This is a genomic window from Halomonas daqiaonensis (genome assembly GCF_900109725.1).
Taxonomy (GTDB): Bacteria; Pseudomonadota; Gammaproteobacteria; order Pseudomonadales; family Halomonadaceae; genus Halomonas; species Halomonas daqiaonensis.
In genome coordinates, this window is sequence record NZ_FOBC01000017.1 from 1 (window position 1) to 55,650 (window position 55,650).

Annotated in this window: 52 protein-coding genes and 2 pseudogenes (1 of these 54 only partly in view); 33 read left to right on the forward strand and 21 right to left on the reverse strand. The window is 65.2% G+C overall.

Annotated elements, in window-relative coordinates:
- Window positions 1-227: transposase family protein (locus tag BMY30_RS13175; RefSeq protein ID WP_139195524.1), on the reverse strand; the 227-nt coding region annotated here is incomplete at its 3' end.
- A gap of 192 nt (window positions 228-419) precedes the next feature.
- Here BMY30_RS13175 and BMY30_RS13180 point away from each other — a divergent pair.
- Entirely contained in the window at window positions 420-923 is a 504-nt protein-coding gene (locus tag BMY30_RS13180) for a porin family protein (protein WP_089714457.1), read from the forward strand.
- Between the two features lie 90 nt (window positions 924-1,013).
- Here BMY30_RS13180 and tenA read toward each other — a convergent pair whose 3' ends face one another.
- The 3 genes from tenA to BMY30_RS13195 are packed head-to-tail and all read right to left on the reverse strand — an operon-like array spanning window position 1,014 to window position 3,098.
- On the reverse strand, window positions 1,014-1,682 hold the full coding sequence (gene tenA / locus BMY30_RS13185) for a thiaminase II (protein WP_089714458.1): 669 nt from the start codon (window positions 1,680-1,682) through the stop codon (window positions 1,014-1,016).
- A 37-nt stretch (window positions 1,683-1,719) separates the two neighbouring features.
- Entirely contained in the window at window positions 1,720-2,340 is a 621-nt protein-coding gene (locus BMY30_RS13190; protein WP_089714460.1) for a YceI family protein, read from the reverse strand.
- Window positions 2,341-2,357: 17 nt separating this feature from the next.
- Entirely contained in the window at window positions 2,358-3,098 is a 741-nt protein-coding gene (locus BMY30_RS13195; RefSeq protein ID WP_089714608.1) for a CDP-alcohol phosphatidyltransferase family protein, read from the reverse strand.
- A 179-nt stretch (window positions 3,099-3,277) separates the two neighbouring features.
- Between BMY30_RS13195 and BMY30_RS13200 the strand changes: the two genes are divergently transcribed.
- The 5 genes and pseudogenes from BMY30_RS13200 to BMY30_RS18195 form a co-directional block, all read left to right on the forward strand.
- Complete coding sequence (locus BMY30_RS13200; protein ID WP_170840142.1) at window positions 3,278-4,264, forward strand: zinc-dependent alcohol dehydrogenase; 987 nt, start codon at window positions 3,278-3,280, stop codon at window positions 4,262-4,264.
- 17 nt (window positions 4,265-4,281) lie between these two features.
- Window positions 4,282-4,680: a 6-pyruvoyl trahydropterin synthase family protein gene (locus BMY30_RS13205; protein ID WP_089714462.1), complete on the forward strand. Its 399-nt coding sequence runs from the start codon at window positions 4,282-4,284 to the stop codon at window positions 4,678-4,680.
- A complete protein-coding gene (locus BMY30_RS13210; RefSeq protein ID WP_244516209.1) occupies window positions 4,680-5,804 on the forward strand; it encodes a glycosyltransferase family 4 protein in 1,125 nt (374 codons plus the stop codon). The genes BMY30_RS13205 and BMY30_RS13210 overlap by 1 nt, the downstream gene beginning before the upstream one ends.
- Complete coding sequence (locus tag BMY30_RS13215) at window positions 5,801-6,682, forward strand: class I SAM-dependent methyltransferase (RefSeq protein WP_089714465.1); 882 nt, start codon at window positions 5,801-5,803, stop codon at window positions 6,680-6,682. The genes BMY30_RS13210 and BMY30_RS13215 overlap by 4 nt, the downstream gene beginning before the upstream one ends.
- 2 nt (window positions 6,683-6,684) lie before the next feature.
- A pseudogene (locus tag BMY30_RS18195) lies at window positions 6,685-7,551 on the forward strand (lysylphosphatidylglycerol synthase transmembrane domain-containing protein); the annotation flags it as partial.
- A 93-nt stretch (window positions 7,552-7,644) separates the two neighbouring features.
- On the opposite strand, the gene BMY30_RS13225 reads toward BMY30_RS18195, so the two are convergent.
- The gene (locus tag BMY30_RS13225) at window positions 7,645-8,568 is read right to left on the reverse strand and encodes a RibD family protein (protein ID WP_342027790.1); all 924 of its coding nucleotides are present in this window, start codon (window positions 8,566-8,568) and stop codon (window positions 7,645-7,647) included.
- On the opposite strand from BMY30_RS13225, the gene BMY30_RS13230 reads away from it, so the two are divergent.
- Window positions 8,567-9,709 (forward strand): GTP cyclohydrolase II, encoded by a 1,143-nt coding sequence (locus BMY30_RS13230; protein WP_089714467.1) that lies wholly within the window; start codon window positions 8,567-8,569, stop codon window positions 9,707-9,709. The genes BMY30_RS13225 and BMY30_RS13230 overlap by 2 nt on opposite strands.
- A gap of 10 nt (window positions 9,710-9,719) precedes the next feature.
- Here the strand turns inward: BMY30_RS13230 and BMY30_RS13235 are convergent, their stop codons facing one another.
- From BMY30_RS13235 to BMY30_RS13250, 4 genes are read right to left on the reverse strand one after another with little or no spacing between them, the layout of a single operon-like run.
- Window positions 9,720-10,526: a creatininase family protein gene (locus tag BMY30_RS13235; protein ID WP_089714469.1), complete on the reverse strand. Its 807-nt coding sequence runs from the start codon at window positions 10,524-10,526 to the stop codon at window positions 9,720-9,722.
- The gene (locus BMY30_RS13240; protein WP_089714471.1) at window positions 10,523-11,323 is read right to left on the reverse strand and encodes an FkbM family methyltransferase; all 801 of its coding nucleotides are present in this window, start codon (window positions 11,321-11,323) and stop codon (window positions 10,523-10,525) included. The genes BMY30_RS13235 and BMY30_RS13240 overlap by 4 nt, the downstream gene beginning before the upstream one ends.
- A 20-nt stretch (window positions 11,324-11,343) precedes the next feature.
- A complete protein-coding gene (gene mdoH / locus BMY30_RS13245; RefSeq protein WP_089714473.1) occupies window positions 11,344-13,311 on the reverse strand; it encodes a glucans biosynthesis glucosyltransferase MdoH in 1,968 nt (655 codons plus the stop codon).
- On the reverse strand, window positions 13,298-14,872 hold the full coding sequence (locus tag BMY30_RS13250; protein ID WP_244516210.1) for an OpgD/OpgG family glucan biosynthesis protein: 1,575 nt from the start codon (window positions 14,870-14,872) through the stop codon (window positions 13,298-13,300). The genes mdoH and BMY30_RS13250 overlap by 14 nt, the downstream gene beginning before the upstream one ends.
- 128 nt (window positions 14,873-15,000) lie before the next feature.
- Here BMY30_RS13250 and BMY30_RS13255 point away from each other — a divergent pair, with 128 nt between their 5' ends.
- From BMY30_RS13255 to BMY30_RS13265, 3 genes are read left to right on the forward strand one after another with little or no spacing between them, the layout of a single operon-like run.
- Window positions 15,001-16,656, forward strand: coding sequence for an alkaline phosphatase family protein (locus BMY30_RS13255; RefSeq protein WP_139195525.1), 1,656 nt, complete (start codon window positions 15,001-15,003; stop codon window positions 16,654-16,656).
- 29 nt (window positions 16,657-16,685) lie between these two features.
- Entirely contained in the window at window positions 16,686-17,285 is a 600-nt protein-coding gene (locus tag BMY30_RS13260; protein ID WP_089714479.1) for a YceI family protein, read from the forward strand.
- 20 nt (window positions 17,286-17,305) lie between these two features.
- The gene (locus BMY30_RS13265; RefSeq protein WP_211607328.1) at window positions 17,306-18,712 is read left to right on the forward strand and encodes a mannose-1-phosphate guanylyltransferase/mannose-6-phosphate isomerase; all 1,407 of its coding nucleotides are present in this window, start codon (window positions 17,306-17,308) and stop codon (window positions 18,710-18,712) included.
- A 24-nt stretch (window positions 18,713-18,736) separates the two neighbouring features.
- Here BMY30_RS13265 and BMY30_RS13270 read toward each other — a convergent pair whose 3' ends face one another.
- From BMY30_RS13270 to BMY30_RS13280, 3 genes are all read right to left on the reverse strand, one after another.
- On the reverse strand, window positions 18,737-19,666 hold the full coding sequence (locus BMY30_RS13270; RefSeq protein WP_089714481.1) for a lysophospholipid acyltransferase family protein: 930 nt from the start codon (window positions 19,664-19,666) through the stop codon (window positions 18,737-18,739).
- A gap of 3 nt (window positions 19,667-19,669) precedes the next feature.
- Window positions 19,670-20,056 carry a DUF4870 family protein gene (locus tag BMY30_RS13275; protein WP_089714483.1) on the reverse strand — a complete coding sequence of 129 codons (387 nt, stop codon included), beginning with the start codon at window positions 20,054-20,056 and terminating at the stop codon, window positions 19,670-19,672.
- Between the two features lie 68 nt (window positions 20,057-20,124).
- A complete protein-coding gene (locus BMY30_RS13280) occupies window positions 20,125-20,517 on the reverse strand; it encodes a VOC family protein (RefSeq protein ID WP_089714485.1) in 393 nt (130 codons plus the stop codon).
- Between the two features lie 74 nt (window positions 20,518-20,591).
- Here BMY30_RS13280 and BMY30_RS13285 point away from each other — a divergent pair, with 74 nt between their 5' ends.
- The 6 genes from BMY30_RS13285 to BMY30_RS13310 all read left to right on the forward strand — a co-directional run bounded on the left by BMY30_RS13285 (window position 20,592) and on the right by BMY30_RS13310 (window position 28,508).
- Window positions 20,592-21,230: a class I SAM-dependent methyltransferase gene (locus BMY30_RS13285; RefSeq protein ID WP_089714487.1), complete on the forward strand. Its 639-nt coding sequence runs from the start codon at window positions 20,592-20,594 to the stop codon at window positions 21,228-21,230.
- Window positions 21,231-21,366: 136 nt separating this feature from the next.
- Window positions 21,367-22,773, forward strand: a complete 1,407-nt coding sequence (locus BMY30_RS13290; RefSeq protein ID WP_089714619.1) for an MFS transporter — start codon at window positions 21,367-21,369, stop codon at window positions 22,771-22,773.
- Window positions 22,774-22,905: 132 nt separating this feature from the next.
- Window positions 22,906-24,717, forward strand: a complete 1,812-nt coding sequence (locus BMY30_RS13295; protein WP_089714489.1) for an acyl-CoA dehydrogenase — start codon at window positions 22,906-22,908, stop codon at window positions 24,715-24,717.
- Between the two features lie 78 nt (window positions 24,718-24,795).
- A complete protein-coding gene (locus BMY30_RS13300) occupies window positions 24,796-26,427 on the forward strand; it encodes an acyl-CoA synthetase (RefSeq protein WP_089714491.1) in 1,632 nt (543 codons plus the stop codon).
- 179 nt (window positions 26,428-26,606) lie between these two features.
- Window positions 26,607-27,455, forward strand: coding sequence for a 3-hydroxybutyryl-CoA dehydrogenase (locus BMY30_RS13305; RefSeq protein ID WP_089714494.1), 849 nt, complete (start codon window positions 26,607-26,609; stop codon window positions 27,453-27,455).
- 279 nt (window positions 27,456-27,734) lie between these two features.
- Entirely contained in the window at window positions 27,735-28,508 is a 774-nt protein-coding gene (locus BMY30_RS13310; RefSeq protein ID WP_089714495.1) for an enoyl-CoA hydratase-related protein, read from the forward strand.
- An 88-nt stretch (window positions 28,509-28,596) separates the two neighbouring features.
- Here BMY30_RS13310 and BMY30_RS13315 read toward each other — a convergent pair whose 3' ends face one another.
- Window positions 28,597-29,343 (reverse strand): Mut7-C RNAse domain-containing protein, encoded by a 747-nt coding sequence (locus tag BMY30_RS13315; RefSeq protein WP_089714497.1) that lies wholly within the window; start codon window positions 29,341-29,343, stop codon window positions 28,597-28,599.
- A gap of 409 nt (window positions 29,344-29,752) precedes the next feature.
- Between BMY30_RS13315 and BMY30_RS13320 the strand changes: the two genes are divergently transcribed.
- The 4 genes from BMY30_RS13320 (at window position 29,753) to BMY30_RS13335 (ending at window position 35,825) form a co-directional block, all read left to right on the forward strand.
- Window positions 29,753-31,210, forward strand: a complete 1,458-nt coding sequence (locus tag BMY30_RS13320; protein WP_089714499.1) for an ATPase domain-containing protein — start codon at window positions 29,753-29,755, stop codon at window positions 31,208-31,210.
- Window positions 31,207-33,513, forward strand: a complete 2,307-nt coding sequence (locus BMY30_RS13325) for a putative bifunctional diguanylate cyclase/phosphodiesterase (RefSeq protein WP_089714501.1) — start codon at window positions 31,207-31,209, stop codon at window positions 33,511-33,513. Before BMY30_RS13320 ends, BMY30_RS13325 begins: the two co-directional genes overlap by 4 nt.
- A 122-nt stretch (window positions 33,514-33,635) precedes the next feature.
- The gene (locus BMY30_RS13330; RefSeq protein WP_089714503.1) at window positions 33,636-34,250 is read left to right on the forward strand and encodes an undecaprenyl diphosphate synthase family protein; all 615 of its coding nucleotides are present in this window, start codon (window positions 33,636-33,638) and stop codon (window positions 34,248-34,250) included.
- Window positions 34,251-34,394: 144 nt separating this feature from the next.
- Window positions 34,395-35,825 carry an esterase/lipase family protein gene (locus BMY30_RS13335; protein ID WP_089714506.1) on the forward strand — a complete coding sequence of 477 codons (1,431 nt, stop codon included), beginning with the start codon at window positions 34,395-34,397 and terminating at the stop codon, window positions 35,823-35,825.
- On the opposite strand, the gene BMY30_RS13340 is transcribed toward BMY30_RS13335, so the two are convergent.
- The 3 genes from BMY30_RS13340 to BMY30_RS17980 all read right to left on the reverse strand — a co-directional run bounded on the left by BMY30_RS13340 (window position 35,822) and on the right by BMY30_RS17980 (window position 37,466).
- Window positions 35,822-36,727, reverse strand: a complete 906-nt coding sequence (locus BMY30_RS13340; protein ID WP_089714508.1) for a DMT family transporter — start codon at window positions 36,725-36,727, stop codon at window positions 35,822-35,824. The genes BMY30_RS13335 and BMY30_RS13340 overlap by 4 nt on opposite strands.
- A 200-nt stretch (window positions 36,728-36,927) precedes the next feature.
- Window positions 36,928-37,089, reverse strand: a complete 162-nt coding sequence (locus BMY30_RS13345; protein WP_170840143.1) for a GGDEF domain-containing protein — start codon at window positions 37,087-37,089, stop codon at window positions 36,928-36,930.
- Window positions 37,086-37,466 carry a hypothetical protein gene (locus BMY30_RS17980; protein WP_211607330.1) on the reverse strand — a complete coding sequence of 127 codons (381 nt, stop codon included), beginning with the start codon at window positions 37,464-37,466 and terminating at the stop codon, window positions 37,086-37,088. Before BMY30_RS17980 ends, BMY30_RS13345 begins: the two co-directional genes overlap by 4 nt.
- Window positions 37,467-37,973: 507 nt before the next feature.
- Between BMY30_RS17980 and BMY30_RS18200 the strand changes: the two are divergent.
- The 4 genes and pseudogenes from BMY30_RS18200 to BMY30_RS13370 form a co-directional block, all read left to right on the forward strand.
- A pseudogene (locus tag BMY30_RS18200) lies at window positions 37,974-38,612 on the forward strand (ATPase domain-containing protein); the annotation flags it as partial.
- The gene (locus BMY30_RS13360; RefSeq protein WP_280140901.1) at window positions 38,613-39,359 is read left to right on the forward strand and encodes an ATPase domain-containing protein; all 747 of its coding nucleotides are present in this window, start codon (window positions 38,613-38,615) and stop codon (window positions 39,357-39,359) included.
- 23 nt (window positions 39,360-39,382) lie between these two features.
- Window positions 39,383-41,191: a putative bifunctional diguanylate cyclase/phosphodiesterase gene (locus tag BMY30_RS13365; RefSeq protein ID WP_089714517.1), complete on the forward strand. Its 1,809-nt coding sequence runs from the start codon at window positions 39,383-39,385 to the stop codon at window positions 41,189-41,191.
- Between the two features lie 176 nt (window positions 41,192-41,367).
- Window positions 41,368-43,107 carry a sensor domain-containing diguanylate cyclase gene (locus tag BMY30_RS13370; protein WP_089714519.1) on the forward strand — a complete coding sequence of 580 codons (1,740 nt, stop codon included), beginning with the start codon at window positions 41,368-41,370 and terminating at the stop codon, window positions 43,105-43,107.
- Window positions 43,108-43,255: 148 nt separating this feature from the next.
- Here the strand turns inward: BMY30_RS13370 and BMY30_RS13375 are convergent, their stop codons facing one another.
- Entirely contained in the window at window positions 43,256-43,975 is a 720-nt protein-coding gene (locus tag BMY30_RS13375) for a Crp/Fnr family transcriptional regulator (protein ID WP_089714521.1), read from the reverse strand.
- A 434-nt stretch (window positions 43,976-44,409) separates the two neighbouring features.
- On the opposite strand from BMY30_RS13375, the gene BMY30_RS13380 reads away from it, so the two are divergent.
- The 3 genes from BMY30_RS13380 to BMY30_RS13390 all read left to right on the forward strand — a co-directional run bounded on the left by BMY30_RS13380 (window position 44,410) and on the right by BMY30_RS13390 (window position 46,093).
- Complete coding sequence (locus BMY30_RS13380; RefSeq protein WP_089714523.1) at window positions 44,410-44,760, forward strand: hypothetical protein; 351 nt, start codon at window positions 44,410-44,412, stop codon at window positions 44,758-44,760.
- Window positions 44,761-44,847: 87 nt separating this feature from the next.
- Window positions 44,848-45,693, forward strand: coding sequence for an MOSC domain-containing protein (locus tag BMY30_RS13385; protein WP_089714525.1), 846 nt, complete (start codon window positions 44,848-44,850; stop codon window positions 45,691-45,693).
- A gap of 46 nt (window positions 45,694-45,739) precedes the next feature.
- On the forward strand, window positions 45,740-46,093 hold the full coding sequence (locus tag BMY30_RS13390) for a DUF488 domain-containing protein (RefSeq protein ID WP_089714527.1): 354 nt from the start codon (window positions 45,740-45,742) through the stop codon (window positions 46,091-46,093).
- 46 nt (window positions 46,094-46,139) lie between these two features.
- Here BMY30_RS13390 and BMY30_RS13395 read toward each other — a convergent pair whose 3' ends face one another.
- A complete protein-coding gene (locus BMY30_RS13395; RefSeq protein WP_089714529.1) occupies window positions 46,140-46,955 on the reverse strand; it encodes a M15 family metallopeptidase in 816 nt (271 codons plus the stop codon).
- A 194-nt stretch (window positions 46,956-47,149) separates the two neighbouring features.
- Here BMY30_RS13395 and BMY30_RS13400 point away from each other — a divergent pair, with 194 nt between their 5' ends.
- Complete coding sequence (locus tag BMY30_RS13400) at window positions 47,150-47,494, forward strand: antitoxin Xre-like helix-turn-helix domain-containing protein (RefSeq protein WP_089714531.1); 345 nt, start codon at window positions 47,150-47,152, stop codon at window positions 47,492-47,494.
- A gap of 38 nt (window positions 47,495-47,532) precedes the next feature.
- Complete coding sequence (locus tag BMY30_RS18505) at window positions 47,533-47,649, forward strand: RES domain-containing protein (RefSeq protein ID WP_425283457.1); 117 nt, start codon at window positions 47,533-47,535, stop codon at window positions 47,647-47,649.
- Window positions 47,650-47,815: 166 nt separating this feature from the next.
- On the opposite strand, the gene BMY30_RS13410 is transcribed toward BMY30_RS18505, so the two are convergent.
- The 3 genes from BMY30_RS13410 to BMY30_RS13420 are packed head-to-tail and all read right to left on the reverse strand — an operon-like array spanning window position 47,816 to window position 50,360.
- Entirely contained in the window at window positions 47,816-48,457 is a 642-nt protein-coding gene (locus BMY30_RS13410; RefSeq protein WP_089714533.1) for a response regulator transcription factor, read from the reverse strand.
- Between the two features lie 33 nt (window positions 48,458-48,490).
- Window positions 48,491-49,954, reverse strand: a complete 1,464-nt coding sequence (locus BMY30_RS13415; RefSeq protein WP_089714535.1) for a c-type cytochrome — start codon at window positions 49,952-49,954, stop codon at window positions 48,491-48,493.
- 34 nt (window positions 49,955-49,988) lie between these two features.
- Window positions 49,989-50,360, reverse strand: a complete 372-nt coding sequence (locus BMY30_RS13420; protein ID WP_089714537.1) for a hypothetical protein — start codon at window positions 50,358-50,360, stop codon at window positions 49,989-49,991.
- Between the two features lie 253 nt (window positions 50,361-50,613).
- Here BMY30_RS13420 and BMY30_RS13425 point away from each other — a divergent pair, with 253 nt between their 5' ends.
- The 4 genes in view from BMY30_RS13425 to BMY30_RS17875 are tightly spaced (at most 9 nt apart) and all read left to right on the forward strand, a layout consistent with a single transcriptional unit that may run on beyond the window.
- A complete protein-coding gene (locus BMY30_RS13425; RefSeq protein ID WP_089714539.1) occupies window positions 50,614-52,437 on the forward strand; it encodes a peroxidase family protein in 1,824 nt (607 codons plus the stop codon).
- A 9-nt stretch (window positions 52,438-52,446) separates the two neighbouring features.
- Entirely contained in the window at window positions 52,447-53,355 is a 909-nt protein-coding gene (locus BMY30_RS13430) for a hypothetical protein (protein WP_089714541.1), read from the forward strand.
- On the forward strand, window positions 53,352-54,722 hold the full coding sequence (locus BMY30_RS13435; RefSeq protein ID WP_089714543.1) for an NADH:flavin oxidoreductase: 1,371 nt from the start codon (window positions 53,352-53,354) through the stop codon (window positions 54,720-54,722). The genes BMY30_RS13430 and BMY30_RS13435 overlap by 4 nt, the downstream gene beginning before the upstream one ends.
- Before the next feature lie 7 nt (window positions 54,723-54,729).
- Window positions 54,730-55,650: the 5' portion of a c-type cytochrome gene (locus tag BMY30_RS17875; RefSeq protein WP_170840145.1), read on the forward strand. 633 nt of this gene lie beyond the right edge of the window; only the first 921 of its 1,554 coding nucleotides appear in the window; its start codon is at window positions 54,730-54,732; the stop codon falls past the right edge of the window.

A 55,650-nucleotide genomic window follows, 5' to 3' on the forward strand; every position in this document is an offset into this window, starting at 1 on the left:
CGGAAGACCCGGCTGAAGGTGTCGTGGCTGGGAATGCCATGGGGCAGCGTCAGGAAGCGGCGTAGGAAAGGTTCTTTCGACTGTCCGAAAAGCGCCATATCTGAACAGTCCTCAGCCCCACAGAGCACAGCGCAGAGGGCAATAAACAGGATCTCATCCAACTCGTGACGGGCGTTGGGCCCCCTGGGGTCAGGCAGATCGGAAAAGCAGCTGGTGACAGATGCCATATCACTCCTTGATACCGGCACATAGCGGATACCGGCAAGAGTGCCTACGATGCGGGCAGCGTGTCTATGGACGACTACTTATCTAACTGCGATAGCCCTGGGGGTTGGCGGGAACGTCTTGCACCTTGGTCTAGGTTGTACCAGAATGATTTTTGCAAAAGGAAACACTGTTTCCTAAAAAGGAGGAACGCCATGAAGACCCTCACGATTTCCACCGTATCCGCTGCGCTGCTGTTGGCTGGGGCCACCGCTCATGCTCAGGGTAGTCCGATGAACTATCAGCCGAGCCCTTACCTGGGCGGCGATGTGCTGTTCTGGGAGCTCGATAGCGACGGTGGCGACGACTTCAACAGCACCGGCCTGCGCCTGCGCGGTGGTGTGGCGTTCAACGACTACTTCGCCCTGGAAGGCCATCTCGGTACTGGTGGATCCGATGGCAGCCTCGATCTGGAGTACCTGACCGGGGCCTATGCAAAGGGCATCGTGCCGATTGCCCCGGAATTCCGCCTCTATGGCCTCGCAGGCTTCAGCGAGGTGGACGTCGATGCGGATAGCGAGAGCGGCTTCTCCTACGGTGCTGGCGCCGAGTTCGACGTGGCGCCCAACCTCGCCGTAGGGGCAGACTACATGCGCTATCTGGATGAATCGAATTATACCTTCGATGCCGCCAGTGTCGGGGTGACGTTTCGCTTCTGATGTTCCTGCAATGACCAGCACCGTGGCACGAAACGCGCCCCGTCGGAAAAACGGCGGGGCGCGCTGCGTTTAGGACGTTCCGGTCGATGTCTAGTCGGTGCGGTCCAGCCCCATCTGCCAGAAATCGATCTCCAGGCGCGTGGCGTCGCGAAACACCGTGCACAGCTCGGCGAAGCGTGCCGGGGTGACGTCGGCCAAGCGGGCGTCGAGCCATTCGAGCTCGGCGCGCATGGCGGCCTGGAAGTCGTCGCTCTCGTACATGGCGATCCAAGCATCATAGGGATTGCCCTCGCCGCGTACGGTTGAGGGCTGAGCATTTAGCCAATCGGCAATCTCGCCATAACCCACCACGCAGGGGGCGAGGGCCACGTGCAGGTCGAGCAGATCGCCGCGGTTGCCGGTATCCAGCACATAGCGTGTGTAGGCAAGGGTGGCGCGGGCTTCGGGTAGGTCGGTGAGTTGCTCCTCGGCGATGCCCCACTCGCGACAGTAGCCCACGTGCAACTCGAGCTCCACGTCGAGGATCGCCTTCAAGCCCTCATGGGCCTGGCGCAGGTCGGCCAGTGTCGGACTCTTGTAAGCGGCCAGGGCATAGGCCCTGGCGAAGTGGATCAGGAAGAGGTAGTCCTGCTTGAGGTAGTGGCGAAAGGCGTCGTCGGCGAGGAGGCCCTGGCCGAGCTGGAGAACAAAGTCATGCTCGATATAGGCACGCCAGTCGTCCTGGCAGGCGGCGGTGAGGTCGTTGAAACGGTAGCCCATCTTGTCTCCGTCAGGGGGTGTCGATTCGGTGGTTCGGCTATTGCCTGATCGCCTCCAGTTCGAAGATCAGTTCCACCTCGTCGCCGACCATACCGTTGTCGACTCCGTAGTTCATCCCCCAGTCGCTGCGGTCGATGGTAGTGCGCGCCGACAGCCCCAGGGTGTGCTGTCCATGACCGAAGGGGTACTCGGCGGCCTTGTTGAGCGTGACCGCCAGGCTCACGAGGCGGGTCTCGCCGAGCAGGGTCAGGTCGCCTTCCAGCGTGCCTTCGCTGTCGCTGTGTGCTTCGAAACCGGTGACCTCGAAGACGATGGTCGAGTAGCGTCCGGCATCGAGGAAGTCATCGCTGCGCAGGTGGTTATCGCGCTCTTCATGGTTGGTGAATACGCTGTCGGCGGCGATCTCGACGTTTCCGGAGTGCAGCTGTCGAGTCTGCTCGTCGTAGACGAATTCGCCCTGGCCTTCCAGAAACATGCCGAGGATGTCGGCGTAACCGACGTGTTTGGTCAAGAAGCCGATGGAGAAGTGCTCGGGATCGATCTCGTAGGTGCGAGGCTCGGCACTGGCCGAAGGCATCGAAAGGGCGCCCAGGGTCAGGGCGAGCCCTGCGGCGATCGGCAAGGAGGGGCGTTGGGTATGATGGAGAGGCGAGGGCATGAGAGTATCCTTTTGATTCATGAGTGGTTGCCGGTTTGATAGTCCTCTGGCCGTCTTGCTGGGGCATGGCGATATAGCCAGCGAATATCGATGATGAAAGACCAGAGCAGACCGATGAGCGCACTGCCTGTCAGCCAGCTCGTGGCTGTGGCGCCGGCGATGGGCAGAAGAGAGATCATCAAGGCGGCGACCTGCCAGACGCAGATTGCCTTGCGACGACGACTCTCCGGCAAGGCGGCGGTCAGCCAAGTCAGCTTGAGTCCGGCCATGATGAAAGCGTAGCGCATGGCACCGATGGCCAACACCCAGGGGCCTGCTTTGCCGAGCAGCAGCAGTGCCAAGCACAGCACTAGAATCAGGAAGGCGTCGAGCTCCATGTCGAAGCGCGCCCCGAAATCGCTCTGTGCGGACGTGCGGCGCGCCACCCAACCATCAATACCATCCAGCAGCAGGGCCAGCAGGGCCAGGGCGGCAAGGGGGGTGGCGTATCGAACCAGCAGGTCGGGCTCGGCCAAGGTGCCCGTCAGCAGTGCAATCAGTATTCCCCGCCCCAGGGTGACGCGGTTGGCCCAGCCGAGACCTCGCCAGTGGCAAGGCACGCTTGCAAGGATGAGCCCGGCCATGCCCAGGTAGGTGATCGCCGCCAGCAGGGGCACCCAAGGGCTCGACTTCCACCACGACCACAGCAGAGCCGCCGAAACCAGCAGACAGAGGGCTCCCACGCCCAGGTCGCGGAAGATCGGAACGGCTCGCCCCATCGTATGGCCGGTGCCTGATTGACAGTGCTGCATTGTGCACCTCAATATTGCTGTATCGATATTGTAGAAGAATGAGCTAACGGCCAACAGTGTTGTCACACCGGTTCGATGGCAACGAGGTTGCTCATTGCCTTATTACGCCTGTCATGACCGCTGATATTCCCGATACGGACACTGCCATGCTGCATGCTACCGCTACCGCCTTCTGGACCTTGGCCCCGGGCCAGGGGGCCCTGCGCCAGGAGCCGGTGCCGACGCCAGGCCCCGGCGAGGTGGCCGTTCGAACCCTGTTCAGCGGCATCAGTCGCGGTACCGAATCGCTGGTCTTCCAGGGCCGTGTGCCGGAAAGCGAGTGGCAACGCATGCGCGCCCCCTTTCAGGAGGGCAATTTCCCCGCGCCGGTCAAGTACGGCTACGTCAGCGTCGGTGTCGTCGAGGCCGGTGAGTCCTCGTTGATCGGACGCGAGGTGTTCTGCCTCTATCCGCACCAGGACCGCTACGTGGTGCCGGTCGACGCCGTGACGCCGCTACCCGAAGGCCTGCCCGCGGCTCGGGCCGTGCTGGCAGCCAACATGGAAACGGCCATCAACGGCGTCTGGGATGCCGCCCCCGGCGTGGGCGACCGGATCACCGTGGTCGGCGCCGGGGTCATCGGAACCCTGGTGGCTTGGCTCTGCGCAGCGATTCCCGGTACCCGAGTCTGCCTGATGGATGTGTCGCCGGGGCGGGCCGAGCTTGCCGACACGCTGGGCATCGATTTCAGCCTGGCCGATCAGGCGCCCACCGAGAATGACCTGGTGATCCACGCCAGCGGCAACCCCGAGGGGCTGCGCCAAAGCCTGACACTGGCCGGCGACGAGGCCCGGGTGGTCGAGATGAGCTGGTACGGCGACCGCGAGGTTAGCCTGCCGCTGGGGGAGGCCTTCCACTCCCGGCGGCTACGCCTGGTCGGCAGCCAGGTGGGCCGCCTGCCCTTCGAGCGCACGCCGCGCTGGGACCATGGCCGCCGCCTGGCGCTGGCGCTGGAGCTGCTGCGTGAGCCCTGCCTAGATGCGCTGATCAGCGGCGAGAGCGATTTCCAGGAACTGCCCGCCCTGATGCCTCGGCTGGCCGCCGCCTCAGGCGACGTGCTCTGCCATCGAATCCGCTATCCGACCCTCTCCTGACGCGAGTTTATTGCCTTATGTATCGTCTGAACGTTCGTGACCATTTCATGATCGCCCACAGCTTCCGCGGCGAGATCTTCGGGCCCGCCCAGCGCATGCACGGCGCTACCTATGTGGTTGACGTGACCTTCCAGCGCCGCGAACTCGATGACGACGGCCTGGTCGTGGATATCGGCCTGGCCGGTGAGGCCCTCAAGAAGGTCCTCGCCGAGTTCAATTTCCAGAATCTCGATGGTGTGGAGGAGTTCCAGGGCCATAACACCACCACCGAGTTCATGGCGCGGGTGGTCTTCGAGCGTCTCGCCACGGCCATTCAGCTCTGTCACCTCGGTGAGGGCGCCATGGGGCTCGATTCCCTTTGCGTGACCCTGCATGAATCGCATGTCGCCTGGGCCAGCTACGAAGGCGAGCTCTGATGCCTCTGACGGCGATGCCCGAGCTGACCCTGATCGTCGCCGGTGATCCCGACCAGTGGACCGGCGGCTATGTGTACGATGCTCGCATGATGGCAGAACTTCGCAGTCAGGGGTGGCGGGTCGACGTGGTAGGACTGGAGGGACGTTTCCCGTTGGCTGACCAGAAGGCCCGCCACAGTCTGTCCCAGGCCCTGGCGACGTTACCCGACAACGCTCGCGTGGTCATCGATGGCCTGGCCATGGGCGGCCTGCCCGATGAAGTCGAGCGACATGCCGCGCGCCTTCAGATCATCGCGCTCGTCCATCATCCTCTGGCCGACGAGACCGGCCTCGACGTCGTCCAGCAGAGAGACTTTCACCACAGCGAGACCCGGGCGCTGGCCTCGGCCCGCCGGGTGGTTGTCACCAGCCACCATACCGCCCGTGCCCTGCAAGAGTACGGCGTCCCCGACGAGCGAATCCGAGTGGCCGAGCCCGGTGTCGACAAGGCTCCCCTGGCGCGCGGCGCTCTGGATCACGAGGAGGTGGGCCGGCCCTGGCGGCTGCTCTGTGTGGCGACCCTGACACCTCGCAAGGGGCTCGGTGTGCTGGTCGAAGCGCTGGCCGGCCTCATCGACCGGCCCTGGGTGTGCGAGGTTGTCGGCAGTCATGACCGCGATGCCGGGCACGCGGCCGCCCTGATGGCCGAGACGCAACGCCTCGGCCTTGCCGAACGGCTGTGTTTCGTGGGCGAGCGAAATGTCGACGACCTGGCTGCGTCTTATCGTGAGGCCGATCTCTTCGTTTTGCCCTCCTTCTACGAGGGCTACGGCATGGTCGTGACCGAGGCGCTGTCCTGGGGGCTGCCGGTGATCACCACCACGGGCGGGGCACTGGCCGACACCCTGCCGCCCGAGGCGGGCATCGCCGTGCCTCCCGGTGATGCCGATGTACTACGCGAGGCGCTGTCGCGCTGGATGGACGATACCGAGGTCAGACGCCGTCTGCGCGGCGGTGCCAGCCGGGCCCGGCGAGGGTTGACCGATTGGCAACAGGCGGGGCAACGCTTCGCGGCCGCCCTGGAGGCCATTCCCGAGGCGACGATAGACGCCGTGGCTCGCCCTGAGCGGAGGCAATTATCATGAGTACTTCCACCGCCCATGCTGTGTTCTCGGCGGAGTGGCTCGAACTGCGCGAAGGGCTGGATACCCGGTCACGCAGCCATCGACTGATCGGGCTGGCCGCCGACTGGCTGAACGCGCGCGCCGCCCCGCATGGCATCGTCGACCTGGGCAGCGGCAGTGGCAGCAACCTTCGCTTCCTGACCTCACGCCTGCCGGGCCCCCAGCGCTGGCGACTGGTCGATCACGATGCCCAGCTGCTGACCCATGCCCGTCGGCGAGGTGCTCTGCTTCGCGATAGTGAAGGAGCCCCGGTCGTCCTGGAGACCCATTGCCGCAGCCTCTCCCCGATCGATCGGGACCTGCTGGCCGATGCCGATATGGTGGTCGCCTCTGCGTTGTTCGACCTGATGCCTCGGTCCTGGGTGGAGTCGCTGGTGGCCGCCTGCGCTGTCCATGGCCAGGCCCTGCTGCTGACCCTCAGCGTGGACGGCGACTGGGCCTTCCTGGACCGCCAGGGCGCACGCGTCGAGGATAGCGAGGATATCGCCGTGCGTACCCTTTTCCAGACCCATCAGTATCGCGACAAGGGCCTGGGGCCCGCGCTGGGCGGCGAGGCACCCGCGGTGTTGACCAGCACCCTGCTGGCCGCCGGCTTCCGGGTGGAGAGCGACGCCACGCCCTGGCACCTGGCGGCCGAAGACACCACCCAGCAATGCCTAGCCGAGGCCTTGGTGACCGGCTGGCACGACGCCGCCGTCGAAGAGGCACCGACACAAGCGGCTCGTCTCGGCGCCTGGCGAGACCGGCGGTTGGCGGCCATCTTCGCCGGCGAGCTGGGCGTGACGGTGGGGCATCGTGATCTCTTCGCCTGGCCGTTGCCGCCAGCGGGTCGGGGATAACCATGGTATTGGCTCGATCCTCCCGCCTGTGGCGGCCGCTGGCCAGCCTGCTGCTGCTGTGCGGGCTCTGGCTTTGGCTCGAGCCGGGGGAGGTGATCGATGCGGTCGGCCCCCTGGCACCGGGCTGGATACTGCTGGCCCTGGCCTTGACGCTGCCGCAGATGCTGCTTTCCGCCTGGCGCTGGCGACTGACGGCGTCTCGTCTCGAGCTGTCGCTGAGCTGGGGGCGTGCGCTGCGGGAATACTACCTGGCCATGTTCCTCAATCAGGTGCTGCCCGGCGGGGTGGCGGGTGATGCCACCCGCGCCTGGCGCCATTCCCGGGCCAGCGGTCGGCGCGGAAGCGCCTGGCGGGCAGTTATCATCGAGCGCGCCTCCGGCCAGCTGGCGATGCTGGTTCTGACGTTGCTGGTCGTGGCCATATCACCGTTGTGGCAGGGGCTGATCGGTGAGGCGCTGGCGAGCCTGTCCTCGCCGGGCTGGCTGATAGGCGCAACGTTGATGTTGGTCATCGGTGTGCCGGTCATGCGCCATCTAGTGCGCCAGCCGCCAGCGGCTTTGGCCGGGCTGGGAGAAGACCTGCGGCGTAGCCTGCTGGCGTCGTCGGTCTGGCCGCGACAGCTCGCCGGGTCCCTGCTGGTGGTCTTGAGCTATGCCTTGGTGTTCGTCTGTGCGGCCCGGGCGATCGGCGTCACGCTCCCCCTAGGCACCTTGATGTCGCTGGTGCCTCCGGTCCTGATCGCGATGTTGATCCCGCTGTCGCTGGCCGGGTGGGGCCTGCGCGAGGGCGCGGCGGCGCTGGTCTGGGGGTTGGTCGGCCTGGCGCCGGCCGAGGGGGTGGCGGTGTCGATGGCCTATGGTCTGCTGGTGCTGCTGGCGAGCCTGCCCGGGGCGATGTTTTTGCCGGGCCTGGTCCGACGCTTCGCTACACCATCGGATGTCGGCGCCTTAGACCCCGACGGATCAGGGCCGGGTGAGGTCCAGATCGAAGAGGGTATCATCGCCGCAGCGGAAGGTCCGCGCGACGGGACGACGCGCCTGGTCCAGGGTGGCGATGGGCGTCATGGCCAGCCCCGGCCGGCCGGAGCCGATCAGCAGTGGTGCCACCAGCAGGTGCAGGCGATCGAGCACGCCGGCCTCCAGGAATCTCGAGACCGTGATGCCGCCACCCTCGATCAGCACGCGCCGCAGGCCCCGGTCGGCAAGCGCCTCGAGCACGTTGGCAGTATCAAAGCCGTCGGTTGCCGTCGGCAATTGCACGCGGGTGACGTGCTCGGCCGACGGCTGGGCGATATCGACCTGCTCGCCGACCAGGTGCAGGCAGGGGGCCTGGGCTTCGCGCAACAGACGGATCGTCGATGGCACCCGGCCCCGAGGGTCGAGGATCACCCGTACCGGTTGCCGCCCGCTGACGTGTCGCACCGTGAGCAGGGGATCGTCCTCGCTGGCGGTGCCGGCGCCGATCACCACGGCATCAACCAGCGCCCTCAGCCGGTGCAGATGTGTCCGGCTCTCGAAGCCGTTGATGTAGTGGGAATGCCCGCTCTCGGTGGCAATGCGTCCATCCAGGCTCTGGCCGAGCTGGGCCAGAGCCAGTCGGCCGGGATGCATCGCCAGCGGGACCAGATTGTCGAGCAGTTCCCGGGCATCATCGTTCGCAGGAATGTCAGACGTCCATCCGCTGGCCGTCAGGCGCAGCGGGCCTTCCCTGTGCACCGACGCCGCGGTACTGGCCACGCTCTCTCTCGCTCGACAGAGGGCCAGCCAGGCCGTCGTTTGGTCCAGGGTGTCGGGCAGGGTCGGGGGCATGAGGGCTCCGGGCCAGGGCAAAGCAAACATCATGCGCAGTCCGCCTCGGCGGAGCAAGGCATGCAAGGAGGGCACCATGCATCAGGTTGAGCGGGCCATCTTCGATCTGCGTCGCGGGCTGCCGGTGGTGATCACCGATGGTGACACGCGCGTTCTGGTCCAGGCCATCGAGGGGGCAGGTGAGGACACGGTCTCGCGCTTGGCCAGCCATGCGGGCAACACGCCCTCGCTGGTCCTGAGCCGCCATCGGCTGGCGGCTCTCGGCGAGCCGGAAGCCGGCCATCTGGCCCGCCTTCCCTTGACGGAGGGCGCCGGTCGCCAGCGGCTGGTCGACCTGGCCTTCGGCTTCACGCCGGAAGTCGCAGTGGGATGCGATGAGTTGGCCGGCTGGCGTCGCTCACTGGAACCAACGCAGGCGGCCGATCGGGCGGCCCTGGCACTGATGCGCCGGGCGCTGCTGATTCCGGCGGCGCTGGTGGTTCGGGTCAGTGAGGCGCAGCGGCCCGCCGTGGAAGCCCGGCTGGAGGACGGCGCCTGGCTCGCGGTCCGGGCCGATCAGGCCGAGCACTGCCTGGAGGGGGGGATCGGTATGCTCAAGCGCGTCAGCGAGGCGCGGATTCCCCTGGCGGATGCTTTCGACTGTCGCTTCATCCTGTTTCGCGAACCCGACGGTTTGCGCGAGCACGTGGCCGTGGTGATCGGCGACCCCGGCAATGGAGACGCAGCGGTGCCGCTACGCCTGCATTCGGCCTGCCTGACCGGCGATCTCTTCGGAAGCCTGCGCTGCGACTGCGGTGAGCAGCTTCGCAATGCCGTGGCCGACATCCAGGCGCTGGGTGGCGGCGTGCTGCTCTACCTGGCCCAGGAGGGTCGAGGCATCGGGCTGGCCAACAAGCTGCGGGCCTATACCCTCCAGGACAGCGGCCTGGACACCCTGGATGCCGACCAGGTCCTGGGATTCGGTGAGGATGAGCGACACTATGGGGTGGCAGTGGACATCCTGGACGCCCTGGGGATTCGCCGCGTGCAGCTGCTGACCAACAATCCGGGCAAGGTCTCGGCGCTGGCCGAGGGGGGTATCGAGGTGGTCGAGCGCCAGGCGCTCTACGGCAGCCTCAATGATCACAACCGCCGCTACCTCAGCGCCAAATCGGAGCGCGCCGGCCACCTGCTCGATGCGGTGTTCAGCGCCGATCAGGACTCGAACGCCGGGCCTTGAGGGGACTGCGCTAACGGCTGAGGGTGGCGTCGATCTCCCTGCGCTGGGTCTCGCGCAGAATGCGAGCGATGCGCTTGCCGTAGTGGGTGACCAGGCGCTCGCCGAGTTCGGCCGTGCCGAGATGGGCATTGCCCACCACCCCCGCAGGATGCAGATCCTCGGCCAGCCAGGCGAAGGCGGCTTCTCCCTCCGGGCTAAGCAGCAGCCCTTCCTCTGCCAGGGTCTCCCCCTGTGAGCGCGGGTGATCCAACTCGCCGAGTCGTACCTTGTGCGGGGCCAGATGGCGCATCATGGCGGTTTCCAGCGCGCCCCCGTGCAGCCCGTGGCGCAGCTCCTCGGTGGGTAGAGCGCCGTCGGGCAAGGGCGGCATTCGAGTGTAGTGGACCTTGACCACCAGCATGCCGTGCCGGCGGCGCAGACGCAGGGCGGCCAGGTCCATCATTGCCTTGTTGCCGCCGTGACTGTTGACCAGTACAAGCCGCTGCAGGCCGGCCCGAGCCACGGCGTCACCATGGGCCTCAAGGGTCGCAATGGCCAGTTCCGGTGACAGGCTCAGGGTCCCGGGAAAGCTCAAATGCTCGTCGCTGGCGCCCACCGCCATGGGCGGCAGGATCACCAGCGGGAAGCGCTCGGGGAGCTTGGTCAGCGCCTCCGCCAGCAGCCCCTCACCGATATCGAGGTCGGTGGAGAGCGGCAGGTGGGCGCCGTGCTGCTCGATGGCGCCGACGACCATCACCGCCACGCTATTGCGCGGCAGGGACGACAGCTGTCGGCTGGTGAGATCCTGCCAGCGGGTACAAGCGGTCGGGTCACTCATTGGCTCGTGCGCTCCATGTCGTGTTCATCATCGTTATGCCGTGCATAGAGGTCGCCCGAGGCCAGGCCGTTGGCACCTGCGGCCAGCCAGTCGCGAATGGCCGACGGTGTGCGCCACGTTGCCCACTCGAACCGCCGACCTTCGCCGGCGATGGCATTGAAGCGATAATCGCCCAGCTCGGCCAACCGCACCACGCAGCGGTCGGCCACGTCCAGGGCGCCGGCAACGAACTCCACCGAGATGCCCGCGATGGGCCGCGTCAGTCCGGCCAGCACCTCGGCCTCGAAACCTTCCACGTCGATCTTGCAGAAGCGCGGCAGCCCGTGCTCGGCGATCAGCGTATCGAGAGTGGTCACGGGGACGCACAGGCGACCTTCCCAGCGCACCTTGCGAAAACCGGGGTTGCGTTCGCCGATACCCCGGCGCCACTCATGGGCCAGGGTAGAAACCGTGGGTGTCGCTTCGCTCACCGCCAGTTCGGCCTCGCCGGGCTCTGCTCCCGCGGCGAAGGGCAGCAGGGTCACACCCTGACGCTTTCCCACCAGGCGCTTCAGCCAGAGAAAGAGGGAAGGCTGGGGCTCCAGGGCGACCACGCGAGCGCCCAGCCCCTGGAAGGCCGCGGTGCGATCGCCCAGGTGGGCACCGATGTCGAACGCCAGCTCGCCGGGCCCGACGAAGTCGGCATAGAGCCGCTGGAGCCCCCGCTGGCGTCCCGGACGCCAGTAGATGACCAGCGAACGCGCCAGCCCCAGGCCGCGTGACACTCGGCGGGTCGTGGCGGCCAGTCGGGTGGACATGGAAGAGGCTCCGGTATGCTTCATTCGGTTTTCGTCTTGAGGTTGGCGCTGGCCCGGGGAGATGGTGACATGGATGCCGTTCGCGGGGCGGGTACCGGGTCACGCTGCGTCGCTGCTCCCTGGGGTGGCCAGACGGTAAACGACTGCACCGGCATGTCGCCGGGTGATTCCAGGGGTGGTGGTGTCAGGCGGGTCGAAGCAGGGCTCGGTGACGCCGTGGCCAGCCGTTGCAGCACCGTGGTGGGCATCACCTCCGCCGGGACCCTCAGCAGGCCGGCGCGGTAGAGCCTGCGCCCATGGGTGAGGCTGCTGGTCATCTTGATCAATGGCGCCGCCAGCAGCAGGCCCAGCCAGACCGGTGATAGCCACCAGAAGAACATCGGGGCGAACAGGTAGGTTGTTCCGGCCCAGGCCGCGCCGATCAGGGTCGCGGGCCAGGCATGGCGCAACGCCTGCCCCCAGGGCACCGATCGCCCTTCGCGGACCTGGGCGTCCCAGCTCACCTGTCGGCCACTAAGCACACTCAGGATGAACCCGCTGTGGAGCAGCATCATGAGGGGGGCGATCAGGATGGCGATGGCGATCTCCAGCAGGGTGCTCGCCAGCAGGGGGGCTCTGCCTCCGAAGGCGGCGGGTCGCTGGATGAACGCCAGCAGGCATCCCAGCACCTTCGGCAGCAGCAGTATCACCGCCGTGCTGATGAGCAGGGGAATGACCAGGTCGGGCGTGGCAACGGGCCAGTCGGGGAAAAGCTGGTAGCCGTCACTGAAGAAGTCGTGGCGACCCTGGGCCCGGCCGATGGCGTCCAGGGTACTGATCACCAGCATCAGCCCCCACAGCAGCGAGGTTAGGTAGGCCAGCGCGCCGAACAGGAAGTGCAGGCGGTTCATGGGGTGCAGGCCGGCGGCACCGAGCAGCCGGATATGCTGCAGGTTGCCCTGGATCCAGCGCCGGTCGCGCTTGGCAAATTCGAGGATGTTGCTGGGCACTTCCTCGTAGCTTTCGCCGAGGCAGGCATCCAGGTGGACCTCCCAGCCGGCCCGACGCATCAGCGCCGCCTCGACGAAGTCGTGGCTGAGTATGTCCCCACCCAGCGGTGGCGTGCCGGGAAGCGCCGGCAAGCCGCAACTGGCCATGAAGGCCCGGGTGCGCAGGATGGCGTTGTGTCCCCAGAAGTTCACGGCATGGCCTTGCCAGAAGCATTGCCCGGTGGCGAGCAGGGGGCTGTGAAGCGCAGCGGCGAACTGCGTGAAGCGCCCGAACACGCTCGCCGAGCGGACTGGAATGGGGACCGTCTGGATCAGGCCGATGCCGGGGTTGGCCTGCATGGCGCTGACCAGTGATATCAGGGTCCTGCCCCCCATGAGGCTGTCTGCATCGAGCACGACCATATAGTCGTAGCGATGGCCCCAGCGGCGACAGAAGTCTGCCAGGTTGCCGGCCTTGCGACCCCGGTTGTTATCGCGGCGACGATAGTGAACTTCGAGCCGAGGCGCCAGCCGCTGTTGCAGGCCGACGATGGCGGCTTCCTCCTGGCGGGCGATCTCGTCGTCCCGGGTATCGCTGAGCACGAACGCCTCGAATCCCCGGGCGTAGGGCTGTTCGAGAAGCGAGCGACAGGTGCTTTCCAGGCCCGCCACGATGCGCTCGGGGTCCTCGTTGTAGATGGGCATCACCAGGGCCGTGCGATGCGCACCCGGATCGGTGGCCGACGGCTGCTGTTCCAGCCGGGCCAGGCTCAGGGGGTCGCGGCGTGTCAACTGCAGCACAAAACCGATGATGGCCGTCCAGAAGGCGACGGTGATCCAGCCGAAAGTGATCACGAACAGGCCCAGCACGATGCCCTGCAGTGCCGTGATGCCGTTGACACGCAGGATCTCGAACATGGCCCAGCTGCCCAGGGCGGTCGTGGCGAGCACCAGCAGGGCGAAACCCACCTGCCGTGCGGCCAGCCATGGCACCCGAGTCGAGCGATCAGCGGAGTTCATCGGGGTTCCAGACATAGTTCCAGGTTTCACTCATCGGGGTGTCACGCAGCGTCAGTCGAAGTCGCATGTCCACGGGATTCGCCCCCTGGGGCTGTACCCTGAAGGAGGCACGCCAGGTCTCGCCGTCGGGAAGGCGTTGCACCTGTAACTGCCGTGTCTCGCCGCTCGAGACCACGAGTTCGGCCTCAACCGGGTGAGTGCCGTCCAGGCTCGAGAGCTCACCCCCTCGGAAGTCGATCACGAACTGGCGACGACTGCGCGGCGGAGGGTCGCTCTGCCCCGGCACGGCTCCCCATCCCTGTCGGGTGCGCACGGTGCTGCCCAGCCTCTGCTCGGGGCGCTGAGCGTCGAAGGTGGAGAGTCGATAGCGATACGTCCGTGACTCGCCGGCCGTGAGCGGTTGCTCGGGGACCCAGTAGACGACGATGTTGTCGTTGGTCTCCGACTCGCTGGGTATCTCGACCAGTTCCACGCTGCCCGGTCCCCAGTCACCCAGCGGCGCGATCCAGTTGCTGGGGCGACGCTCGTAGCGCGACTCCATGTCGAGGTAGCGGTCGAAGTCACGGTCGCGCTGGGCCAGGCCGAAGCCCGTCGGGTTTGTGTCCTGCAGGCGGGTGATGCGCAGCTCACGCGGGTTGTTCAGGGGGCGCCAGATCCACTCCCCGGCATGGGTCTGCATCAGCAGGCCCTGGGAATCATGCACCTGTGGCCGGAAATCGTCGGCAGGGTAGGGGCTGACGTCACCGTGCATGAACATGCTGGTCAGCGGGGCGATGCCCACCTTCGCCACATCGCGGCGGGCGAACAGGCGGGCCTCAACCTCCACGTCGATCTGCTTGCCGGTATGCACCCGAAAATGGTAGGCCCCGGCGAGCGAGGGGCTGTCGAGCAGCGCGACGATGTCGATACGGGTCGCTTCGGGTTCGGGCTGTAACAACCAGAATGCCGTGAACGCCGGGAACTCCTCGCCACTGGAGGAGGCCGTATCGATGGCCAGACCGCGAGCCGAGAGGCCATAACCCTGATCGCGGCCGACCATGCGTAAGTAGCTGGCGCCCTGGAAGACCAGGAACTCGTCGTGGTAGTCCTCGCGGTTGAGGGGAAAATGCAGGCGAAACCCCGCGTAGCCGGCGCCACCCAGGTCCGCTTCCTGAAGTGGCGTTGCTGGGCCATCGTAGCGAAAGAAGGACGACTGGAAGGGCAGGTGCTGCTGTTCGCCGTTCTTGATCAGATGCAGTTGGACCGGTCGCTCGAACAGGAAACCGGTATGGAAGAGCTGCACCGAGAATAGTGTCTCGTCCCGCCACAGGGCCGCTTCCGGGCGAAAGCGGATCGAGCGGTAGGCATCGTAGTCGATATCGCGCAACGCGGGGGGCAGATCGCCGGCCCGCTCCTCGTAGGGGGAAGCCGCGAGTTGGCGAGCGCGTTCGGTGACCTCCTCGAAGATGCCGGGCAGGTTAGGCGCGGGCTCGGCCCAGGTCGCAGGCGTGAATCCCACGATGAGCAGGCTGGTGGCCAGCCAACATAAAGGAGACAAGAGTGGAGACAAGGGTAGGGACACGGGGTGATTCTCCTTGACCAATTTCTCCCGACGGGATGACAACAGGGTCGACTGCCAGTTGTCGGGACGCATCTATACAAACATTATACACTGAGAGCTTCCTGGTCCATTCAACCCGGTGATTGTCCATGTCGTTACCCTCTCCAGTCCGCTGGTGCTTGAGCCTGGTACTGCTCAACGGCATGTTGCTGGCACCCGTATGGCTGTTGTACGGCGATCCTCTACGGCACTGGGTTGCCCTCGAGGCCGTCCTGTTGGCGGGTCTGCTGGCGCTGCTGCCGTTGGCTGGGTGGGTTGCCGGGCTGCGCTGGCTGCTGGTGGCGCTGATCCTGGTGTTTCTGCTGGTCGGCCTGGGCGATGTGGCGACCCATCTGGCGTTCGGACGTTCCTTGAATCTCTATCTCGACCTCCCCCTGCTGCGTTCCGCCTTCCACCTGCTGGAGGGCAATCTGGGATTCACCCTGGCCGTCCTGGTCACCCTGGGGGGCACGGTCCTGCTGGCCTTCGTGGCCTGGCTGCTGGCCAAGGTGATCGCGAGCCTACAGGGCGCGGCGCGCGGTGCCTTGGGAGTCGCAGGTGCCTTGAGCATGCTGGTGGTGAGCGGCGTATTGATCGCGGCTGATAGCCAACAGGTCCGGCCGCTACCGGTGGTGCGCACGCCCTTGCTGGACACCCTGCATTTCCAGGGGCGTCAATGGATCGAGACGCGCCTCGCTCACCGAGACTTTGCCGAGCAAATGGCGGCGGCGCCCGTTCAGGTCACCGCCTTGCCGGGGCTTGCCGGACGCGATGTGTTGCTGGTCTTCGTGGAATCCTACGGCATATCGGCACTGTTCGATGACCGCTACGCCGAGGTCCTGGGTCCGCGGCTGGTTGACATGGCCGAGCGGTTCGACGCCGCCGGTCTGTCGGTGGTCTCGGGTCTTCTTGACTCGCCGATCCGCGGTGGCCAGTCCTGGCTTGCCCATGCCACGGTGCTGAGCGGCCTGCGGATCGACAATTCGCTCTGGTATCGATTGCTGCTGGACAGCGAGCGCACCACGCTGGTGGACGATTTCCGCGCCACCGGCCATCGCACCCTCACCGTGATGCCGGCCATTACCATGGCCTGGCCGGAGGGCCGCGCCTACGGGTTCGACGAGATCCACGCCGCCGCGGACCTGGATTACGCCGGCCCACCCCTGAACTGGGTCACCATGCCGGACCAATACACCCTGCACCATTTCGAGACGCGGATTCGCAATGGTGGGGTATCTCGCCAGGCCGCCGAGGCACCCCCGCTCTTCGCCCAGATCGCGCTGATCAGCAGCCACGCTCCCTGGACCCCGATCCTGCCTGTGCTCGACGACTGGAGCGCGGTAGGTGATGGCAGTGTCTTTTCGCGCTGGGAGGACGCCGGCGAGACACCCGAGCAACTCTGGCAGGACCTGGAACGCGTGCGCGATCACTACGCCAGATCACTGGACTATGCTCTGGGGGCCAGTATCCGCTGGGCCGAGGACTTCGTCGACGATCAGACCCTGATGATACTGCTGGGCGATCACCAGCCGGCGCCGCTGATCACCGGTGACAACGCCAGCGGCGCTGTCCCGGTCCATGTGATCAGCGGCGACGTCAGCCTGCTCGACCCCTTCCTGGCGCGGGGGTTCGTGTCCGGCCCCGTTCCGCCACGGCCCGATGGCTACCCTGGTGGAGATGTTGCCGGTCAGGAAGCGCTGCGCGGCTGGCTTCATGAGGCGTTCGGTGCCGACGATGCGTCGGGCGCCTCTGTCTCGAACCCCTGAACGTCGGGCCGGATGGCCCGGGAGGCAAGATGTCACGATTTACCCCGAGGATAGCGAGCCTTGTGTCGATAGCCCCGGCAATCCTGTTGTCCGGCCTGCTCGTCCTGATGAGTGTTTCGCCCGCCGCGGCCTGGGAACTGGATCAGGATGCGAGTCGTATCGAACTGATCGGCACCGCCGACGGCCGTGAGGCGGTGACCCGTGTCGAGGACTTCGAGCTCGAGCTCGAGGGTGACCTGGACCAGCCGGCCGACGGGCACTTGGTACTGACGCTTCAGTCAGCCAGCATCACCGGCGGTAACGACATCGTCGATGGCATGCTGCATGGTCATAACTGGTTCGATGTCGAGAATTACCCCGAGATCGTCTTTCGCAGTACCGATATCCAGGCGCCGGCCGAAGGCGAGCTGCGAATCGAGGGCGAGCTAGAGCTGCGGGGCGACACCTATCCGCTGACGGTGCCGGCGAGCTGGACGCAGCAGGGCGAGCGGGTCAGCGTCAGCGGCCGGCTGACCCTGGATCGTACCGATTTCGACATGGGACGTGGTGCCTGGCGCACCGAGGGCACGGTGCTGCATGAGGTCCATGTCGATTTCGCCCTGGAACTGCTGGCGACCTCGCGTTCCTGAGTCCTGAAGGAGATTTGCCCGTGTTCACGCCCGTGATCCTGGCCGGTGGAAACGGTGTCCGGCTCTGGCCGCTGTCCCGCCGGCAGCGACCCAAGCAGTTCCTGTCGCTGGAGGGCGAGGGCAGCCTGCTGACCAACACCCTGGCGCGGCTCGAGGGGCTCGGCATGGCGGCTCCCATCGTCATCTGCCAGGAGGATCATCGTTTCCTCGCCGCTGAGCAGCTGCGCCAGGCGGGCGTCGAGGACGCGAGACTGCTGCTCGAGCCGGAGGGTCGCGGCACGGCCCCGGCCATCGCCTTGGCTGCCCTGCTGGCGCGCAGAGAGGGTCGCGGTGAGCCGCTGCTGGTGCTGCCGTCGGACCATCACCTGGCAGATGAAGACGCCTTCCGCACGGCCCTTGGTCAGGCGGCGTGTCTGGCTGAGGCGGGGCACCTGGTGACCTTCGGTGTGGTGCCGACCCGCGCCGAAACCGGCTACGGGTATCTCCAGGCCGGCAAGGCACTGGGTGATGATGGCTTTGCCGTGGCGTGTTTCGTGGAGAAGCCGGATCTCGCCTCCGCCGAGCGCTTCCTGGCGGCCGGTGAGCATTTCTGGAACAGCGGTATCTTCGTGCTGCGACCGGATGACTACCTCGAGGCCCTGGCGGCCTTCGCGCCCGCCATGCTGGCGGCCTGTCGGGCCGCCATGGACGGGGCCGTGGTCGACCTCGATTTCCTGCGTCCGGATGCGCGAGCCTTCCTGGAAAGTCCCGCCAACTCCATCGATGTAGCGGTGATGGAGCGTACCGACAAGGCAGCCATGGTGCCGCTTTCAGCCGGCTGGAGCGATATCGGCTCCTGGCAGGCCCTGTGGGAAGCCTTGCCCCACGATGCCGACGACAACACCCTGCGCGGCGATGTGATCTGTGAAGAGAGTCGTGGGCTCTTGGTGCATGCCGGTTCGCGGCTGGTGGCCACCCTGGGGGTCCAGGATCTGGTGATCGTCGAGACCGATGATGCCGTGCTGGTGGCAGACCGCGCCCAGAGCCAGCGGCTGCGCGGCCTGGTCGAAAGGCTGGAGGCCCAGGGGCGACCGGAAACCCGTTTCACGGCCAGCGTGCATCGCCCCTGGGGCCACTACCTGAGTGTCGACGCCGGTCCGCGTCATCAGGTCAAGCGCATCACCGTGCGCCCCGGGGCAAGGCTCTCCCTGCAGCTCCATCACCACCGGGCTGAGCACTGGGTGGTGGTTAGCGGCACGGCCCGGGTCACCCTGGACGATGAGGTCTTTCTGGTGGGCGAAAACGCCTCGACCTTCATCCCGGTGGGGCGCGTTCACTGCCTGGAGAATCCCGGCCTGATTCCGCTGGAACTCATCGAGGTGCAGTCCGGCACCTACCTGGGTGAAGACGACATCGTGCGCCTGGACGATCGCTATGGGCGACGGTGATCGGGGCGTTAGTCGTCGGCTCGGTCAGTAAATCCGGAAACGCTTGAAGTCGGGACGACCTTCGGCTTCCTCCGGGGTCTTGCGGTAACGCTTGTACTCCCACTGGTACTGGGCCGGGTCCAGGGCAATGGCGGCCTCCACGCAGGCATTGACGCCGCTGGCCGAGGTGACCTCGTCGGCGACATAGACACGCGTGTCGGCGGCCAGGAAATGAATGGCGAAGCCCCTGCCCGGCAGGCGCAGTGCCACCCCGGTGACGACCCTTGCCTCGGTGCGGGCCACAAGCTTGGGCAGCAGGGTGGCGGTGTAGGCGAGCCGGCCGTAGAAGGGGGCGAAGACGCCGCTTCCCCAACTGGGGACCTGGTCGGGCAGGATGCCCACGGCCTCAGTGCGCTTGAGTGCCTTGAGCAGGGCGGCCACGCCGCGTGGGTTGGTGGGCACCAGGGACGCACCCCGGCGCTCGCGTCCTTTTCGGATTATCGGGTCGAGCTGGGCGAGCTTGGGAGGCTCATACATGGCGGTGAAGGGGAAGTGACCGGAGAGCCAGAAGTTGAGCACCTCCCAATTGCCGAAGTGGGGGGCCAGCACGATGACACCGCGCCCCTCGGCCCGGGCTTCGTCGAGCAGCTCGCGTCCATGGACCTCGAGGATAGAGGTCTCGACTCGCCCGGGTTCACCCATCCAGGCGAAGCCCAGCTCGAGCATGGTGGCGGTGGAGTGGGTCAGGCTCTGCCGAGAGAGCTGGCTGCGCTCAGCCGGGCTGCGGGATGGGTAGACCTCGGCCAGGTTGGCCCGAGTGACCTGGCGCTCCCGGCGGCTCAGCCGCTCAACCAACGGGCCGATCAGGCGGGCCAGCCGCCACAGGGTGGAGAGGCGGCGGCCGGCGAGGCTGCGCCACATGAGAGCGATGGCGCGGGCCTGAAAGGCCCTCGAGCGTGGCTCACCTCCGGCCATGGATCAGACCCACCAGGTGTCCACGTTCTCCGGTGCGCGGTGCTCGTTCAGTGCCTTGAGGCCCTTCACGCAGCGGATCACCAGCCAGACCACCGCGGCCAGCCAGGTCAGAAAGCCGATGAGTACCAGGGTCAGCAGCCCGGAAATACCGAAGTAGAGCAGGGCGATCCAGAAGGTGCGGATCTGGTAGCGATAATGCTCGTCGAGCCACGCCGGCCCGCCGTTGCCGCGGTAGACATAGGCGATCACCACGCCGACCAGGGAGGTGAGGCCGCCGGTAACCATGCCGGCCAGGTGCAGCACGTACACCACGATGGGAATGGTCGTGTCGGGGGCGGTACCCCCTTCGGCGATGGCTCGGTCGTTGTCTTGTGGCAGCTGGTCGGTCATTACGCGTCCCTGAAGTTCGAATGGGGTGTGCCAATCATACCGGTCGAAGACGACAATGCCACGGGGGGTCAGCTGGGCTGGTTTTTTACGGGGCGGCTGATCTCGAGCAGATTGCCGTCCGGGTCGCGCAGGTAGAGCGAGGTGATCTCGCCGGTAGCCCCCTGTCGGGGCACCGGGCCGAGCTCGACCTCGACATCCAGCGCCTCCAGGTGGCGCTGGACCTCATCGAGCGGCAGCAGGCTGCGCAGGCAGAGATCCAGGCTGCCAGGAGTGGGTGTGGCGGCCCGCGGCGTCACATCGGTGGCGGTCCAGTGCAGGCGCAGGGCAACGTCGCCCAGCATCAGGTCGACGCGCTCCCGGTCGCGATAGCGTACTTCCAGTCCCAGCACCCTTGAGTAGAAGTCCACGGCACGGGAAATGTCGGTCACGGTGATGACCAGGTGGTCCAGACCTGACAGCATTCGGGGCTCCTTGGCGGGTTCTGGCGATAGCAGGGGGAAGTCCTGAGGCAATTTGTTCAGGCACAGAGGATACGATGATGCTGAGCTGTCCGCTATGCGCGTCCCGCGACACCGAGCACTTTCACCGTGACGCCCAACGCGACTACCATCGCTGCCGGCACTGCGCGCTGGTGTTCGTGCCCCCCGACCAGCGGCTCGGGCCGGCGGAGGAGCGGGCGGTCTATGACCAGCACGAGAATTCTCCGGACGACCCCGGCTATCGCCGTTTCCTGTCGCGGCTCTTCGACCCCTTGCGTGAGCGACTCCCGCCCGGCGCCCGAGGACTCGATTTCGGCGCCGGCCCCGGCCCGACCCTGTCGGTGATGTTCGAGGAGGCGGGCCACCCCATGGCGATCTTTGATCCCTTCTATTCGCCCGACACGAACGTACTGGAGCGCCGCTACGATTTCATCACCGCTACCGAAGTGGTCGAGCACCTCTTCGCCCCCGGCCGGGAACTGACGCGGCTGGCCGACAGGTTATCGGCCGGCGGCTGGCTGGGGCTGATGACCAAGCGGGTCACCGACCAGCCGGCTTTCGCGCGCTGGCACTACATCCTCGATCCCACCCACGTGGTCTTCTTCAGCGAGGCGACCTTCGAGTGGCTGGCCGGCCACCTGGACATGCGGGTCGAGTTTCCCGCGGCGGACGTGGCCCTGCTGCAGCGTCGATAAAACGATTGACTCGCCGCCGGCCGGGAGTATGATTTGCGCGCCCGGAATCGCTCATCGGCTCGCCGAGCAGGCACTAGCCGGCACTTTCCGCCATCATTATTCTCGTGTTCACCTGCTGCTGTGAGGCCTCCCCATGATGTCGCGGCAACTGCTGGCCATGGCCCTGGCCCCCCTGCTGGGGCTGTTCATCCTGGGGATCGGCAACGGCTTTTTGGCCACGGTGATCACCCTGCGCCTGGACGCCGCCGGCGAATCGGCCGTGGTGATCGGCTGGGTCTCCTCGGCCTACTTCATCGGCCTGGCACTTGGCGCCATGCTCAACGACCGGCTGCTGCTGCGCATTGGCCATATCCGCGCCTACGGCAGCTTCGCCTCGCTGGTGGCGGTGACCGTGCTGCTGCAGGGACTGGTGGCCGAGCCTTGGGCCTGGTTCGTGCTGCGCCTGATCGGTGGCTGGGCCACGGTGGGCGTATTCCTGGTAATCGAGAGCTGGCTGCTGGCCTCCGGCGATGCCAAGGTGCGCGGCCGTCTGCTGGCGCTCTACATGATCTCGCTCTATGCCGCCGGTGTGCTTGGCCAGCTGCTGCTGGGCGTCACCGAGGCCATGGGGGGTCCGTCGTCGTTCATGGTGATCGGCATGCTGGCTTCGCTTTCGGTGCTGCCCATGGCGATGATCCCACGGGTCTCGCCGCTGATCGAGAAGGCCGAGCCGCTCTCGCCGCTGCGCCTGATCACCCTGACCCCGACCGGGGTGGTGGGCAGCTTCGGCTCGGGGCTGATGGTGGCCGCCGTCTATTCCCTGTTGCCCCTCTACCTGCAGCGCACGGGCCTTTCGGTCGACCGGATCGGTCAGATGATGGCGGTGGTGGTGCTCGGTGCCATGCTGCTGCAGTACCCCGTGGGACGCTGGTCGGACCGCCACGACAGGCAGCTGGTGCTGATCCTGATCGGGGCCTTCTGCACGCTGATCTCCGCGGCAGTGCTGTGGCTGCCGCTGAATGCGTGGGTCCTGGCCGGGCTGCTGTTCCTGCTGGGTGGTGGCGTCTTCTCGCTCTACCCGGTGGCGGTGGGCCATGCCGCCGACCGCGCCCCGGCCGGCGCCCTGGTGCGCATGAGCCAGGGCCTGTTGCTGATCAACGCCATCGGCTCGGCGCTCAGCCCGCCGCTGGTCTCGCCGGTGATGAGTCTGATGGGCGATGCCGGCCTGTTCTGGGCCTTCGGCGCCATGGGCGGCATCCTGGTGGCCTTCTTCTGCTGGCGGCGCAGCGTGCGCCCGGCACCGGTGCCGGTGGCGCCGTTCTCGGCCTCCACGCCGATGTCCTCGGCAGGGGCCGAACTGGCGGTCACCGAGGAGCACGTTCAAGGTGCCACCGAGCATGAGCACGTCGAGGACCTTTCCGGGGCCGTGCCCGAGGTGGACGTAGCCGAACCGCTGGTCGGCCCGCCGCCGCCCAACGAGTCGCATATCGCCTACTTCGATGAGCCCGAAGCCGAGGACGACGAGGCCACCTCTCGTTCTGATAGCGGTATCGAGCGGGGCTGATCCGTCGGCGGGCCCCGGGTTACTTGCGGCGGGGTGACGCACTTGCTGCACGGGCGTTGATACCTTGGGATAATGGTCGGCGAAAAGTAGTGAATCTACTATCGCCGTTATCATTGTTCCCGAGGTGCACCCATGACTCCTTATGTCGCCCCCGTCCGTGACGTTCGCTTCGTGCTGGAGGAGATGCTCGGGCACGGCTCGCTCGCCCTGCCCGGTTTCGAGGAGGCCAGCCCCGACCTGGTAGAGGCCGTGCTGGAAGAAGCCGCCAGGCTGGCCGGTGAGGTCTGGGCGCCGCTCAACGCCAGCGGTGACCACCAGGGCTGTCGGCTGAAGGATGGACAGGTAACGCTTCCCGCCGGGTTTATCGAGGCCTACCAGGCCTATGCCGAGGGCGGCTGGAACGGCATCGGCGTCTCCGAGGCGCTGGGCGGGCAGGGCCTGCCCGAAGTGGTGGCCAGCGCCGTTCAGGAAATGCTCCACGGCGCCAATATGGCGCTTGGCCTGTGCCCGATGCTCACCGCCGGGGCCATCGAGGCACTGGCCCACCACGGCAGCGACGAGCAGCAGGCCGTCTACCTGGCGAAGCTGGTGGAGGGCGCCTGGACCGGCACCATGAACCTCACCGAGCCTCAGGCCGGCTCGGACCTCTCCAAGGTGCGCACCCGTGCCGTGCCCAGCGAGGACGGCTCAGGCCAGTATCGGCTGTTCGGCCAGAAGATCTACATCACCTGGGGCGATCACGACGCCGCCGAGAACATCATCCACCTGGTGCTGGCGCGCAAGCCGGACGCCCCGGAGGGCAACAAGGGCATCTCGCTGTTCCTGGTGCCCAAGTTCCTGGTCAACGCCGACGGCAGCCTGGGCGAGCGCAACGACGTCACCTGTGCCTCCATCGAGCACAAGCTGGGAATTCATGGCTCGCCCACCTGCACCCTGAGCTTCGGCGAAGGTGAGGGTGCCATCGGCACCCTGGTCGGCGAGGAGGGCCGTGGCCTCAACCACATGTTCACCATGATGAACGAGGCACGCCACAAGGTAGGCATCCAGGGTATCGGCGTGGCCGAGCGGGCCTGCCAGCAGGCCTTCGCCTACGCCCTGGACCGCACCCAGGGGCGCAGCCCGCGTTCCGGCCGAAACGACTGCACCATCAGCGATCACCTGGACGTGCGTCGCATGCTGCTTTCCATGCGTGCCCGCACCGATGCCCTGCGCGCGCTGGCCCTCTATTGCGCCGACCGGCTCGACGTGGCCCGCCACGCCGCCGACGAGGGCGAGCGCCGCCTCGCCCAGGCGCGGGTCGATGTGCTGATTCCGGTGGTCAAGGCCTTCTCCACCGATCAGGCCGTGGAGATCGCCTCGCTGGGTATTCAGGTGCACGGCGGCATGGGCTTCATCGAGGAGGCCGGCGCCGCCCAGTTGCTGCGCGACGCCCGTATCGCGCCCATCTACGAGGGCACCAACGGCATTCAGGCCCTCGACCTGGCTGGCCGCAAGCTGCAGCGTGACGGTGGTGCGGCGCTCGAGAGCCTGGTCGGCGAGGTGGAAACCACCGCCGCGACGCTCAAGGAGAATGGCGAGCTCGCCGAACTGGGTGAGAGCCTGGCCGGCGGCGCCGCCGATCTGCGCGCCGCCATGGTAAGGGTGCTGGAAGAGGGCACCGACCCCGAGCAGGGTGCCGATGCCGTCCAGGCCTATGCCACGCCTTTCCTCAGCCTGGCCGGCCACGTGCTGTGCGCCTGGCAGATGGGCCAGGCGGCGCTGGCGGCCAGCGCCGCCCAGGCCGCTGGCGGCGGCGCTTCCGGACGGGCGGACCCCTTCTATGCCGCCAAGCGGCAGAGCGCCGACTATGCCATCCGTCAGTGGCTGCCGGTGGGCCGGGCCCAGCGCGCGGTGATCGAGGCTGGCATGACGAGCCTCGCCGCCTTCGATGCCGCCACCCAATAAGCCACATCGACTCGCCGCCGGCCCCGTGCCGGCGGCGGTTTTTCCACACGCCACGCAATGCCACTCACGGAGCCAGCCATGAGCCAGAGCATCTTCGAACAGGGCCTGCCCAAGACCCCCGCCAACTTTGTGGCGCTCTCGCCGCTGACCTTCATCGAGCGCACCGCCTCGGTCTACCCGGACTATCCGGCGCTGGTTCACGGCGAGATCCGCCGCGACTGGGGCACCACCTGGGAGCGCTGCCGTCGGCTCGCCTCGGCGCTGGAGAAGCGCGGCATCCGGTCCGGCGAGACGGTAGCGGCGATGCTGCCCAACGTGCCGGCGATGTTCGAGGCCCACTTCGGTGTGCCCCTGGCTGGCTGCGTGCTCAACACCCTGAACATTCGCCTGGATGCCGAGGCCATCGCCTACATGCTCGAGCACGGCGAGGCCAGGGCGATCCTGGTCGATCCTGAGTTCGCCGATGTCATCGAGGAGGCGGTGAGCAAGCTCGAGCGCAAGCCGCTGATCATCGACGTGGCGGACGAGCAGTTCATGGCCGGCGGCCGCGCCATTGGCGAGCTGGAGTACGAGACCCTGCTCGCCGAGGGCGATCCGTCATACCCCTATCGGCTGCCCGAGGACGAGTGGCAGGCGATCTCGCTCAACTACACCTCCGGCACCACCGGCAAGCCCAAGGGTGTGGTCTACCATCACCGCGGCGCCTACCTGAATGCCGTCAGCAACATCCTGGTCTGGGCGATGCCCCAACACCCGGTCTATCTGTGGACCCTGCCGATGTTCCACTGCAACGGCTGGTGCTTCCCCTGGACCATTGCCGCAGCCGCCGGCACCAACGTCTGCCTGCGCAAGGTCGAGGCGAAGAAGGTCATGGACCTGATCGCCGACGAGCAGGTGACCCACTTCAGCGGCGCGCCCATCGTGCTCAACGGACTGGTCAACCTGCCCGCCGAAGACAAGCGCCACTTCGATCATCCGGTGAAGGTCACCACCGCCGGCGCGGCACCGCCCGCCTCGGTGATCGCCGGCGTGGAAAAACTGGGTATCGACGTGACCCATGTCTACGGCCTCACCGAGGTCTATGGCCCGGTGACCACCTGCGCCTGGCGAGAGGCGTGGAACGAGTTGCCCATCGAGGAGAGGGCCAGGATCAAGTCGCGCCAGGGCGTTCGCTACCACATGCTGGAAGCGCTCTGTGTCGCCGATCCCATCACCCTGGAGCCGGTGCCCAAGGACGGTGAGACCATCGGCGAGATACTGATGCGTGGTAACAACGTTATGAAGGGCTACCTGAAGAACGAGGCGGCCACCGAGCAGGCCCTAGAGGGCGGCTGGTACCATACTGGCGACCTCGCTGTCTGGCATGCCGATGGCTACATCGAGATCAAGGACCGCTCCAAGGACATCATCATCTCCGGCGGCGAGAACATCTCCACCATCGAGGTGGAGGACGCCATCTATTCGCATCCGGCGGTGGAGGAGGCTGCAGTGGTGGCCAAGCCCGACGAGAAGTGGGGCGAGACCCCCTGCGCCTTTGTCAAGCTCAAGGTCGGCTACGACGAGGTCACCGAGCAGCAGATCATCGACCACTGCCGCCAGCACCTGGCCCGCTTCAAGGTGCCGAAGACGGTGATCTTCAGCGAGCTGCCCAAGACCTCCACCGGCAAGATCCAGAAGTTCGTGCTGCGTGACGAGGCCCGCAATCAGTAGGCGCATACCACCAAGAGTAACCTCAGATCCAAGCGAGGAGCGCAGGGGGCAAGCCGTAGGTGAGGTCCTACGCCATGGATGGCGTCGGTAGCGCCCAGGAAGAGGTTCACAGCGCCTCTCCGGAGGCTTGCCGACGGAAAACCTCTGAGCAGTCCACAAGACAACATGGGAGAGTGTAAATGAGCCAACAACCGATCGGCGTGGTCGGCGCCGGCACCATGGGCCAGGGCATCGCCCAGGTCCTGGTCACCAGCGGTTTCGACGTCAAGCTCTACGACGTGGCCGACGAGCAGCTCGAGCGTGCCCGGGGGGCCATCGACAAGGGCCTGGCCAAGCTGGTCTCCAAGGAGAAGCTCAGTGACGCTGACCGGGAGGCTGCCCTGGCGCGCCTGGATACCACCACCGCGCTGGACGCCCTGCGTGACTGCGAGGTGATCATCGAGGCGGCCCCCGAGCAGCCGGCGCTCAAGGAGAAGCTGTTCCGCGACCTGAGCCGCCTGACCCATGAGGCCATCCTCGCCTCCAATACCTCCTCGCTGTCGCTGACCCGGCTCGCCGCCGTCTGCGAACGCCCCGAGCGGGTGGTGGGCATGCACTTCTTCAACCCGGTGCCGGTGCTCAAGCTGGTCGAGGTGATTCGCGCCGAACAGACCAGCGACGCCACCGTGACGCGCATCGAGCAACTGGCCGCCGACCTCGGCAAGACCGCGGTGCCGGTAGGCGACTCGCCGGGCTTCGCGGTCAACCGCCTGCTGGTGCCGATGATCAACGAGGCGGCCTTCCTGGTGCAGGAGGGCGCCGCCACCCCCGAGGCGGTGGACGAGGCCATGAAGCTGGGCGCTGCCCATCCGATGGGCCCGCTGGCGCTGGCTGACCTGATCGGCCTGGACGTCTGCCTGGCGATCATGGAGGTGCTGCAGGAAGGCTTCGGCGATCCCAAGTACCGCCCCTGTCCGCTGCTCAAGCGCATGGTCGATGCTGGCTACCTTGGCCGCAAGAGTGGCCGTGGTTTCCACGTCTATAACTGATTTTCACTCGAGAAACAGGGTTATCGCAGTTATTCATAGCGAGGCGCGCCGGGGACAAGTCGTAGGGGAGGTCCTACGCCAGGGATGGCGTCGGTAGCGTACAGGGAGGTATTCACAGCGCCTCCCCAGAGGCTTGTCGTCGGTATAGCTCCGAGCGTTCTTGCTATCTGCGATAATCTTGACCCGACAAAAGAGGGGATTGCCGCCCAACCAAGCGTTCGCTAGGGTTGGGCGGTCTATCCTTCAAGAACTACGCAGAACCACGCCAGGAGCCCCCAAATGAGCGAGTCCCCGATCGAGGTTGTAGAAAACGCCGGCATCGTACGCCTGACCATCAGTCGTCCCAAGGCGCTGAATGCCCTGAACAGCGATGTGCTGATCGAGCTGGAACGCGTGCTGGCAGAGCTCGAGGCCCGTGATGACCTGCGCGCTGTGCTGATCACCGGCGCCGGCGAGAAATCCTTCGTGGCCGGTGCCGATATCGCCGAGATGCGTGACAAGACGCCGGAAGAGGCGCGCGACTTCGCCCGTAAGGCGCTCGATACCTTCAAGCGCCTGGAGACCCTGCCTGTTCCCACCGTGGCGCTGGTCAACGGCTTCTGCCTGGGCGGCGGCTGCGAGCTGGCACTGGCCTGCGACTGGGCGGTGGCCAGCGACAACGCCATCTTCGGCCAGCCCGAAGTGCTGCTCGGTGTGATCCCCGGCTTCGGCGGCACTCAGCGCCTGCCGCGTCGCATCGGACCGGCCATGGCCATCGATCTGTGCACCACCGGTCGCAAGATCGACGCCAAGGAGGCGCTGCGCATTGGTCTGGTCAACCGCGTGATGCCTCAGGCCGAGCTCGAAGCTTATGCGGATGAGCTCGCCAAGCAGATCGGCGGCAATGGTCCGCGCTCGGTGCGTGCCGCCAAGCAGGCGATCCATGACGGCATGGACCAGGACCTGGACAGCGCACTGGCGCTGGAGAACGCCCTGTTCGCGTTCTGCTTCGCCGGTGACGAGCAGACCGAGGGCATGAGCGCCTTCGTCGAGAAGCGCAAGCCCAACTTCTGATTCTGCCGTGTCTGAACGGGAACGGCCATGGCGAGGACGCCACGGCCGTTTTTCCTTTCGGGCTACCTCGCCGGTCTGTCTTGCCGGTCTATCTTGGTGAGCGATGTGCCTTCAGTCGCTCCACCCGCTCCTCCATGGGTGAGACATGGCTGCCGTGCCAGTAGAGCTGGCCGCAGCTCTCGCACTCCAGGAAGTCCTCCACGTAGCGTCGTGTCAGGGGCTCGAGCCGATCGATGATGTCCGTCTTGTCGACGGCGACGAGCCTGCCGTTGCACTTTGTGCAGCGAGTGAAGGGCGCGAAGGCCGGGGCGAGGTCGAACTCTCGGCACACTTCCTCAACCTGCTGCCAGGGCGCGTCGGCGCGCACGTAATGGGCGATACGGATTCGCTTGCGCTTGAGCAGGTTACGGTCGCGGGTTAGCAGGATGCGCCCTTGCTCATCGGCCCGGGCGGCCAGCTCGGCGTCGCCGATGTCGTTGTGGTAATGGCAATCGAAGCCGAGCAGTCGCAGATAGCGGGCGAGGCGGCCGAGCTGCGCGTCCAGCAGGAAGCGCGGGCATGACGGCGGGAGTGGGCGCAGATGACGGGCCACCGCCGGGGCAGTCGTCCAGGGGTAGATCTCCACTCGCTCACCGCCGGTGAGGATGTGATCGAAGTCCACCGAGGCGCCGTCGACCAGGATGGCGTCAACCTCGGTATGCGGTATCCCCAGCGACTCGATCACATCCTTGATGGACGCGCGGCGCGATACATTACAAGAGAGGATTCCGTCGCGTGACGCCGGCGGCAGGAAGTCATTCAAGCGGTCGTGGAATTGGAACGCGGCACTGGCCATGGCGTGTCTCGTTGATGTCACCTTGCGATCGCCCCTCTGGCAGGCGCTGAGTCACTCTAGGTCATCTGGGGGCGGCTCCACCGCATCATCCATGTGGCGATGGCCGTGCCCGCCAGGGTAATCTCCCTGGCCACGAGAATCCGCAGGCTGAGGGTTTTGTCGACCAGCCGGTAGCGCAGGGTAAACAGCAAGGAACTAAAAGCAGGGCACCTACTCCCATTTATAACAGCACCAAGGAATGGGAAGGCTCGGTCGACGAGCCGCCTTACCTGCTGATGAGGTGTATTGGTTGACGTGAGATTAAACAAGAAGTCAAAGCGTAGAAATAGCCGGAAATTGCCTTTTGACTCGTTCTAAGCAGGGATTTACAACATGCGAAGATGATACGCAAATCTGCCAGGAGTTACCTATGACAGCCCCCGACGACGAACGGCTTCTTACCGGCGTGAGCGGCTTCGACGAGATTCTCCATGGGGGTTTGCTGCCTCGGCGCGCCTATCTGATTCGCGGCGGTCCGGGCTCGGGCAAGACCACTTTGGGGCTACATTTCCTGCTCAGCGGCCCACGAGAAGATAGCCTCTTCGTTACCCTGGGCGAGTCGGAACGGCAATTGCGTGAAAATGCCGCGCGCTGCGGCCTGCCCATGGACGGGGTCGACGTGCTGGACCTCTCGCCGGGACAGGACGAGGAGAGCAGCGGTGCCTACAGCCTGCTGGAAAGCTGGGATGTCGAGGGCAATACCGTTCATGACGGTATCCTCGAGCATGTCCGCGAGCACAAGCCTCGGCGCATCCTGATCGATTCGCTCAGCCAGATGCGTTATCTCTCGGTAGATACCTTCCAGTTTCGCAAGAAGGTGCTGTCGCTGCTGCGCAAGCTCATCGCAGAAGAGTCGACCGTGGCCTTCACGTCCGAGCAGGCATCGGTCGAGGACGACGAGGCCCTGCCTTTCCTGAGCGATGGCGTCATCAACCTGGAAAATAGCGAGATTGGCCGCCAGTGCCGCATCACCAAGCTGCGTGGTTCCTCCTTCGCCGAAGGGGCGCACTACTTCTCCCTGGGCGAGGAGGGCATGACCCTCTACCCGCGCCTCATGCCCGAACAGCACGGTCGCAGCGTGGAGCATGAGCCCCTCGGGTCCGGCATCGACGAGTTCGATGCTCTGACCCACGGGGGCATCGAGCGTGGCACCGTGACCCTGCTCTCGGGTCCTACCGGCGTAGGCAAGACCACACTCGGCGCCCAGTTGGCCTGCGCAGCCGCCGCTCGTAACGAGCGCTCGGCCATCTACAGCTTCGATGAAGGCGCCTCGACCTTCTTCACCCGTTGCGAGCAGGTCGGCCTTCCGGCCCAGTCGCTTGTCGACAGCGGCAACCTGGTCTTCGAGGCCGTCGAGCCCCTGCACTACAACCCCGACCGATTCGCGGCCGTGGTACGCAAGGAGATCGAGGAGCGCGGCACAAGCCTGGTGATGATCGATAGCCTTTCCGGCTACCAGCACTCGGTACACGGGGAGGACCTGCAACTGCGGGTCCATGCCCTGTGTCGCTACCTGGTCAACATGGGAATTACCGTCGTCCTGGTGAACGAGGTCTACTCCATCGCCGGCGCACAGACAAAAGTGACGGAATATGGTCTGAGCTACATTGCCGACAACATCATCATGCTTCGCTACATGGAGCTGGACGGCGAGTTGCGCAAGTCCATCGGCGTGCTCAAGAAACGCGCCGGCAGCTTCGAGCGTAGCCTGCGTGAATTCGAGATCACTTCGGAAGGGCTGCGGATCGGCCTCCCCTTGCGGGGCATGCGCGGCATCTTGTCAGGCACTCCCGAATTGACGACTTCCTCTCCTCGTGACCCGACATGATTACGCCGGTGACCATGAATCAGCGCCTGACGAGCATTGCCGTCCTCCTGACGAACCCCGCCAATGCCCAGTTACTCAAGCGCATACTGGGCGGGCAGTACGCCCTGCGTCACGATCTGGCCGATGGCGTCGAGGGTTCTGCTTCGGCGGGTCCCGACCTGATCGTGGTCGACGTGGTGTCCCTGCGCCGTCATCGCGAGCGAATCCGGGAGCTGCGTCGCCTCGCCGATCCTCTCGTCCTGCCGGTGCTGCTGGTCAACGACAGGCGACTCGGGACGCATGCACCCATCGCGTCCGAGCTCGGCAACACCGTCGATGACATCCTGCGCATTCCCACCAGCCAGGAGGAACTCAAGGCCAGGATCGGCAACCTACTGCGCCTGGGGACTCTCTCCCGCGAGCAGGAGGAGGCTCGCCGGCAGCTCGAAGGGCTTGTCAGCGCCCTGCATACCCTGAACGCCTGCGACAATGTGGTGGTGAGGGCCAAGAACGAAGAGGACTTGATCAAGACCCTGTGCCGGACGATTGTCGACGAGGAGGATTACAACCTGGCCTGGATCGGCTTTGCCGACGAGGACAGCGACAAGCGAATACAGATCCGCGCCAGCGCCGGCCCCGCCAATGCCTTCGTCGCCGATCTGAACCGCGACTGGGAACAGGACCCCCAGGTCAGCACGGTACTCGAGGGGGCAATGCACTCGGGCAGGACGCATATCATCGATGACGTTCCTGCCACCTTCGCCTCTGCCGATATCCGTGATCGGGCGAGGAGCCACCGGCTGGGCTCTGCCATCATCCTGCCGCTGAATATCGAAAACGGGCCACCAGGGTGTCTCGCCATCTATGCCAGCGGGCCGGAACACTTCGGCACTAAACAGCGTGAGTTGCTGGAACGTCTCGCCGACAACCTGGTGTTCGGATTGAGCGCACTGCGCAGCCATTTCGAGCGCGTGCAGCAGGCCGCCGAGATCCACTACCTGGCCTACACCGATGCACTCACCGGGCTGCCCAATCGGCGTCATCTCCTGCATTACCTGGAAGGTCTGCTCTCTCGCCCCGAGTCCGGCGAGGAAGCGGGGGCGATCATCTTCATCGACCTGGACGGTTTCAAGCTGATCAACGATGCCCTGGGCCACGACGTGGGGGACCAGGTGCTCAAGCAGATCGGGCAACGCCTGCAGGGGGCGGTACGTGATTCCGACCTGGTGGTTCGCCAGGGGGGCGACGAATTCCTGGTGGTCATGTTCGATGCGCCTCGCCATTCCGCTTCTCTGGACCCGGAGGCCCTGGTTGAAGCCTCCGTCGACATGGCCAACCGGATCATCGCCCACCTCAAGGAACCCCTGATGGTGGATGGCCATAGCCACCGTCTGAGTGCCAGCGTGGGGATCAGTCTGTTTCCCCGCCATGGTCGGGAACCCGCCCTATTGATCGAGAATGCCGACAAGGCGATGTACGAGGCCAAGGCCCGAGGTGGTAGCTGCAGTCGCGTCTTCTCGGAAGAGATGTCAGCCAGCCGACAGCAGCGTTTCTCCCTCGAGGCGAGGTTACGTCAGGCCCTCGAACGTGATGAATTCGAGCTCTACTACCAGCCGGTCTTCGATCTCGACACTTGCCGGATCATGGCAGTCGAGGCGCTGATTCGCTGGCCCCAGGAAGACGGCAGCATGCTGATGCCGGGATCCTTCATGCCCCTGGCAGAAGAGATAGGCTTGATCAAACCGCTGGGCGACTGGGTACTCGAGACCGCTGTTCGCCAGCTGCGAGCCTGGCACGACCAGGGGTTCACGTTAGCGATGTCGGTCAATATCAGCGTGAACCAGCTCCATCCTCACGGCGATGTCGAGCATTTCGCCGCCTTGGTGCGCCCGCATATCGACCCCCGCTGGGTCCATCTGGAGGTCACCGAGAGCACCCTGATGGTCGATCCGTCGGCGATAGAGACCCTGCTCGCCGGGCTGCACGAAGAGGGCTTCCAGATCGCCATCGACGACTTCGGCACGGGCTTCTCGTCACTGAGTCGACTGCAGCACCTTTCCATCCAGACCTTGAAGATCGATCGCAGCTTCGTCAGCGAACTGGATTACCCGAACAGCAAGGGAGCGGCACTGGTGGGCATCATCCATAAGATGGCAAGCAACCTGGGCCTGCAGATCGTGGCCGAAGGTATCGAGACCGAGCAGCAACGTCAACGGCTGCTGGCGATATCCGGCGGCAAGGGCTGGGGACAGGGTTTCTGGTTCAGTCCCGCCATCTCCGCCGAGGAACTGGAACGCTGGCTGCAGCGCCAACGGGACGGTTGATGCCGTGGCGATTCCGGTGAATATCCCTGCCTGTCGCCTTGGGGTAGGCTGATGACAGCGAGGCCCACTGGGAGTTGGGTCCTATATCATCCAGCGTGCTGCTGTGAAGGTCGAGGTCAGGTATGGCAAAAGGCAGTCTTCCGACCCATGTCGGTTTCATTCCCGATGGCAATCGTCGTTGGGCCCAGCAGCACGGCATGCCCAAGGAAGCCGGATACGCTCACGGGATCGACCCCGGCATACAGCTCTATGAGCAGTGCAAGGCCTACGGCATCCGGGAAATCTCCATCTACGGCTTCACCCAGGACAACACCCGGCGCGCCTCCGTGCAGAAGCACGCCTTTAGCCAGGCCACCGTGGAATTCGCCCTGGAGGTGGCGCGACGCGGTGCGGCCCTCCAGGTGGTCGGTGACGACACCTCGGCGCAGTTTCCCGATGAATTGAAACCCTTTCGTGAGCGTCGCGGCGAAGGCATCAAGGTCAACCTGCTCGCCAACTATGGCTGGGAGTGGGATCTGGACGGCCTGCGCGAGGGCAGCCTTCGCTCCAGCGACGTATCGCGGGTCGATCTGATCGTGCGCTGGGGAGGCGGGCGGCGATTGAGTGGCTTTCTGCCGGTGCAGTCCGTCTATGCGGACTTCTATGTCAGGGACGAATACTGGCCGGATTTCGACCCTCGGCATTTCGAGCAGGCCCTTGCCTGGTTCAGGAAGCAGGATCGCACCCTCGGCGGCTAACCGTCTGGCCGGCCTGAATATCGATAAGGCCTGCCCCGCTTTCCGGCCGAGCGACTACGCTATTCAGTGATGACCGGCGCGAGGCGCCGTTGGATGGGCCGAGACGCCCCGGCAGGGGCGGCGCTGAGAGCGGGAGGCTATCCCATGACTGACCGTCCCCTGATTCTGCTTCACGGCTGGAACGACGAAGGTAGCTCCTTCGAGCGGCTGGCCGGACACCTTCACCGTCGCCTGGGTGGTGCGCGAATCCAGCGTATCGCCATCGGTGATTACCTCTCCAAGGACGACGCCCTGCGCTTCGACGACCTGCAGGCCGCCCTGGATCGCGCCTGGACGGAGCGCGGCCTGCCGCGCGACACCGCCAGTGTGGACGTCATCGTCCATTCCACCGGCGGCCTGGTGATCCGCGACTGGCTGGCACGCCACTTTCCCCCCGACGCCGCCCCGGTCAAGCACCTGGTGATGCTGGCCCCGGCCAACTTCGGCTCGCCGCTGGCCCACCTGGGCCGTTCGATGCTGGGGCGTGTCGCCAACGGCTTTTTCAGCCGTCAGGCGGGACAGGCGGCGTTGGAGACCGGGGCCGGCATCCTGCGTGGCCTGGAGTTGGCCAGCCCCTACAGCTGGGATCTGGCCATGCGTGACCGCTTCGCCGAAGGCGATGGCATGTACGCCCCGGGGCGCGTGCTTTGCACCGTGCTGTGCGGCAACAGCGGCTATGGTGGCATCCGGGCGGTGGCCAACGAGGAGGGCGGCGACGGCACGGTGCGGCTCTCCACTGCCAACCTGAACTGCGCCCGGGTGCGCATCGCCTTTCGCGAGGAGCTCCGTGAGGAAGGCCGCGAGAAGGTCCGTGTCACCGTGCCGGAGGTGGTCGAGTACCGGCCCTCCATCGGGCGCACCGCCTTTCGCATCCTCGACGGCCTGCATCACTCGGCGATCAAGCTCGACGACACCTACAGCCAGTTGAGCCAGGCGCGGCGCGGGGCGCTGGACCTGATCGAACGGGCTCTGGGCATCGAGGACGCTGCCTTCGATGATTTCTGCGACGAGTGCGAGCAGGCCAACCGGCAACTGACTCGCCAACCCGGAGAGCGCCGCGGCAAGCCCGGCTTCCAGAATACCGTGGTGCGGGTGCACGACCAGTTCGACGTGCCCGTCGAGGACTACCTGATCGAGTTCTACGATCCCCGCGACAACCGTTCCGACGGCGGCGGCCTGGCCCGCACCATCCACGAGGAGGCGATCCGCAAGGTGCATTCCTACCAGGCCGATACCTCGTTACGCAGCCTGTACATCGACACCGTCCGGCTGTACGACGCCGTCGCCCGTGCCGGCACCCAACTGGGCATGTCGATCACCGCCGAGCCCATGCTCGAGGAGGACGAACAGGCGGCCCGCCACACTCCGGTAGGCTTCCGCACCCTGGCCGACGAGGACATCGACGACCTCCGCCTGGACGACACCCAACTGACAGAGTTCTTCCAGCCCCATCGCACCCTGCTGGTGGATATCTGCCTGCACCGTTCACAGGCGGCCAATGTCTTCCGGTTGAATGAGCACCGGGCAGGCTCCTAGGTGCTGTCGGATTTGCCGCCGACTCGCGGCGCCGCGCGCTTGAGGCGCAGCATGCGGGTAGCGATGGCGGTGCCGACCAGGGTGATCGCCATGCCGGCCAGTATCTGCAGGTCGAGACGCTCGCCCAGCAGCAGATAGCCCCACAGCAGGGCGCTGACCGGCACCAGGAAGGTCACCGTGGAGGTGGCCGTGGCCCCGGCACTGGCGATCAGCCCGAAGTAGAGCAGGAAGGCCACCGTGGTGCTGAGCACCGCCAGTGCCAGGCCGTTGGCCCAGGCCAAGCCGCTGATCGGCTCCGCGGGCCACAGCATCAGCCCCGGAATCAGCAGGATCAGCGCCGACATGGCGGTACTGCCGGCAGCCAGCACTCGTACCGGCAGGTGAGCAAGGCGGGTCTTCGAGTAGTTGCCGGCCACCCCGTAGCAGAAGGTCGCCCCCAGCACAGCGAGGATGAACCAGCCGTCGCCGCCCAGGGCGAAATCCAGCCGATCGGCCGAGAGCACGTAGACTCCCAACAGGGCCATGGCCAGCCCCAGGTATTGCTGGCGCTGGATGGGCGTGGCGAAGAACAGCGCCCCGAGCAGTGCCGTGAAGATCGGCGTGGTGGCATTGATCAGCGAGGTAAAGCCTGCCTCCAGGCGGGTGGTGGCCAACGCCAACAGCGAGAAGGGCAGCACATGGTTGATCAAGCCCAGCACGAAGAGCTTGCCGGCGTTCTCCCGTACCAGCCGGAGGTAGCGAACGCTGAGCAACAGCGGCACCAGCAGCGCCGCCCCTACGCCCATGCGCACCAGCACCAGCGGCACCGGGCCGAACTCGGGTGATGCCACCCGCATGAAGATGAACGACAGGCCCCACAGCGAAGAGAGCAGCAGCAGGCGCAGGGTATCGGCGGGTGACATTCCGGTTCCTTGGATGGCGAGAGCGCGCTCGGGTGAACCCGAAGGGTACGGCGGCTCAGGGGCCATGGGAAGCCGTGAGGCCATGCAAGGTGAGGGATGCCATGCCGACGCTCGGGATCATGACGGCAATGATGTTGCACAAGGTGCAAAGCGCCGCACGATGACGCACAGGGCCTGTCCCTCCGTTCCCATCAAACAGTTCAGCCTTGTACCGAATGCAAGACATCAGTTCCTGCAACCACCCGATCACGCCCCAGGGCCTTGGCCTCATAGAGACGCTGGTCACCGATACGCATGAGCGAATCCATGTCGTCGCCGTCCTGGCCCATCTGCGCGCAACCCAGGCTGACGGTGATCTTCACCACCTTGTCACGCAGCCGGATCTCCACTGGGTCCGGGTCTGTTGCATCACCTCCACCCCGACGGATGACTTGAACCATTGACGGTCCTCGTCGACCAGCGACACCGCGACCATGGGCACCTTGAAGATCTCGGCCATGAGGCGTGTGTAACGATCGAAACGCTCCTCCGGCGGGGTGTCCAGGATATCGAGGGAGTGGAGTTCGGCAAGCCGCGCCTTCTCGTCGAATGGCTGGGTGGCGCCGAAAAGGGGGGAGGGGCTCTCGTTCAGGGCTTGGATGGAGCCGATGTCGGGTGCGTTCATTCCTCCTTGATCTTGCACCAGATCAGATTCCTTGCGGTAGACGTCACGCGAGCTGTCGCCGCTGAGTTCATTCATGCCACCCGGTTTCCTGTTCCGCCTGCAGTCGAGCCCGGGTCGGTAGGTCATGCCTGATCCGGGCCTTGGGACTTTCCCAGTACCCAGCCAGCCTAATGGCGTGACAGCGCTGCTTCCGTGCGCTAGCGTACATAATCACTCATTTCGATGCTGTCGTGAATGTGGGCGGATAGGGATAGTGCAGTGAGGCCCGCATGGCGGGTGAGAGGGCGGCGACTGGCAGGGAACTATACGTTGGGCATGGGACTGTCTGGGAGAAGGGCGAATATCGATTTTATTGCCATTGAGATCAAGGGGTAGAAGAAACCCAAGGGGTCGGCCTCATGGACTCAGCGTGTAGTAAGTCCACCACGTCGTGGAAGGAACGGTTCCTTTCATCTGCCATCTATGAGCGCTACCGCACAGACCTTCCCCTCGATACAGGCTAGGTTACGACAACATGCTCGCATAACGAGGGTCTCGCCAATGCGCGATTGTTCCAGATTACCCGAACGGCTGAGTACAGGGGTGGAAGGACTCGACCTGGTGCTTAAATCAGGATTGATTGGCCATCGGCGTTATCTGGTGCGCGGCGGTCCCGGTCTGGGAAAGACCACGCTGGGGCTGAGCTTTCTCGCTGCCGGGAAGGAAGGGGAGCCCGCCCTCTTCATCGGCTTCCAGGAGCCCCCCGACGAGGTTCGGGCCAACATTGCCTCGATGGGGATAGACACGTCGTCCATCGAATTCCTGCGGCTGTCGCCGGATGATGATTTCTTCATCGAGAACGATGCCTATGACGTTTTCGCTTCTTCCGATGTCGAACAGGAATCGCTGTCCTAGACCATCACCGATGCGGTTGAACGTGTCCGCCCCCACAGGGTATTCATCGATTCGCTGACGCAGTTGCGCTTCATGTCAGCGGACGTCTACCAGTTTCGCAGGCAGGCCACGGCGCTGCTGAATTACCTGGTGAGCCGCGGCTGCACGGTGCTGTTTACCTCGGAGTCGAGCAGGGAGATGCCCGATAACGACCTGCAGTTCATTGCCGACGGCGTCATCAATCTGGAGCGTACGGCGACCCGCAGCAACATCCAGGTCTCGAAACTCCGGGGCTCCGACTTTGACGCGGGGCCACACCAGTACCGTGTGGATGAAGACGGATTCAAGGTGTACCCGCGACTGCTGCCACCCCTGCCGCTCAAGGATCTGCCCGATACCTGGCAGGTGGGCAGCGGGAACACGGACCTGGATACCATGTTGAATGGCGGGCTGGAGTCATCCACCGTCACGCTGGTGACCGGACCTTCCGGTGTCGGCAAGTCCACCTTGGGCGCCTGCTATGCGCTCGAGTCGGCCAGGCAGGGCCATCCTGCCGCCGTCTATATCTTCGAGGAAGAGTGCGGCACCTACATGGGTCGCCTGCGCAGCCTGGGGTTCGAACTGGATGCGCTGCTCGATAGCGGCAATCTGTTGGTCGAGCAGATCGAGCCGCTGCGCTACCTGGCCGATGAGTTCACCAGTCAGGTGCGGGATCATGTGGAAGACAACGGCATTGAACTGGTGGTGCTGGACAGCATCGAGGGTTTCAATATAGCCCTGGAGGCCGATGAGGGCGTGGGCCGGCCGCTGCACGCCTTCGCCAAGACCTTGGCACGGCTCGGCGTCACGGTCATCCTGATCAACGAAAACCATGTCACCACCGATACGCTGGCCATATCGGACAGGAAAATCAGCTATCTGTCCGATAACGTCATCTATTTGCGCTACCTGCAGACAGATAGCACGCTGCAGAAAACGATAGGCATTCTCAAGAAACGCATGACCGATTTCGACAACCGCTTGCAGCTTTTCAACGTGACAGCGGGCGGCTTCGAGATAAAGCGACTGTCAGAGAGTGCCCGGGAGCAGCTGTAATCCCTCTTCCAGGTGAGACTGCCATGCCAGAACAGGACGATAACCTGAACCCCGACCCCGCGCGGGTACGCCGCGATATTGCGCTACGCTCGGGGCATGACGAGGCCGCCGCCGGCGACTCGACGCTGCCGCGCATCTTGCTGTTGATTGACAAGCGCGGCAATCGCGATCAGGTGGCGAGGCAGCTGCGCCGGCATGGCGAACTGCTGATACCCGACAGTGGCGCCTTGCCCGAGCAAGGTTTCGATCTCGCCATCGTCGATGGCGCGGGCCTGAGGCGCTGGCACCACGAACTGACGCTGGCCCGGCAGGACGAGATGCCGGTCTTCCTGCCCGTGATGCTGATACTGTCGCGCGCAGAACTGCGCCACCAGGCCAAAAAGAACCGTGACACCATCGACGAGTTCATCATAACGCCTATCGATACAGAGGAATTTTTAGAACGCACCTCTATGCTGTTGCGTGCCCGGCGGCTTGCCGAGCAACAACGCCAGGATCTGGTGTACACCATCAATCACGACCGGACGACCGGGTTACCGGCCCGTGAACTCTTTCTGAGGCACCTTGAAACGGCTATCCAGCGGGCCGACACCAGACTTGAAAAGCTCTATGTCGTCGCGGGTCGAATACCCATGGAACGGTTTACGCAGGGCCTGGGCCAGAGCGTCACGGAAGACATCATCGAAGCCGTCGTCAGCGATCTTCAAGAGGGTCTTGGCGTCAATTTCGTCATGAGTCGGTTCGACCGCGAACAGGGTGCGACGCTGCTGCCCGCCGGTTCGTCCCTGAACGACGCTACCCGATTCAGCCAGCGGCTTATCCAGACGATACAGTGCCCCCGATTGATAAGAGGCGAATGGATACGCCCCGTGGCCCGGGTAGGTATCGCCATTTATCCCGATGATGCAAAGGATGCCTCGGGGCTTCTGGAGGCGGCGAGCACCGCCATGAACGATGCGTCGCCCACCGGGGTGCCGCATTTCTACTCACCTGCTTTACAGGATCGTACCTTATATTTTCTGCGCATCGAATCCGAAATGCATCGGGCCCTGGAACAGCAGGAGTTCGAGCTGTGGTTTCAGCCCAAATTCCGACTCAGTGATCTGACTATGGCGGGGGCTGAAGCGCTGATCCGCTGGCGCAAGCCCTCCGGCGAAATGGTGTCGCCGGGCGTTTTCATCCCGATCGCCGAAAACGCAGGGCTGATCCAGCGGATTGACAACTGGGTGATCGAAGCGGCCTGTGCGGCAATGGCCCGCTGGCGGAAGAGCGGGCTGGACTGTCCGCGGATTGCGGTCAACATCACACCGCAGGATCTGGCCGCGGACGGTTTCGTACCCTGGCTAACGCAGCTGATTAGCGAGTACGGGCTGACGCCCTCCTGCATTGGAATCGAGATGACGGAAACCATGTTGATGGACGTGGATCAGAACATCCAGGATAGCCTAAAAGCCCTTAGGGACTACGGCATAAGAGTGTCGATTGATGATTTCGGTACCGGCTACTCGTCACTGAGTTACCTGCAACAGCTGCCCGCCGATATACTGAAAATCGACAAGAGCTTCATCGATCATGTGCCGAACAATGGAGGTGGCCAGCTGATCACCAACGCCATCATTGCGCTGGGCGAACAATTCGGCCTGGAGCTGGTCGCCGAAGGTATCGAAACCCGTGAGCAGCTGGAGTACCTGAGAAAGCGCGGTGTGCAGACCGGTCAAGGCTACCTGGTCTCACGGCCGTTGCCCGAACCGGCCTTCATCGAGGCGATGAAAAATGGCCTCAGCATCAGTCAGGCCAGCGAAGCGCCTCATGAAATGAAAAAACTTGGATAAGAGGGAGTGTTTCAATAACCTCAGGGAGGTCGTGTGCCGACTCTCGATTCTCCAAAGGCACGCTGACGCTGTATCGCCCATAAGAAGCTGTATCGCCCATAAAGAGGAGCGACTGCGAGAGTAGCGCCAATGCCCTGGTCCACCTCGGTGAGCATGGCCCAGAACAAGGAGCAACCATGGCACATGGCAACGGTCTGGAGACGACCCAAGAGGATGTGGCCCGAAAACGACAGAAGTACCAGTTGGCGTTCGAGCAATCCCGCGATGCTATCATTTTTTTTGCGGGAGAGCGTTTCCAGGATTGCAATCCCGCGACCCTGGCGATGTTTCGGGTGCCTGATCTGGCCACCTTTGTGAGTATCCATCCCGGCGACCTCTCCCCCCTTTACCAACCTGACGGCCGCATCAGCCGTGAGGCGGCGGCAGACCGCATCGACGAGGCCCTGAGCGAGGGGCAGGCGTTTTTCGAGTGGCGTCACCGCACATGGGATGGTGTCGATTTCCCTACCGAGGTCTTGTTGAGCCGGATTGACACGGATGATGGCGCGTTGGTGCAGGCGCTAGTGCGCGACATCAGCGAACAGCGCCGGCTGGAAGATAGTCTGCGGCGTTTTGCAGCGGTTCTGGATAGCACGCCGGACATCGTCGCCATGCACGACGGCGATGGCGCTATGTTCTACCTGAACGCCACCGGTGCGCGCCTGGTGGGACTGCCCGAGCGCTCCAGTGGGGATCTCTGGGGTCGATCCGAGCTGCCACCCGAGACGAAAAGCCTGGAAGGGACGTTGCGGTGGATCCATCCGTCCTGGGCGGCGGAAAAGATTGCCAACGAAGGGCTGCCCATCGCCACGAAAGAGGGATCCTGGCGGGGGGAAACAGCGGTGCTGGATCGGGAGGGGAAGGAGGTCCCTGTTTCCCAGGTCATTATTGTTCACCGGGACGACGCCGGGGATATCCATCAGATTTCCACTTTCCTTCAGGACATCTCCGAGCGCCGGGGCCTTGAAGACCAGCTTCGGCGCGAGAAGGCCATTTCGGAGTCGATTCTGGCCGGTTTGCCGGGCATCTTCTACATCCTTGATGGGCAGGGCCAATTGGTCCGGTGGAATGATCGGGTGGAAGCGGTGACGGGTCGTAGCTCCGAGGAGCTCGACGGCCTCGACGCCTTGGTGCTCATTCCGCAGGAAGAGAAGAAGCGTGTCGCCAAGGCCATCGCCAAAGTCTTCTCGGAGGGCAGCACGGTGATCGAAAGCAAGCTGTGCACTGTCGAGGGGGACACCCCCTATTTGTTCAACGGCTTGCGGATCGAGCTGAATGGGCAGCCTTACCTGCTGGGTGTCGGGCTGGACATTGCCAGGCAAAAGCAGCTGGAAGTGTCACTGGAGCGGGAGGCCACCACCGATCCCCTCACCGGCCTCTACAATCGGCAGCGCTTCGATGCGGAGATGGAGCGCGCGCTGGCACGCCACGCACGCTATGGCACGGAAACCGCTCTGGTAATGATCGACCTTGACCATTTCAAGAAGGTCAACGACACCTACGGGCACGACGTCGGCGACCGGGTGCTGGTGGAGCTGACCAAGCGACTCGCCGGGGAAATGCGGCAGCCTGATTTTCTGGCCCGTTGGGGAGGCGAGGAATTCGTGGCCCTCCTTCCGGAAACCGACCCCTCCGAGGCCGCTCGAATGGCGGAACGACTGTGCCGCTGTATCGAGGTCGAGCCCTTTCCCGAAGTGGGGGGCTTGACCATTAGCCTGGGCATCACCAGCTTTCGGAATGGTGACACGCTCAATATGTTGCTGAAGCGTGTGGACAACGCTCTCTACGAGGCCAAGCGGACCGGCCGCAACCGGGTGGTGGTCAATGGCGAGGACTCGGCGGCTAGCGCCGGACAAGTTTCGAGTTTTTCCTTGTGACAAACTGCGAAGCATTCGGAGTGCCTGGGAGCTCCAAAGGAAAATTAATGGCAGAGTGGAAGCCGGGCGGCTTCGAGATGCTGAAAGACCGGGTCACGGTGAACGTACCTCCGGCGACCAGGAGCCCGAGGGAGTGGTGGCAGCAGGGTTACATCACGACTGGGCGAGCCATCAAACGATCGTACTCGTCTTTGACTACCTTGTAGCACTCGCAGACCCGCTCTTCGAGACCTGGCCGGTCGAGCACAGTGATCTGTCCACGATGATAGGCAATCAATCCTGCCTGCTGGAGCTTACCCGCCGCTTGGGTAACGCCCGATCGGCGCACCCCCAACATATCGGCGATCAGATTCTGGGTCATGGCCAGATTCGTATCCGGCAGGCGGTCCAGGCAGAGTAGCAGCCAGCGACAGAGCTGCTGGTCGAGAGTGTGGTAGCGGTTGCAGATCGCCGTCTGAGACAATTGCGTCATCAGCGCCTGGGTATAGTGGAGCAGGTGCTGCTGCATCTCACCGGCCTGATAGAATTCATTCTTAAGGCGCTGCCCGTCGAGACGATAGGCCTCGCCGGCGCTCTGCACAATGGCCCGACTGAGCGTTGTCCTGCCTCCCATGAACAATGACACGCCAACGATCCCTTCATTGCCCACCACCGCGATTTCCGCCGAGGTACCGTTTTCCAGTACACATAGCAACGATACGATGGCGTCGAGGGGGAAATAGACATGGTCCATCTCGACCCCTGATTCACAGAGTGACTTCCCCAGCGGCAAGGTTACTCGCTCGAGATGGGGTAGCAGTCGCTCCAGGTCTTCCTCCGGCAAAAGGGTCAATAGCCGGTTCCGAGAATCATATTGTGGTAATGACATCCCAGTCCTCCCTCGTTCTCCCGATTCGAGCGGCTACGAACACCACCCCGCAGATCGCATTTGTCCAGTTCCACCAGCAAAGCTGTATCACATTGGGAATTTGAACCTCTGTACGCTAGCGCACGTAATGAGTCTGAGGGCGTCGCTGCCCGACCAGCTGTCCAGCGGATCTGTCTTCGCGTTGCTTGCCTAGCTCAAGGCATCATGGCAACACCGTACCGGATGGATCAGGTGTTGTGCTTATTGCTTGAATTCAGGGTGAAAGCGGGCGTTGCTCCAGGTTGTGCCGACCTTCCGCCTCTGGCCGCCCTCTCCTTGGGCGAGGTAAGGACTCACTGACCCGCTACACGCTTGACACGGCTGCAAGGGATGGCAGCCGCGCGAGTTCTGGTACACTCTCGCCATTACTGTAGTAGGTAGTAGACGGAGACACGATGGAAACGGAATTGAACGAGTTCGAGCAGCAGATGCGCCGCGAGATCAATGACTTCATGGATAACGAGCAAGAGGCCCGGCGCAAGGCGGCTACCTCACCCCCCGAATGGCCCAGGGAAGCCGGCGATGAGGCCAAGCCCAAGGCGCCGCGCAGCAAGCCGGGCGGCGCACCGAAGACCGGCCATCTGGTGAAACTGGCGGTACGCACCAAGCAGCTCGAGATGGATAGCGTCTTCGAACACGTTTCTTCCAGTATCTCGAAGATCGAAGCCCAGCTCGAGGCCGAGAAGGCCGCCCGCGAGGCGGGCTATCCGATCATCGGCTACGTCATCGAGACCCAGCGGCTGTAAGGTCCTGCCCACCGATCCCGCAGGAGCAAGGTGGCGGCCGAGACCCCGGCTCCGCTGACAGGCTAGCGCCGGTGACAGGAGACCCCCGTGAAGATCACCCGGCTCAATATCTATCCAGTGAAGTCGCTGGGCGGCATCACGCTCGACCACGCCGAGCTTGCCACCCGCGGCTTGCCCTACGACCGCCACTGGATGGTGGTCGACGACATCGGCCGCTTCGTTACCCAGCGCCAGTTGCCGCACATGGCGCAGATCGTCGTGCGCCTGGATAACGAGGCCCTGGTGCTGGACCACCCCGAGGCAACCCCGCTGTGTATTCCGCTGCAGCGCGACGACCAGCCCCGGCTGCCGGTGTACGTGTGGGACGACCAGTGCCAGGCGCTGGACGAGGGGGCGGAAGCCGCCGCATGGCTGGGCAACGTGCTGGGGAGCTACCAGGGTAGCGGCTTGCGGCTGGTGCGTTTCGCGCCGGACCAGCGCCGCGGGGTCGAACCGCACTTCCTGGCGCCCGGCGAACTGGCACACACCGCCTTCGCCGATGGCTATCCGTTCCTGGTGGTATCCGAGGCCTCGCTTGCCGAGGTCAACCGGGTACTGCAGGCCAAGGGCCTTGCACCGGTTCCCATGGAGCGCTTCCGGCCCAGCCTCGTCGTGGATGGTGACGAGCCCTTTGCCGAGAATGGCTGGTCAGCGCTGAGCACGTTCGATGAGGGTATCCGTCTAGGGCTGCGCAAGCCCTGCCAGCGCTGCAAGATCACTACCGTGGATCAGGCGACGGGCGAGATCGCCGTGCCCGGCGAGCCGCTGCGCACCCTGGTGGAGATGAACACTCGCCATGCCCCCGGTGGCTATTTCGGCCAGAACGCCATCCTGTTGGCCGGAAAGGGGGAGACCCTCGCTGTCGGCGATCGGCTGACAGCGTTCCGGCGCTGATTCCCGAACCGGCTGCAATGACAGCATGGCCGAAAGGAGACCGATGATGAGCATTGCCCTGAAGCGTGCCTTCGAGGCGCCGAGCGCCGAGGATGGCTACCGTGTGCTGGTCGATCGACTCTGGCCGCGCGGGGTGGCGAAGGCCGATGCGCGGATCGATGAGTGGCGCAAGGAGGTCGCGCCCAGCGATACCCTACGCAAGGCTTTCCATGCCGGTGAGCTTGGCTGGGGCGAGTTTCGCCGCCGCTACCTGGCAGAGCTCAAGGCACATCGTGAGACGCTGAGAAGCCTGGCCGAACGGGCGGCCAGCGGAACCGTCACCCTGGTGTTTTCTTCCAGGGACGAGCGTCACAACAACGCCGTGGTGCTCAGGCAATACCTGGAGATGCTGCGGCGTTGAGTCTCGCGCCTCCGTATCGATAGGCCTTGGGCCGCCAGACGGATTCTTACAGCCTGGCGGCCTGCACGTGCATCCAGTCGAAGTTGCGATGGCGGCCCAGGCTGACCCAGCCTTCCTCCTCCCAGAAGCGCCACCAGTCTTCATACTCTGGCCTGGCCAGCCGCGCGCGATCGCGCCCCCACTTGAGCCGATTGCGGGCCGGGTCCCAGTCGATGGCGACGCCCCAGGCGTGGGTCGACCAGCTGCTGCCCCCGCGCTTGCGGCGCTTGTTGTAGCAGCCGCCGTACAGGTGCAGCCCCAATTCGCGGAGCCGCTCGTTTCCGTAATGGTCGTGGACACGTTCGAGCACACGCGAGAGGCTCTCGGCGACCTGCTCGTGGCAGCCGATGCCGGAGGGGCGGGTGCTGGGGTCCCAGGCCAGTGCCAGCGGCCAGGGGCAGGGCACCACCACCAGCGGTGGCTTGCGGCTTGGCGAACCCAGCGTCTGCTCCAGCTCAGCCTCGTGACACCAGCCATTGGGGTTCGCGTCCAGCGGTTGCTGATCGCGCCACAGAGGCGGTTTCTTCCCGGTCTCCAGCAGGGTATCCAGCACCTCATGGGCGTAGTCGGTCTGGGGCCCCCACAGGCCATCGATGGCGCCCACCTCGATGCGTTTCTCGTGGCAGGCCAGCTGCAGGCAGGCAACGGCGAGACGTCGCTCGCTCCAGGCGTCGCTACCCGAGGGCAGCTTGTCGACATGCCGTTTCATGGCGGCGTCCACGGCGGCACGCGTCTTGGGGCCTCGAAGGCCATCGATGGCACCGGTGTAGTCACCGCTTTCGGCGAGGTATTGCTGCAACGTGCGAATGGCTGTCTTGTTCATGTTGTACCTCCCCCCTGCCGGGATCCGGGCGCCGCGGTCACCATGGCCGGGCTGCTTCTCCTAGTGTAGGCCGGCTGATGCAAATGGCGTTCGGAGGCACCGTTTTCTCATTCGAGTGAGCGTGCGCCCGGGCGAGTTTTAGGCAATTTGCGCCACACCTCTTGGCAGATTGCCGATATCTCAGGAGGTGCCGCATGACATCCATCGATGTCGAAGAGCATGCCGAGACCGCAGAACCGCATGCCGATCTCGACGCGCTGCAAGCTAAGCTCGTCTTGCTCATGGCCGGCCACAACAAGAGGCGCAGCCCTGACGAGCTGATTCGTGAGGGGGTGCCCCTGGAAGCGCTGGACCGACTGGCGGCGTTGGGCGTCAACGTCGTCGACCTGGGTATCATCAAGCCGCGCACGCTGACGCACCGGCGTTCACGTGGCCAGGCTCTCTCCACCGAGGAAGGCGATCGACTCTACCGCGCCGGCAAGATGCTTCTCCTGGCGGAGGAGCAGCTCGAGCAGCTACGTCATGGATTTGCGGCGTGACAGGGATGGTTCTCTAGCGTATCTCGAACTTCACGGATCTGGCGGGGATCGGTGGGACCGTGACAGCGGGTCGGTGGCATCACAAGGGACGCCCGATCGTCTATCTCTCGGACTGCCCCGCCACCTCGCTCCTGGAGGTGCTGGTTAACTTCTAACTGGAACTGGACGAGTTGCCGGGCTCGTTTACCCTGCTGCGGGTCGAGCTTCCTCACACCGTCAGCCTCATCGATGTGCGCGGTCGCCTTTCATCTTCCCTCTCGACCCCCGGCTTCTCGACAAGCACCGCGAAGTTGCTCCTTTCTATGCCCGTTCAGCAGTGCATTAGCCCCTGGCCCCATCGGGCAGCGTCTCCACCAGCCCCAGCGCGACGCACAGCCGCACCAGTTCGGCGAAGTTTCCGGCCCCTAGGGCCTTCATGGCGCGTAGCCGGTAGATCTCCACCGTCTTGGCGCTGATGTCCAGGTGCTCGGCGATCTGGCGGCTGGTCATTCCCTCGGCGACGTGGACCAGGATTTTCTGCTCCTTGGGGCGCAGGGCCGCGTAGCGTGCCTGCAGTTCGCCCAGCCGCCGCTTGGCCTGCCGGCGGCTCTGGTGCTCGGCGAGGGCCTGTTGGACGGTATCGATCAGCTGCTGGGGGTTGAAGGGCTTTTCGATGAAGTCGAAGGCGCCGCTCTTCAGCGCCGAGACCGCCATGGGTACGTCGCCATGGCCGGTCATGAAGATCACCGGCGTATCGTCGCCGCGCTCGAGCAGCCGCTGCTGTACCTGCAGGCCGGAGAGGCCCGGCATGCGAACGTCGAGCAGGATAGCGTCATGCTCGCCAGCGTCGGCGGCGAGGAAGGTCTCGCCATCGGCATAGGCGCAGGTGATCAGGCCCACGGATTCGAGCAGCCAGGTCAGCGAATCGCGAAGCGCCTGATCGTCGTCGATGATGGCAACGAAGGAAGAGGGGGGCTCGGTCACGGATGCCTCGGGGGTGTGGATGAAGTGGGGAGGCTAAAGCGTCTTGAGGTACTCGACCAGCGCATCGCGATCTTCTGCCGGCAACTCGGTGCCGTATTCGTGGCCGGCGTTGCCGTTACCGGGTTCGTTGGTGTCGTAGCGGAAGCCGTGCCGCTCGGCATCCTCGCCTTCGTGGATGAAGCCCAGGAGGTCGGGGTGATAGACGTCGTAGCCGCGATGGAACACCTCGGGGCGTTCCTCGGCGGGGCGCAGCAGATCTTCCACGGTGGGCACCGAGCCGTTGTGCAGGTAAGGCGCGCGCAGCCAGATGCCTGTCAGCGGCTTGGCCACGTAGCCGTCGGTCTTGACGAAGGCGTCGAAATCCCAGGGGTAGTCCTCGGCATAGGCGTTGTAGCGCTCGGCGGCCTCGGCGGTCCACATCGCCAGGCGGTGGTTGTCGGTGCCTACTTCCGGCTGCGGGATCACCGTGCCGGTGCGAGCCCCCCCGGGGCCGTGGCAGCCGGCGCAGGTCTCCTCGAACAGCACCTCTCCGCGTGCGGCAGCCTGCTGGTCCAGGGAGTTGAAGGGGTAGGAGGGCGGCGCCAGCTTGCGCAGGTAGGCCTCCAGTTCGCCCAGTGCCTCCACTGGCAGGGAGTCGGGGCGGGCGCCATCGCCGATGGCGCCGCTGAGCACCACCTCGGTGAGCGAGTCGTTGAGCCCGTCCCAGTGCAGGGCGTAGCCCTCCTGCTCGTCCATCGCCCAGAGCGGCATGATGTCGGAGTTGCCGATGGTGTCGTCCTCGGCGGGGTTCAGGGCCAGCAGGTCGGGGTGGAATTTCACGGGGTTGAAGGGATCGATGCGCCCCGGTCCCCAGCGGGGCCGATCCTCGGTCCAGGTGAAGCGCTCGGCCTGTTCCAGCAGCCCGTCGCGGGTGCGCGGGATGATCAGGAAGCGGTAGAGCAGGCGGTCGAGCCAGGAGAGCTCGGTCTCTTCGCGAATGGCTGCCAGCAGGTTGTCGGCGGTGAAGTCCGGGTCCGCGGCGGCGTCGCTAAGGAAGCGCAGGTACGCCTGGGGGTCGAAGGTCTGGTGCGGGCCGGCAGGCACGATCCGGCGTTCGCCGTCCGGTGCCGTGCGGTAGGTGGCGGTATGGCAGGCCGCGCAATTGATGCCGATGCGTGGGAAGCCGATGGTCTTCAGCGAGAAGCCCACCGGCGAGGGTTGGCCTTCCTCCCAGGCCACGCCCAGGGCGGCGTAGCTGTCATCTTCCCCATCGCCCGGCAGGTGCTGCGGGAAGAGTGTCGGCAGCACGCGCCAGACCCAGTAGGGCAGGCCTTCCTCCGGCTCGGTGCCAATGGAGCCGTAGCGATAATATTCCTCGACGCTTTCGAACTGCTGGGGCTCCTCGCGGAACAGCTTGTACCAGCCGATCGCCGCCACCGCGGCGCCCAGTATCAGCAGCAGGGCCAGCCAGGCGAGCCAGCGGCGGGACTTGGGGTGGGTGTGATCCTTGTGAGCCATGACCGCTTCCTCCCGAATGAGTCGTAGACACCGCTCAGCGTCGGCCGAGCGCCAGTAGCAGCGCGCCCTGGGTGACACCGAAGAACAAGTCGAACAGGGCGAGCAACAGGAACTGCGGATACAGCAGCGTGAAGAATACGACCCCGGCGAAGCGTGCCAGCACCGTCAGCACTGCAACCATCCGGAACCGATCGGGGTCCAGGGCTGCCGGCAGGTAGAACAGGCTAAGCAGGATCAGCAGCCAGCCGGCGAAGGCCGGCCACACCGTCTCGGCTACTGGCGCTCCGCCCACCAGTGCGATCACCGTATTGGGGACGAAGACCGCAGGTATCGCCAGGGCCAGATTGGCTACCACGCCCAGCAGTACCATGAGGCGGAATCCCGTCGCGTAATGACGCTTGGCCACGCGTCCTCCTTGGGCCCCGCGAGGCAGGGCGAGACATCTTGCGGAGTGTATCCCGAGACCCCTCGTTGAAATCCTTTCCTGCTGACAATGAACTTCTGGAGGGGGGTGAAACCCTGTGCTAAAGGTTAGTTGTCAAGTGCAGTATGGTCACGTTCATCCTCGCGAGAGTGGAGTCTTCAGGCTTCATATTGGCCAGGGATGGCAGGGTCACTGCGCGTCCGTTCCTTTGGCATCGTGACCAGGGAGGAGCTTCATGTTCGGTCAACGCGGCAGCGGTCTGCTCGGTCGGCTCTTTCGGCGCATCAACCGGCGCCGGCAGTGGCATCAGTTTCCTTTTCTCATCGCCGTACTGAACCTCGTCGCCCTGCGAGGGAATATGCGCTGGCACAACCTTTACGACACCGAGCGCGAGCGCCCGCCGGACCCCGACAAGGGCGAGCTTGACGTGCGCAGCTGCCGTACAGCCGATGGCAGCTATAACGACCTGGCGGCCCCCTGTATGGGTAAGGCCTATACCCGCTTCGGGCGCAACGTGCCCATCGCCGAGACCTTCGGCGAGACCGATGAGATGCTGATGACGCCCAGCCCGCGTGTCATCAGCCGCCGGCTGATGACACGCGAGACCTTCACGCCGGCCACCACGCTGAACGTCCTGGTGCCCGCCTGGCTGCAGTTCATGGTCCACGACTGGTTCAGTCATGGCAGCAACGACACCGAGGCGACGCCCTACGAGATCCCCCTCGATGAGGACGACGACTGGCCCTGGGGGCGCATGACGGTGCTGCGTTCGCGCCGCGATTCCACTCGCGGCCCGGCCGACGAGGGTTTCCCGGAGACCTTCCTCAACACCGAGACCCAGTGGTGGGACGGCTCGCAGATCTATGGCAGCAGCCTCAAGCGCCAGCGCCTGGTGCGCAGCGACCCCGAGAGCGGCGAGCTGCTGACCGACGGCAAGCTTTACCTGCGTCCCGATGGCCACCTGCCCCAGGACGAGCACGGCATCGAGCTGGCGGGGGTCAACGGCAACTGGTGGGTGGGACTGTCGCTGATGCACAACCTCTTCGTCCGGGAGCACAACGCCATCGTCGACCGGCTGCGCATCGATCACCCGGATCGCGACGGTGAATGGTTGTTCCAGAAGGCGCGCCTGATCAACACCGCCCTGATCGCCAAGATCCACACCGTGGAGTGGACGCCGGCCCTGCTCGACACCCCGGAGCTGCGCCTGGGCATGCGTGCCAACTGGTGGGGCATTCTCGACGAGCACTTCTACCGCAGCCGTGGCCGGGTCAGCGACAGCGAACTGTTCAGCGGCATTGTCGGCTCACCGGTGGATCATCACGCCGCGCCCTATGCCATCACCGAGGAGTTCAGCGCCGTCTACCGCATGCATCCGCTGGTACCTGATGACTTCGATTTCCGTCGCCTGGCCGACGACAGCCCGCTCAAGACGTGCGGCCTGACCGAGGTGGCCGGCTCGCGGACCCACTCGCTCTACGACGAGGTGCCGCTGGCCGATGCGCTCTATTCGCTGGGCACCAGCCACCCCGGCGCGCTGGTGCTGCACAATTTCCCGAGTCATCTCCAACAGCACGCCAAGCAGGCGCCCCATGAGCGCACCATCGACCTGGCCTCCATCGACGTGCTGCGCGACCGCGAGCGCGGGGTGCCGCGCTACTGCCGCTTCCGCCGTCTGATCGACATGCCGGCGCCGGCGAGCTTCGCCGAGCTCACCGACAATCCCGAGTGGCAACGCGAGCTGGAGGCAGTCTATGGCAACGTGGAGCAGGTCGACCTGCTCACCGGCTGCCTCGCCGAGACGCCGCCGCCGGGTTTTGCCTTCAGCGACACTGCCTTCCGCATCTTCATCCTGATGGCTTCCCGGCGCCTCAAGAGCGACCGCTTCTTCACAGACGACTACATCCCCGAGGTCTACACCCCGGCGGGGATGCAGTGGATCGACGACAACGGCCTGCGCACGGTGATCGGTCGCCACTTTCCCGAGTTGGTGCCGCGGATGGAAGGGGTGCGCAATGTCTTCTTCCCCTGGTCTCGTGAAACCAGGTCTCGTGAATAGGGAGGCACCATGGCCAGGCGCCTGAGCATTCCCGGTCTCGTCAACCTGCTGGAGGTGAGCGATGCCCGGGAGATCCGCGAGCTGGATGCCGAGCCGGGCATCGACCGCCACCTGGCGCCCGCCGGCGGGCTGATCAATCGCCTGCGACTGGCCCGCCTGCGCCAGGCCTTGGTGTTCGATGACCAGCCGCTGCCCGCCTTGCTGCCCCGCGAGGCGCAGGGCCGCGAGTCCCGCCACGCCGAACTGGGCCAGCGCCTCGATGAGCGCGCCGAAGCAACGGCCTGGCGCCAGGATCCGGCCTTCAAGACCCTGGTGGAGGCGGTGGCCGGCCAGGCCGAGGGCGAGGCGCTGGGACCCGCCGCCCAGGGGTTGTTGGGGCGGCTGTTTCACGATGAGTACCATGCCGACCAGGAAAGCTATGCGGCGGCCCGGCTGCTCAACGCCTATCCGCGCATCAACGTATTGCGTGCCCTGGGCCAACGGGTCAGTGGGCGCCTGGGCCGTGCCCGGCGATTGCTGGCCGAGCGCGCCCGGGCCGAGCCACTGGCGCTGCATGCGACCGGCATCGCCGTGCACAACCTGGTGGCGTCACTGGCGGCGATGCGTGAGCTGGCCGCCTCGCCCCAGGCCCATGGGCTCTCCCTGGCGGCGGTAATGGGCCGCACCCTCTCGGCGCCGGAGACGCTGCTGCGCCGGGTGAGGAGGCCGCTGTCGACGCCTTGCGCACCACGACGGCTGGAACCCGACGACCTGGTGGTGCTGCGCCTGGCGGATGCCGCCAGAGGCAGCGGTGACCGCGAGCTGGCTTTCATGGGTCAGAGCTGGGCGCGCTGCCCGGCCCAGAGCTTCATTCTGGCGCTGCTGGCGGCGGTCTGGGAGCAGGCCATGACCGTGCAGCAAGGAGGGCGAGGCGCATGAGCGAGGACGTCATCTTCACGCCGCTGAAGTGGCGCAACATCGAGATCAAGAACCGCCTGCTGCGTTCGAACATCTCCGGGCGCTTCGACAACGAGGACGGCAGCCTGACCCAGACCCGCATCAACTGGGAGTGCCGTTTTGCCCGCGGTGGGGTGGGGGCCATCCTCTCATCCTTCGTGCCGGTGCAGATGGAAGGGCGCATCGTCGCCGGCTACGCCACTATCCATCGCGACGACTTCATTCCCCTCTGGCAGCGTCTCGGCGAGGCGGTGCATCGCTTCGACTGCAAGTACATCCTGCAGCTCAGTCACTCCGGCCGGCAGATGGACCTGCCCGGGGTGCACAACCAACATCGGCGAGCACCCAGCGCCACCGGCCACAAGGAATCGCTGCATGGCTTCCTGTGCCGGGCGATGACCGGCCACGAGGTCGAGTGCACCGTCGAGGCCTTCGCCCGCGGCGCCTGGCGAGCCCGGGAAGCGGGGCTCGACGGCGTGGAACTGCACGCCGCCAACGGCTATCTCTTCACCCAGTTCCTGAGCTCGGCGATCAACGACCGAAACGACCGCTACGGCGGCTCGCTGATGAACCGGGCTCGCTTCCTGCTGGAGGTGATCGAGGCAATACGCGACCGGGTGGGGCCGGATTTCCACCTGCAGGTCAAGATCAGCGCCGTGGACCACAACGACGTGCTGCCCTGGGAAGGCAAGGGCAACAGCCTGGCAGATACCGTACAGGTGTGCCGGTGGGCCGAGACCGCCGGCGCCGACGCCCTGCATGTCTCGCTGGGTAGCCTCTTTCCCCATCCCCTGAATCCGCCCGGCGACTTCCCCTTCGAGACCATCGTCAGCACCTACGACGCCATGCTCTCCGCCGGCGTCGACACCTTCCGCAACTACCTGCTGTTCCGCTACCCGGCGCTGCGCTGGATCTTCCGCTGGCTGTGGTTCCGCCACCGGCGCGGCCGCGAGTTGGAGGGCATCGGCCTGGACGAGGCACGCGCCATCCGCGCGGCGGTGAACATCCCGGTGATCAGCACCGGTGGCTACCAGCGCGCCTCCCTGGTGCGCGAGGCCATCAATTCGGGTGCCTGCGATGCGGTCTCCAGCGCCCGGGCGCTGATCGCCAACCCTGACATGCCGCGCCAATGGCAGGCCGGCCACGACACGCCGGAGAATCCCTGCACCTTCTGCAACAAGTGCCTGCTCAATGCGCCCAAGAATCCCCTGGGTTGCTACGAGCTGGATCGCTTCGGCGGTGACCACGAGCGCATGCTCGAGACCCTGATGGCCATCTACGAGACCCGGCCCGAGCTGCAGTTGCCGCCGGTGGCGCCGTCTCGAGAAACGCAAGCGCATACCCCGTGAGGCCGCCATGAGACGCCAGGAGCCCCCCGTCACCGCCGTGCAGCACGAGACCCGCCGTCGTCGGCGGCGGTACCTGCCGTTGACCCTGCTGGCGCTGGCCGTGGTGGTGGCCGGCGTGCTGGTGCTGGCGATCGGTGTCCCTACCCTGTGGCGCTACAGCGGTGAGTCGGTGCGCCACTACGCCGATCCCGAGGCGCACTTCCGCCATGGCTCCATCGGCAGCGAGCCGGAAAGCGGCCTGCCGGTGCGGCTGTGGCGGGTGCTGCCCGAACTCTTCCCCGAGGTACTCGCCGAGGAGGGCTACGCGGCCTTCGGCTTCCTCTACGCCTCGGGTGACAGCCTCGAGGCGGGTGACCTGCCCATCGGAGTGGGCACACGCGAGGTGCGCGGCGTGGAACTGGGGTGGCTAAACTGTGCGGCGTGCCATACCGGCACGGTGCGCGAGTCTCCTGGGTCGCAACCGCGGCTGATATCGGGTATGCCCGCCAACAACCTGGACCTCAACGGCTTCATCGCCTTCCTGCTGGAGATCGCCGACGACCCGCGACTCGCGCCGGACAGCGTGTTCGCCGCCATGGAGGAGCAGGGCCAGGAGCTTGGCTGGATCGAGCGCCTGGTGTGGCGGTACGCGGTGCTGCCGCGGGTACGCGAGGGGCTGCTGGAGACCCGGGCGCGGCTCGCACCGCTGCTGGCGGAGCAGCCGGCCTGGGGGCCGGGACGGGTCGATACCTTCAATCCCTACAAGCTGATCCAGTTCGACATGACCCTCGCCGACCTGGCGGAGGACGAGCGGATCGGCACCGCGGACTTCCCGTCGATCTTCCTTCAGCGTCCTCGCCAGGGCATGGACCTGCATTGGGACGGCAACAACGCCTCGCTGCAGGAGCGCAACCTGAGCGCCGCCCTGGGTGCCGGGGTCACCGAGGAG

What these genes read in the sequence shown, in the direction of transcription:
- BMY30_RS13310 (WP_089714495.1), top strand. Translation starts at nt 27,735, where the DNA reads ATGAGCGAGTCCCCGATCGAGGTTGTAGAAAACGCCGGCATCGTACGC.
- tenA (WP_089714458.1), bottom strand. Translation starts at nt 1,682, where the DNA reads ATGGGCTACCGTTTCAACGACCTCACCGCCGCCTGCCAGGACGACTGG.
- BMY30_RS13285 (WP_089714487.1), top strand. Translation starts at nt 20,592, where the DNA reads ATGATGCTGAGCTGTCCGCTATGCGCGTCCCGCGACACCGAGCACTTT.
- BMY30_RS13210 (WP_244516209.1), top strand. Translation starts at nt 4,680, where the DNA reads ATGCCTCTGACGGCGATGCCCGAGCTGACCCTGATCGTCGCCGGTGAT.
- BMY30_RS13215 (WP_089714465.1), top strand. Translation starts at nt 5,801, where the DNA reads ATGAGTACTTCCACCGCCCATGCTGTGTTCTCGGCGGAGTGGCTCGAA.
- BMY30_RS13195 (WP_089714608.1), bottom strand. Translation starts at nt 3,098, where the DNA reads ATGGGGCGAGCCGTTCCGATCTTCCGCGACCTGGGCGTGGGAGCCCTC.
- BMY30_RS13325 (WP_089714501.1), top strand. Translation starts at nt 31,207, where the DNA reads ATGATTACGCCGGTGACCATGAATCAGCGCCTGACGAGCATTGCCGTC.
- BMY30_RS13380 (WP_089714523.1), top strand. Translation starts at nt 44,410, where the DNA reads ATGGAAACGGAATTGAACGAGTTCGAGCAGCAGATGCGCCGCGAGATC.
- BMY30_RS13190 (WP_089714460.1), bottom strand. Translation starts at nt 2,340, where the DNA reads ATGCCCTCGCCTCTCCATCATACCCAACGCCCCTCCTTGCCGATCGCC.
- BMY30_RS13270 (WP_089714481.1), bottom strand. Translation starts at nt 19,666, where the DNA reads ATGGCCGGAGGTGAGCCACGCTCGAGGGCCTTTCAGGCCCGCGCCATC.
- BMY30_RS13260 (WP_089714479.1), top strand. Translation starts at nt 16,686, where the DNA reads ATGTCACGATTTACCCCGAGGATAGCGAGCCTTGTGTCGATAGCCCCG.
- BMY30_RS13255 (WP_139195525.1), top strand. Translation starts at nt 15,001, where the DNA reads ATGTCGTTACCCTCTCCAGTCCGCTGGTGCTTGAGCCTGGTACTGCTC.
- BMY30_RS13415 (WP_089714535.1), bottom strand. Translation starts at nt 49,954, where the DNA reads ATGGCTCACAAGGATCACACCCACCCCAAGTCCCGCCGCTGGCTCGCC.
- BMY30_RS13390 (WP_089714527.1), top strand. Translation starts at nt 45,740, where the DNA reads ATGAGCATTGCCCTGAAGCGTGCCTTCGAGGCGCCGAGCGCCGAGGAT.
- BMY30_RS13275 (WP_089714483.1), bottom strand. Translation starts at nt 20,056, where the DNA reads ATGACCGACCAGCTGCCACAAGACAACGACCGAGCCATCGCCGAAGGG.
- BMY30_RS13180 (WP_089714457.1), top strand. Translation starts at nt 420, where the DNA reads ATGAAGACCCTCACGATTTCCACCGTATCCGCTGCGCTGCTGTTGGCT.
- BMY30_RS13205 (WP_089714462.1), top strand. Translation starts at nt 4,282, where the DNA reads ATGTATCGTCTGAACGTTCGTGACCATTTCATGATCGCCCACAGCTTC.
- BMY30_RS13305 (WP_089714494.1), top strand. Translation starts at nt 26,607, where the DNA reads ATGAGCCAACAACCGATCGGCGTGGTCGGCGCCGGCACCATGGGCCAG.
- BMY30_RS13225 (WP_342027790.1), bottom strand. Translation starts at nt 8,568, where the DNA reads ATGGTGCCCTCCTTGCATGCCTTGCTCCGCCGAGGCGGACTGCGCATG.
- mdoH (WP_089714473.1), bottom strand. Translation starts at nt 13,311, where the DNA reads ATGAACTCCGCTGATCGCTCGACTCGGGTGCCATGGCTGGCCGCACGG.
- BMY30_RS13365 (WP_089714517.1), top strand. Translation starts at nt 39,383, where the DNA reads ATGCCAGAACAGGACGATAACCTGAACCCCGACCCCGCGCGGGTACGC.
- BMY30_RS13330 (WP_089714503.1), top strand. Translation starts at nt 33,636, where the DNA reads ATGGCAAAAGGCAGTCTTCCGACCCATGTCGGTTTCATTCCCGATGGC.
- BMY30_RS13240 (WP_089714471.1), bottom strand. Translation starts at nt 11,323, where the DNA reads ATGTCCACCCGACTGGCCGCCACGACCCGCCGAGTGTCACGCGGCCTG.
- BMY30_RS13340 (WP_089714508.1), bottom strand. Translation starts at nt 36,727, where the DNA reads ATGTCACCCGCCGATACCCTGCGCCTGCTGCTGCTCTCTTCGCTGTGG.
- BMY30_RS13375 (WP_089714521.1), bottom strand. Translation starts at nt 43,975, where the DNA reads ATGTCATTACCACAATATGATTCTCGGAACCGGCTATTGACCCTTTTG.
- BMY30_RS13370 (WP_089714519.1), top strand. Translation starts at nt 41,368, where the DNA reads ATGGCACATGGCAACGGTCTGGAGACGACCCAAGAGGATGTGGCCCGA.
- BMY30_RS13290 (WP_089714619.1), top strand. Translation starts at nt 21,367, where the DNA reads ATGTCGCGGCAACTGCTGGCCATGGCCCTGGCCCCCCTGCTGGGGCTG.
- BMY30_RS13395 (WP_089714529.1), bottom strand. Translation starts at nt 46,955, where the DNA reads ATGAACAAGACAGCCATTCGCACGTTGCAGCAATACCTCGCCGAAAGC.
- BMY30_RS13400 (WP_089714531.1), top strand. Translation starts at nt 47,150, where the DNA reads ATGACATCCATCGATGTCGAAGAGCATGCCGAGACCGCAGAACCGCAT.
- BMY30_RS13200 (WP_170840142.1), top strand. Translation starts at nt 3,278, where the DNA reads ATGCTGCATGCTACCGCTACCGCCTTCTGGACCTTGGCCCCGGGCCAG.
- BMY30_RS17980 (WP_211607330.1), bottom strand. Translation starts at nt 37,466, where the DNA reads ATGAATGAACTCAGCGGCGACAGCTCGCGTGACGTCTACCGCAAGGAA.
- BMY30_RS13335 (WP_089714506.1), top strand. Translation starts at nt 34,395, where the DNA reads ATGACTGACCGTCCCCTGATTCTGCTTCACGGCTGGAACGACGAAGGT.
- BMY30_RS13315 (WP_089714497.1), bottom strand. Translation starts at nt 29,343, where the DNA reads ATGGCCAGTGCCGCGTTCCAATTCCACGACCGCTTGAATGACTTCCTG.
- BMY30_RS13320 (WP_089714499.1), top strand. Translation starts at nt 29,753, where the DNA reads ATGACAGCCCCCGACGACGAACGGCTTCTTACCGGCGTGAGCGGCTTC.
- BMY30_RS13235 (WP_089714469.1), bottom strand. Translation starts at nt 10,526, where the DNA reads ATGAGTGACCCGACCGCTTGTACCCGCTGGCAGGATCTCACCAGCCGA.
- BMY30_RS13230 (WP_089714467.1), top strand. Translation starts at nt 8,567, where the DNA reads ATGCATCAGGTTGAGCGGGCCATCTTCGATCTGCGTCGCGGGCTGCCG.
- BMY30_RS13295 (WP_089714489.1), top strand. Translation starts at nt 22,906, where the DNA reads ATGACTCCTTATGTCGCCCCCGTCCGTGACGTTCGCTTCGTGCTGGAG.
- BMY30_RS13425 (WP_089714539.1), top strand. Translation starts at nt 50,614, where the DNA reads ATGTTCGGTCAACGCGGCAGCGGTCTGCTCGGTCGGCTCTTTCGGCGC.
- BMY30_RS13300 (WP_089714491.1), top strand. Translation starts at nt 24,796, where the DNA reads ATGAGCCAGAGCATCTTCGAACAGGGCCTGCCCAAGACCCCCGCCAAC.
- BMY30_RS13430 (WP_089714541.1), top strand. Translation starts at nt 52,447, where the DNA reads ATGGCCAGGCGCCTGAGCATTCCCGGTCTCGTCAACCTGCTGGAGGTG.
- BMY30_RS13280 (WP_089714485.1), bottom strand. Translation starts at nt 20,517, where the DNA reads ATGCTGTCAGGTCTGGACCACCTGGTCATCACCGTGACCGACATTTCC.
- BMY30_RS13435 (WP_089714543.1), top strand. Translation starts at nt 53,352, where the DNA reads ATGAGCGAGGACGTCATCTTCACGCCGCTGAAGTGGCGCAACATCGAG.